Source organism: Chengkuizengella axinellae (assembly GCF_030730905.1).
Taxonomy (GTDB): Bacteria; Bacillota; Bacilli; order Paenibacillales; family KCTC-33759; genus Chengkuizengella; species Chengkuizengella axinellae.
Genome location: NZ_JAVAMP010000008.1, coordinates 57,672 through 115,342 on the forward strand (window position 1 = coordinate 57,672; position 57,671 = coordinate 115,342).

60 protein-coding genes (2 of these 60 cut by a window edge) are annotated in these 57,671 nt (G+C 33.1%); 12 read left to right on the forward strand and 48 right to left on the reverse strand.

From position 1 onward, the window contains the following. The 9 genes from aspA to Q5Y73_RS15370 all read right to left on the reverse strand — a co-directional run. Positions 1-827: the 5' portion of an aspartate ammonia-lyase gene (aspA, locus tag Q5Y73_RS15330; protein WP_305992790.1), read on the reverse strand. 643 nt of this gene lie to the left of the window's left edge; 827 of the gene's 1,470 nt are visible here — the first part of the coding sequence; the start codon lies at positions 825-827; the stop codon falls past the left edge of the window. Positions 828-975: 148 nt separating this feature from the next. Then, positions 976-2,211 carry a dicarboxylate/amino acid:cation symporter gene (locus tag Q5Y73_RS15335; protein WP_305992791.1) on the reverse strand — a complete coding sequence of 412 codons (1,236 nt, stop codon included), beginning with the start codon at positions 2,209-2,211 and terminating at the stop codon, positions 976-978. 186 nt (positions 2,212-2,397) lie between these two features. After that, positions 2,398-3,264 carry a LysR family transcriptional regulator gene (locus tag Q5Y73_RS15340; protein ID WP_305992792.1) on the reverse strand — a complete coding sequence of 289 codons (867 nt, stop codon included), beginning with the start codon at positions 3,262-3,264 and terminating at the stop codon, positions 2,398-2,400. 199 nt (positions 3,265-3,463) lie between these two features. After that, positions 3,464-4,165, reverse strand: coding sequence for a cysteate racemase (gene cuyB / locus Q5Y73_RS15345; RefSeq protein WP_305992793.1), 702 nt, complete (start codon positions 4,163-4,165; stop codon positions 3,464-3,466). 153 nt (positions 4,166-4,318) lie between these two features. Then, positions 4,319-4,789, reverse strand: coding sequence for a GNAT family N-acetyltransferase (locus Q5Y73_RS15350; RefSeq protein WP_305992794.1), 471 nt, complete (start codon positions 4,787-4,789; stop codon positions 4,319-4,321). Positions 4,790-4,824: 35 nt separating this feature from the next. Continuing rightward, positions 4,825-5,325 (reverse strand): GNAT family N-acetyltransferase, encoded by a 501-nt coding sequence (locus tag Q5Y73_RS15355; RefSeq protein ID WP_305992795.1) that lies wholly within the window; start codon positions 5,323-5,325, stop codon positions 4,825-4,827. A 61-nt stretch (positions 5,326-5,386) separates the two neighbouring features. Further along, positions 5,387-5,731, reverse strand: a complete 345-nt coding sequence (locus Q5Y73_RS15360) for a cupin domain-containing protein (RefSeq protein ID WP_305992796.1) — start codon at positions 5,729-5,731, stop codon at positions 5,387-5,389. 6 nt (positions 5,732-5,737) lie between these two features. Beyond that, positions 5,738-6,490 carry a creatininase family protein gene (locus tag Q5Y73_RS15365; protein WP_305992797.1) on the reverse strand — a complete coding sequence of 251 codons (753 nt, stop codon included), beginning with the start codon at positions 6,488-6,490 and terminating at the stop codon, positions 5,738-5,740. A gap of 43 nt (positions 6,491-6,533) precedes the next feature. Further along, positions 6,534-7,244 (reverse strand): HAD family hydrolase, encoded by a 711-nt coding sequence (locus Q5Y73_RS15370; protein WP_305992798.1) that lies wholly within the window; start codon positions 7,242-7,244, stop codon positions 6,534-6,536. A gap of 154 nt (positions 7,245-7,398) precedes the next feature. Between Q5Y73_RS15370 and Q5Y73_RS15375 the strand changes: the two genes are divergently transcribed. Further along, entirely contained in the window at positions 7,399-8,268 is an 870-nt protein-coding gene (locus tag Q5Y73_RS15375; protein WP_305992799.1) for a GNAT family N-acetyltransferase, read from the forward strand. A gap of 91 nt (positions 8,269-8,359) precedes the next feature. Here Q5Y73_RS15375 and Q5Y73_RS15380 read toward each other — a convergent pair whose 3' ends face one another. The 8 genes from Q5Y73_RS15380 to Q5Y73_RS15415 all read right to left on the reverse strand — a co-directional run bounded on the left by Q5Y73_RS15380 (position 8,360) and on the right by Q5Y73_RS15415 (position 15,075). Continuing rightward, complete coding sequence (locus tag Q5Y73_RS15380) at positions 8,360-9,142, reverse strand: M28 family metallopeptidase (protein WP_305992800.1); 783 nt, start codon at positions 9,140-9,142, stop codon at positions 8,360-8,362. A gap of 32 nt (positions 9,143-9,174) precedes the next feature. Next, the gene (locus Q5Y73_RS15385) at positions 9,175-9,792 is read right to left on the reverse strand and encodes a class I SAM-dependent methyltransferase (protein WP_305992801.1); all 618 of its coding nucleotides are present in this window, start codon (positions 9,790-9,792) and stop codon (positions 9,175-9,177) included. Between the two features lie 89 nt (positions 9,793-9,881). Then, positions 9,882-10,619, reverse strand: coding sequence for a metallophosphoesterase family protein (locus Q5Y73_RS15390; protein WP_305992802.1), 738 nt, complete (start codon positions 10,617-10,619; stop codon positions 9,882-9,884). A 121-nt stretch (positions 10,620-10,740) separates the two neighbouring features. After that, positions 10,741-11,628 (reverse strand): HAD-IIB family hydrolase, encoded by an 888-nt coding sequence (locus Q5Y73_RS15395; protein WP_305992803.1) that lies wholly within the window; start codon positions 11,626-11,628, stop codon positions 10,741-10,743. Positions 11,629-11,983: 355 nt separating this feature from the next. Next, a complete protein-coding gene (locus Q5Y73_RS15400) occupies positions 11,984-12,475 on the reverse strand; it encodes a hypothetical protein (RefSeq protein ID WP_305992804.1) in 492 nt (163 codons plus the stop codon). 396 nt (positions 12,476-12,871) lie between these two features. Then, on the reverse strand, positions 12,872-13,978 hold the full coding sequence (locus tag Q5Y73_RS15405) for a tetratricopeptide repeat-containing glycosyltransferase family 2 protein (RefSeq protein WP_305992805.1): 1,107 nt from the start codon (positions 13,976-13,978) through the stop codon (positions 12,872-12,874). A 104-nt stretch (positions 13,979-14,082) separates the two neighbouring features. Further along, positions 14,083-14,604, reverse strand: coding sequence for a hypothetical protein (locus Q5Y73_RS15410; RefSeq protein ID WP_305992806.1), 522 nt, complete (start codon positions 14,602-14,604; stop codon positions 14,083-14,085). Positions 14,605-14,643: 39 nt separating this feature from the next. Further along, positions 14,644-15,075 (reverse strand): hypothetical protein, encoded by a 432-nt coding sequence (locus Q5Y73_RS15415; RefSeq protein ID WP_305992807.1) that lies wholly within the window; start codon positions 15,073-15,075, stop codon positions 14,644-14,646. 306 nt (positions 15,076-15,381) lie between these two features. Here Q5Y73_RS15415 and rfbF point away from each other — a divergent pair, with 306 nt between their 5' ends. Genes rfbF through Q5Y73_RS15430 form a run of 3 tightly spaced genes read left to right on the forward strand, consistent with a single transcriptional unit; the run spans position 15,382 to position 18,171 of the window. Continuing rightward, a complete protein-coding gene (gene rfbF / locus Q5Y73_RS15420; protein ID WP_305992808.1) occupies positions 15,382-16,161 on the forward strand; it encodes a glucose-1-phosphate cytidylyltransferase in 780 nt (259 codons plus the stop codon). Then, positions 16,149-17,228, forward strand: coding sequence for a CDP-glucose 4,6-dehydratase (gene rfbG / locus Q5Y73_RS15425; protein ID WP_305992930.1), 1,080 nt, complete (start codon positions 16,149-16,151; stop codon positions 17,226-17,228). The genes rfbF and rfbG overlap by 13 nt, the downstream gene beginning before the upstream one ends. A 19-nt stretch (positions 17,229-17,247) precedes the next feature. After that, the gene (locus Q5Y73_RS15430) at positions 17,248-18,171 is read left to right on the forward strand and encodes an NAD-dependent epimerase/dehydratase family protein (RefSeq protein WP_305992809.1); all 924 of its coding nucleotides are present in this window, start codon (positions 17,248-17,250) and stop codon (positions 18,169-18,171) included. A 2-nt stretch (positions 18,172-18,173) separates the two neighbouring features. Here Q5Y73_RS15430 and Q5Y73_RS15435 read toward each other — a convergent pair whose 3' ends face one another. From Q5Y73_RS15435 to Q5Y73_RS15450, 4 genes are all read right to left on the reverse strand, one after another. Continuing rightward, on the reverse strand, positions 18,174-18,554 hold the full coding sequence (locus Q5Y73_RS15435) for a hypothetical protein (protein WP_305992810.1): 381 nt from the start codon (positions 18,552-18,554) through the stop codon (positions 18,174-18,176). Between the two features lie 364 nt (positions 18,555-18,918). After that, positions 18,919-19,254, reverse strand: a complete 336-nt coding sequence (locus tag Q5Y73_RS15440; RefSeq protein WP_305992811.1) for a hypothetical protein — start codon at positions 19,252-19,254, stop codon at positions 18,919-18,921. Positions 19,255-19,504: 250 nt separating this feature from the next. After that, positions 19,505-20,605: a tetratricopeptide repeat-containing glycosyltransferase family 2 protein gene (locus Q5Y73_RS15445; protein ID WP_305992812.1), complete on the reverse strand. Its 1,101-nt coding sequence runs from the start codon at positions 20,603-20,605 to the stop codon at positions 19,505-19,507. A 103-nt stretch (positions 20,606-20,708) separates the two neighbouring features. Continuing rightward, positions 20,709-21,218 (reverse strand): hypothetical protein, encoded by a 510-nt coding sequence (locus Q5Y73_RS15450; RefSeq protein WP_305992813.1) that lies wholly within the window; start codon positions 21,216-21,218, stop codon positions 20,709-20,711. 155 nt (positions 21,219-21,373) lie between these two features. On the opposite strand from Q5Y73_RS15450, the gene rfbA reads away from it, so the two are divergent. From rfbA to rfbD, 4 genes are read left to right on the forward strand one after another with little or no spacing between them, the layout of a single operon-like run. After that, positions 21,374-22,240 carry a glucose-1-phosphate thymidylyltransferase RfbA gene (gene rfbA / locus Q5Y73_RS15455; RefSeq protein WP_305992814.1) on the forward strand — a complete coding sequence of 289 codons (867 nt, stop codon included), beginning with the start codon at positions 21,374-21,376 and terminating at the stop codon, positions 22,238-22,240. A gap of 41 nt (positions 22,241-22,281) precedes the next feature. Further along, complete coding sequence (locus tag Q5Y73_RS15460; protein ID WP_305992815.1) at positions 22,282-23,673, forward strand: glycosyltransferase; 1,392 nt, start codon at positions 22,282-22,284, stop codon at positions 23,671-23,673. Continuing rightward, on the forward strand, positions 23,670-24,218 hold the full coding sequence (gene rfbC, locus Q5Y73_RS15465; protein WP_305992816.1) for a dTDP-4-dehydrorhamnose 3,5-epimerase: 549 nt from the start codon (positions 23,670-23,672) through the stop codon (positions 24,216-24,218). Before Q5Y73_RS15460 ends, rfbC begins: the two co-directional genes overlap by 4 nt. Positions 24,219-24,269: 51 nt before the next feature. Then, positions 24,270-25,121: a dTDP-4-dehydrorhamnose reductase gene (rfbD, locus tag Q5Y73_RS15470; protein WP_305992817.1), complete on the forward strand. Its 852-nt coding sequence runs from the start codon at positions 24,270-24,272 to the stop codon at positions 25,119-25,121. Between the two features lie 12 nt (positions 25,122-25,133). On the opposite strand, the gene Q5Y73_RS15475 is transcribed toward rfbD, so the two are convergent. From Q5Y73_RS15475 to Q5Y73_RS15520, 10 genes are all read right to left on the reverse strand, one after another. Further along, entirely contained in the window at positions 25,134-25,928 is a 795-nt protein-coding gene (locus Q5Y73_RS15475) for a glycosyltransferase family 2 protein (protein ID WP_305992818.1), read from the reverse strand. Positions 25,929-25,975: 47 nt separating this feature from the next. Then, a complete protein-coding gene (locus Q5Y73_RS15480) occupies positions 25,976-27,028 on the reverse strand; it encodes a CgeB family protein (RefSeq protein ID WP_305992819.1) in 1,053 nt (350 codons plus the stop codon). Between the two features lie 224 nt (positions 27,029-27,252). Then, positions 27,253-28,182, reverse strand: a complete 930-nt coding sequence (locus Q5Y73_RS15485; protein WP_305992820.1) for an NAD(P)/FAD-dependent oxidoreductase — start codon at positions 28,180-28,182, stop codon at positions 27,253-27,255. A gap of 269 nt (positions 28,183-28,451) precedes the next feature. Then, positions 28,452-28,862, reverse strand: coding sequence for a CBS domain-containing protein (locus Q5Y73_RS15490; RefSeq protein WP_305992821.1), 411 nt, complete (start codon positions 28,860-28,862; stop codon positions 28,452-28,454). A 231-nt stretch (positions 28,863-29,093) separates the two neighbouring features. Beyond that, entirely contained in the window at positions 29,094-30,017 is a 924-nt protein-coding gene (gene rarD / locus Q5Y73_RS15495; RefSeq protein ID WP_371320221.1) for an EamA family transporter RarD, read from the reverse strand. A 1-nt stretch (position 30,018) separates the two neighbouring features. Beyond that, positions 30,019-31,173 carry an aminotransferase class V-fold PLP-dependent enzyme gene (locus tag Q5Y73_RS15500; RefSeq protein ID WP_305992822.1) on the reverse strand — a complete coding sequence of 385 codons (1,155 nt, stop codon included), beginning with the start codon at positions 31,171-31,173 and terminating at the stop codon, positions 30,019-30,021. Positions 31,174-31,352: 179 nt separating this feature from the next. After that, positions 31,353-32,465, reverse strand: a complete 1,113-nt coding sequence (locus Q5Y73_RS15505; RefSeq protein ID WP_305992823.1) for an ABC transporter permease — start codon at positions 32,463-32,465, stop codon at positions 31,353-31,355. Further along, on the reverse strand, positions 32,462-33,427 hold the full coding sequence (locus Q5Y73_RS15510; protein WP_305992824.1) for an ABC transporter ATP-binding protein: 966 nt from the start codon (positions 33,425-33,427) through the stop codon (positions 32,462-32,464). The genes Q5Y73_RS15505 and Q5Y73_RS15510 overlap by 4 nt, the downstream gene beginning before the upstream one ends. A gap of 77 nt (positions 33,428-33,504) precedes the next feature. Further along, positions 33,505-35,838, reverse strand: coding sequence for a bifunctional glutamate--cysteine ligase GshA/glutathione synthetase GshB (gshAB, locus tag Q5Y73_RS15515; RefSeq protein ID WP_305992825.1), 2,334 nt, complete (start codon positions 35,836-35,838; stop codon positions 33,505-33,507). Between the two features lie 157 nt (positions 35,839-35,995). Then, a complete protein-coding gene (locus Q5Y73_RS15520; protein ID WP_305992826.1) occupies positions 35,996-36,445 on the reverse strand; it encodes a MarR family winged helix-turn-helix transcriptional regulator in 450 nt (149 codons plus the stop codon). 164 nt (positions 36,446-36,609) lie between these two features. Here Q5Y73_RS15520 and Q5Y73_RS15525 point away from each other — a divergent pair, with 164 nt between their 5' ends. Continuing rightward, positions 36,610-38,544: an ankyrin repeat domain-containing protein gene (locus Q5Y73_RS15525; RefSeq protein WP_305992827.1), complete on the forward strand. Its 1,935-nt coding sequence runs from the start codon at positions 36,610-36,612 to the stop codon at positions 38,542-38,544. Between the two features lie 71 nt (positions 38,545-38,615). On the opposite strand, the gene Q5Y73_RS15530 is transcribed toward Q5Y73_RS15525, so the two are convergent. From Q5Y73_RS15530 to Q5Y73_RS15605, 16 genes are all read right to left on the reverse strand, one after another. Next, positions 38,616-38,999, reverse strand: a complete 384-nt coding sequence (locus tag Q5Y73_RS15530; protein ID WP_305992828.1) for a helix-turn-helix domain-containing protein — start codon at positions 38,997-38,999, stop codon at positions 38,616-38,618. A 105-nt stretch (positions 39,000-39,104) separates the two neighbouring features. Then, the gene (locus tag Q5Y73_RS15535; protein ID WP_305992829.1) at positions 39,105-40,010 is read right to left on the reverse strand and encodes a multicopper oxidase family protein; all 906 of its coding nucleotides are present in this window, start codon (positions 40,008-40,010) and stop codon (positions 39,105-39,107) included. Between the two features lie 141 nt (positions 40,011-40,151). Continuing rightward, complete coding sequence (locus Q5Y73_RS15540; protein WP_305992830.1) at positions 40,152-41,681, reverse strand: stalk domain-containing protein; 1,530 nt, start codon at positions 41,679-41,681, stop codon at positions 40,152-40,154. Between the two features lie 50 nt (positions 41,682-41,731). Further along, positions 41,732-42,877 carry an Ada metal-binding domain-containing protein gene (locus tag Q5Y73_RS15545; RefSeq protein WP_305992831.1) on the reverse strand — a complete coding sequence of 382 codons (1,146 nt, stop codon included), beginning with the start codon at positions 42,875-42,877 and terminating at the stop codon, positions 41,732-41,734. Between the two features lie 153 nt (positions 42,878-43,030). After that, the gene (locus Q5Y73_RS15550) at positions 43,031-43,666 is read right to left on the reverse strand and encodes a GDSL-type esterase/lipase family protein (RefSeq protein ID WP_305992832.1); all 636 of its coding nucleotides are present in this window, start codon (positions 43,664-43,666) and stop codon (positions 43,031-43,033) included. A 282-nt stretch (positions 43,667-43,948) separates the two neighbouring features. Continuing rightward, entirely contained in the window at positions 43,949-44,968 is a 1,020-nt protein-coding gene (desA, locus tag Q5Y73_RS15555) for a Delta(5) desaturase DesA (protein ID WP_305992833.1), read from the reverse strand. 275 nt (positions 44,969-45,243) lie between these two features. Further along, on the reverse strand, positions 45,244-46,101 hold the full coding sequence (locus Q5Y73_RS15560; RefSeq protein ID WP_305992932.1) for a YitT family protein: 858 nt from the start codon (positions 46,099-46,101) through the stop codon (positions 45,244-45,246). Between the two features lie 245 nt (positions 46,102-46,346). After that, the gene (locus tag Q5Y73_RS15565) at positions 46,347-47,330 is read right to left on the reverse strand and encodes a proline racemase family protein (protein ID WP_305992834.1); all 984 of its coding nucleotides are present in this window, start codon (positions 47,328-47,330) and stop codon (positions 46,347-46,349) included. A 20-nt stretch (positions 47,331-47,350) separates the two neighbouring features. Continuing rightward, positions 47,351-48,373 (reverse strand): proline racemase family protein, encoded by a 1,023-nt coding sequence (locus tag Q5Y73_RS15570; RefSeq protein ID WP_305992835.1) that lies wholly within the window; start codon positions 48,371-48,373, stop codon positions 47,351-47,353. A 12-nt stretch (positions 48,374-48,385) separates the two neighbouring features. After that, on the reverse strand, positions 48,386-49,576 hold the full coding sequence (locus Q5Y73_RS15575; protein WP_305992836.1) for an NAD(P)/FAD-dependent oxidoreductase: 1,191 nt from the start codon (positions 49,574-49,576) through the stop codon (positions 48,386-48,388). Positions 49,577-49,650: 74 nt separating this feature from the next. Further along, on the reverse strand, positions 49,651-50,868 hold the full coding sequence (locus Q5Y73_RS15580; protein ID WP_305992837.1) for an NAD(P)/FAD-dependent oxidoreductase: 1,218 nt from the start codon (positions 50,866-50,868) through the stop codon (positions 49,651-49,653). Beyond that, the gene (locus Q5Y73_RS15585) at positions 50,865-51,200 is read right to left on the reverse strand and encodes a (2Fe-2S)-binding protein (protein WP_305992838.1); all 336 of its coding nucleotides are present in this window, start codon (positions 51,198-51,200) and stop codon (positions 50,865-50,867) included. Before Q5Y73_RS15585 ends, Q5Y73_RS15580 begins: the two co-directional genes overlap by 4 nt. Beyond that, on the reverse strand, positions 51,193-51,468 hold the full coding sequence (locus Q5Y73_RS15590; RefSeq protein ID WP_305992839.1) for a (2Fe-2S)-binding protein: 276 nt from the start codon (positions 51,466-51,468) through the stop codon (positions 51,193-51,195). The genes Q5Y73_RS15585 and Q5Y73_RS15590 overlap by 8 nt, the downstream gene beginning before the upstream one ends. Before the next feature lie 122 nt (positions 51,469-51,590). Next, entirely contained in the window at positions 51,591-53,027 is a 1,437-nt protein-coding gene (locus tag Q5Y73_RS15595) for an aldehyde dehydrogenase family protein (protein WP_305992840.1), read from the reverse strand. 21 nt (positions 53,028-53,048) lie between these two features. Further along, positions 53,049-53,936: a dihydrodipicolinate synthase family protein gene (locus tag Q5Y73_RS15600; protein ID WP_305992841.1), complete on the reverse strand. Its 888-nt coding sequence runs from the start codon at positions 53,934-53,936 to the stop codon at positions 53,049-53,051. 284 nt (positions 53,937-54,220) lie between these two features. Then, positions 54,221-54,958 carry a FadR/GntR family transcriptional regulator gene (locus Q5Y73_RS15605; protein ID WP_305992842.1) on the reverse strand — a complete coding sequence of 246 codons (738 nt, stop codon included), beginning with the start codon at positions 54,956-54,958 and terminating at the stop codon, positions 54,221-54,223. Between the two features lie 364 nt (positions 54,959-55,322). Here Q5Y73_RS15605 and Q5Y73_RS15610 point away from each other — a divergent pair, with 364 nt between their 5' ends. From Q5Y73_RS15610 to Q5Y73_RS15620, 3 genes are all read left to right on the forward strand, one after another. Further along, entirely contained in the window at positions 55,323-56,519 is a 1,197-nt protein-coding gene (locus tag Q5Y73_RS15610) for an MFS transporter (protein WP_305992933.1), read from the forward strand. Positions 56,520-56,556: 37 nt separating this feature from the next. After that, positions 56,557-56,940: a TetR family transcriptional regulator C-terminal domain-containing protein gene (locus Q5Y73_RS15615; RefSeq protein WP_305992843.1), complete on the forward strand. Its 384-nt coding sequence runs from the start codon at positions 56,557-56,559 to the stop codon at positions 56,938-56,940. A 205-nt stretch (positions 56,941-57,145) separates the two neighbouring features. Next, complete coding sequence (locus tag Q5Y73_RS15620) at positions 57,146-57,460, forward strand: hypothetical protein (protein WP_305992844.1); 315 nt, start codon at positions 57,146-57,148, stop codon at positions 57,458-57,460. Between the two features lie 189 nt (positions 57,461-57,649). On the opposite strand, the gene Q5Y73_RS15625 is transcribed toward Q5Y73_RS15620, so the two are convergent. Next, positions 57,650-57,671 carry the end of a DUF3899 domain-containing protein gene (locus Q5Y73_RS15625; protein WP_305992845.1) on the reverse strand. Its footprint extends 371 nt past the window's final position, so 22 of the gene's 393 nt are visible here — the last part of the coding sequence; its start codon lies beyond the right edge, outside the window — the gene reads right to left on this strand; the stop codon is at positions 57,650-57,652.

Consider the following 57,671-nt stretch of genomic DNA (forward strand, 5'->3'; position numbering starts at 1 on the left):
GTTAATACATCCGTGTTTTGAGTTGCATCCACTAAATCTTCTGCATTAACAAGAGGAAATCCTGTAAACGTGGCTAACTTTTCTACCACTTCAGATATATAACGAGGGTCAGCATTTAAACCAGTTCCGACAGCAGTAGCACCCATGTTTACCTCATACAAATGACTGCGTGTACGTGTAATCCGTAAAATATCTCTTTTTAAAACTCGTGAATATGCGGCAAACTCTTGTCCTAATCGAATTGGAACGCCATCTTGTAAATGTGTTCGTCCCATTTTTATTACGTGATCAAATTGTTCCGCTTTTGCTACAAAACCTTGTTGTAATTCTTCCATCGCTGACAATAACTTGTCCATCAAAGTTAAAACAGAAATCCGAATGGCTGTAGGTAATACATCATTTGTAGATTGAGCCATATTCACATGACTGTTTGGGCTAAGAACTGTATAGTCCCCTTTATTTCCTCCCAGTACCTCAATAGCACGATTGGCAATGACCTCGTTAGCATTCATATTAAAGGATGTTCCAGCGCCTCCTTGAATAGAATCAACAATAAATTGATCATCATATTTTCCCTCATACACTTCATCAGCTGCCTGTACTATTGCTTCTGCGTGTTTAGGCTGTAATCTTTTGATGTTCATATTTGTTAACGCTGCTGCTTTTTTCACAAGAGAGATGGATCGAATTAATTCCACATCCATGGAATGACCCGTAATCGGAAAATTCTCAACTGCACGCAAAGTTTGAATGCCATAGTAAGCATTCACGGGTACTTCTTTTGCACCAAGAAAATCTTTTTCTGTACGAAATTGGTTTGTTGACATCTCATTTTTCCCCTTTAATAAAAATTAATTATATATAAATAAGAACAAAGCCTCCCACTAAAGCACTAAATGTTGTGATTGAACAATTTTATGTTCTTATTTTTAGAAAATCAGCCAACCCAAGCAGGATGATTGGCCGTACTAAACTCTATGCTGTTTCGACAGCTTTTCTTTCATGTTTTTCTTCTGATTTGGTGATAAATTGTGCACAAGCAGCATCTCCAGTAATATTCACTGCTGTTCTTGTCATATCAAGCAATCTATCTACACCAAGTAATAACCCAATTGCTTCTGTACTTAATCCAACAGATGTTAATACCATTGTCAACATGATAATACCAACACCTGGAACACCAGCAGTGCCGATACTAGCTAAAGTTGCTGTCAGAACGATCATCGCCAAATCTGAAATGGATAAATCAACACCATATAGTTGAGCTACAAACACGGTTGCAACCCCTTGCATGATCGCGGTTCCATCCATATTGATGGTTGCACCAAGAGGTTGTACAAAGCCACTGATGCTTTTTGGAATTTTCAAGTTTTTCTGAGCAGTATCCATTGAAACTGGTAATGTAGCTGAACTACTCGATGTACTGAATGCCACTGTGATCGCAGGAAAGAATTTTTTAACAAATGTAAACGGATTCATCTTACCCAAAAAGGAAATGACAGAACCGTATATTATAACTAAGTGTAAGAATAAAGCAAGCAATACAGCCACAAAATAGTTACCCATTGCTCGTATAGCATCTATTCCGGCTTCACCTATCGCAATTGCGATTAATGCAAATGCACCATAAGGCGCGAGTTTCATCACAACTTCAACTAAAAACATTAAAATGCTGTTCGCTTCATCAAAAACCTTTTTTATGGTTGGTACTTTCCCTTGTAATTGAGCAAGTGCAAATCCAAAAAATATGGAGAAAAAGATAATTTGAAGCATTTTTCCTTCAGTCATAGACAAAAATATATTCGTTGGAACAATGTCAATTAACGTTTCAACTACATCAGGTGCTTCTTTTTCTTCAATTGCTGCATTAGGATCTGGTTCAATTCCTTCTACCATTCCTGGTTGCAAGATATTCCCCACAGATATAGCAATAACTAATGCGATCGAAGTTGTAATTAAGAAAAAGACAACCGTTTTAATTCCAATTCGACCTAATTTTTTTGGATCACTGATTCCTGCTGTTCCTAATACGATAGAAATAATTACAATTGGAACGACTAGCAGTTTAATTAATCCAAGAAATATTTGACTGACTGGATACAGAATATATCTATCTGCTACACCAAACCAATCTGGAATTAGAAAGTTAAATATCAAACCAACGAAAATACCTAAAGCCATACCGATTAATATTTTTTTTGTTAACGACATAGATTCACCTCTTAAATTATAGTGTATTTGTCTAAAGTTAGCTAGGCTTTAAGACGAATTAAATGGAATTTCCAACCTTACATGCAATGCTAGTTTATTTTAATATAATAAAATATTTATTGTCAACGAAAATATTATATAGTTACCAATAACAATCATTAAAAAGATATAAAATTATGCAATTTATTATTGTAATTTATCTTTCATCAAATCAATAAAAACAGATTTTGACCTCCCTTTTAAATAAATAAAATCAATACTTATATTCATTTTTATAGGTGGGTTCATATCAACTCTAAATAGCTGCCCATTTTCAAGTTCTTTTTTTACGCAGTGTTCAGGTAAAAAACTTATCCCCATTCCCTCCATCAATAAGTTTTTAGCAGTTTCCATATTATCAACCTGAAGCGAGATATTAGGTGTAATCTTGCTGCTTGAAAACAAACGATGAATGTATAACCAATCCATCGATCCATAATCAAAGAAGATCAATGGTTGCTGTGCAATTTTTTCTAATGTTACTTTTTCTTGTTTAAGAAATAAGTGATCAGGAGGAACAAATAAATGGATTGGATCTTCATATAACAAAATGGATTCAACCTGAGGGTGTGTCTCTGATCGAATAATCCCAAAGTCAACCTCTTTGTTTACGACTTTATTTAATACATCTTTTGAATGTCCTGTTACAATTTTTATTCGAACGTTATTAAATTCTGATCTAATATCAGGCAAAATAGTGGGTAAAACATGATTTGAAATGGATAGCGCACAGCCTATACTGATCTCATTAGGCATTAACACCTGTTGCAAACCATATTTTGCTTCTTGATACGATTGTAATATTTTTTGTGCATGAGGAAAAAAATATTCACCTTTATCCGTTAAAGATATTTTTTTTCCTTTACGGTGAAAAAGTTTTAAATTCATTTCACGTTCAAGTGATTGAATTCTCGCAGTGACTGAAGGCTGTGTTAGAAACAAAGCATCTGCAGCTTTATTGAAGCTGCCTAACTGACAAACGTAAATAAAGGCTTCAATATTATCAATATTCATGTTATACTCCATCTCCTACTCACATCATTTATTCCATTTTACTATAACATCATTTCATTCCAAATTTTATACACTATGTTCATTCATATATCTAACACCATGGAAATTGGAAAATATATACTTAGATATGCATATGATGTTGAATAAAAGAATTTAGAAAAAAGGATGAAAATGATACATAACATGAAATACCTTTGTATTAAATTGGAAACAACTCTCTATTGTCAGTTGCCACTTCGATGACTTTATTCGCAATAATCTCAGTTGGATCAATAACACAACAATCCTCAGTTGAATGAAGCACAAGAGGAACTTCAGTGCAACCAGCAATAATAGCGTCAGCACCGTTGCTTATCAATTGTTCAGCTGCCTCAGAGAGGAGTTGGCTTCCTGTTTCTAGTTTTCCACCCTTCACTTCGTATATCCCTTCCATAACCTTTTCTTGTAAAATTTCATCTGTAGGAATATAGTTTATTTCAAAATTTTCAAAGTATCGTTGATACAGTTTAGACTTTATCGTTCCGTCCGTAGCTAATAACCCTACACTTTTATAATGATTGATTTTTAAGTAATAGGCTGTCTCAAGTGGTATATGCAAGATAGGGATATGAATAGAGCTCCTTACTGCATTATAAAAGAAATGGGCTGTGTTGCATGCCATAACAAGTATTTCCGCACCTGCATTCTGAAGCCGTTGTGCGGATTGAATCATCCATGGAGTTGGATCTTTGCCCCTCCCTAATATTGCTGATGTACGGTCGGGAATTTGTGAATTGTTGTCTGCTATGACATGAATGTGTTCTTGGTCTTGTTTGGCTGGGGTATTGGCAATAATCTTTTCCATTAAATCAACCGTAGCCATAGGACCCATCCCACCAATAATTCCAATGACTTTACTCACTATAATCACATCCTTTATCCATATTTGGAATTACGTCTTTATTATAATGCTGTTTTAAAGGAATGGATTATAGAAAGATTCTATACTTATATAGAATCTATGTATAATTACTCTTAAAGATCGTGAAATGCAAATGGTATGAATCTATAGAATCTATATTCTCTTCATAAACAATACCCTATCCTCAGCTGGACTATCATAATCTGAATGTACATAGACACCATCTATTTCTTTGTCTCCACCCTCAATCAAAAACCCCATTTTTAAATGAAATGCAATGGAGGTTTTATTAACAGGAGATGTTATGCAGTGTACACTATGTCGATCATTCTGTTTTACTTGATCGAAAAAAGTATTGTAAAGCTGTCTTCCCACATTGAATTTTCTATACTTTGGATCAACCCCAACAAAATGTATGTAAGCTTTATCTGAAGATGTTTGCGACAAAAACCCAATCAAAAACCCAATGATATCCCCATCTTTTTCTACAATGAAGCTAGTATCATTAAAATGATCAAAAAAAAGTTTTGGCAGTAGGTGACTCATCTTCCGTCCACCCCACCACTCGTCAATTAATGGGCTTATTGCTGTATAATCAGATGGTTTTAAATTCCGCAACTTCATTATTCATCACCTTCTTCTTTTTACTTCTGTTCTTGCTATTTAATAAATTTATACATAAATACATCATCTATATATTGATTATTCAAATAAAACTCATTGATAAATCGACCTTGCTCTTTATAACCACATGAATGATAAAATTGAATAGTAGCTGAATTTGAGGACATCGCTCTTAATGAGATTTTTTGCTTTCCATTCTCTCTTCCCCATTCATATGCTGATTCTAATAATTTGCGTCCAATCCCCAATTTTTGAAACTGTGGGTGAATGGCAATAGCAATCTCCATCACATGCTGATGGCTTTCTAATTGTGAAGGTGCTCTGAAATTGATATAACCGCAAATTGTTCCTTCTTTTTCAGCAACTAAAACTCCGAGATATTTATCTGAACTGAGCTTCTGCTCGTAATCTGTTAAACTTCCTAAAGTGATTTCAATTGGTGAATTATCTTCATTCCATACTAAACTATCTATTTCATATAATTGAGGAGCGTCATTCATATCGTAACTACGAATCTGAATCTTTTGTTCTGTCATTGTAATCTACTCCTTATTTAAAATGATATAATTGAACTTCATTAATCCATGAACTCAAGGGCTAATTCTCTACCACTACTCTATCCCCTTTGCTAGTTGGAGTTGATATCAGAATAAATTCAACATCATCAGATGATTTGTTCATCATTTGGTGAGGAATGTTGGGAAGGATTTCGATTCCTTCATGTTCGTTTAACAAAACAATCTCATCATTCACTTCAATTGTTGCTTGTCCAGACAATACGAAGAAAAATTGCTTTGCTTTCGTATGATAGTGCTTTTCTTCAAAAGTCTCTGGGGGCATCTTCTCATGAATAATGCTTAGGTCATTGGATTTTATTAAATGAAAACCGTCACATAATTGTCCCCAAATATAATGTTCAGCATTCTCTTTACTTATTTTCATAGTAGATTATCCCCCAATCTTCTTTTTATAAGCTTCTTCCAAGTATTCTTTTAGCCCTTCACAATTTTTTTGTATGAATGTCATCCAAAGTGTTTCACCTTTTTCAGCTAACTCCTCTTTTTCGAACTGTTTTGGATCAAATTCTCCCCAATTCCCATCCTTAGTTAACTTATCCCAGCCCATAACATCCGCAAATTTATTCATTTCATATGGTACTTCTTTCCCCATTTTTTCTAACTTCACTTCTTCTGGACAAAGCCACATCGCTGTACAAACTCCCAGTAAACCCCCATGTAATTCATTTCTTCCTTCAAAACCAGAAGCTTTAATCGCTTCACCCCACGCTGAATCATTATGCATGGGCGAAATGACAATGATTTCAGGATAAGTATAGTTCATATGTTTAATGAATTGCTTATACCAATAGGCACCTCCATGACCCGTTGAGAGTACAAATTTCGTAAATTTCTGTTTCGATAAATTAACAATGATTTCTTCAAGCATTGTTGTTAATGTATTGGGACTGATCGTTACAGTTCCTTTATAATTAGCATGTTCTTCAGAGGTATTAAATGGAAATACAGGCAACACATAAGCATCTAGTGTTTTTCCAAATTCATTTGCATATAATTCTGCAATAATACAATCTATGTGCATAGGTAAATAAGGTCCAAATTGCTCTATTGATCCTATCGAAATGGATACTGTATCTATTTTGCTATCATTTAATTCTTTTGTTGTATTTGTAAAATCCATCATAGTCATCATCACCATCATCTTGTTATTTTTAATTTATTTTGAATTATTTAGCTGCAACTAAATAATTCAATTCTTCTATTTTATGTTTTAATTCATATAAGGAATTTATATAGGGAACTTGAAATTCATTTTTGTGATTTTTTCGATTTAACCAGATCCCCTTCATATGTATTTGCTCGCAAGCAAGAATGTCTGCTTTTACATTATCTCCAACATAAAAACATTCTGTGGGTTTAACAGTAGCTTTCTTACAGGCGAGTTCAAATATTTTTGAGTCAGGTTTCGCAACTCCTGCTGCTCCTGCTGCTCCTGCTGAAACAATAACTTCAAAATAATCAGAAATGCCCATTTTCTGTAGTTTCTGCTTTTGTTGAGTTACATCCCCATTAGTAATTATTCCTAATCGGTATTCAGATAACTCCTTTAAACAAGGAATAACATCATCAAATGCTGTCCAATTCTCTTCAAAATGGGTCAAGTAAATCTCAAAATATTGAGAAGCTTGCAAGTCATCCATTGTAATTTCAGCCAATTCAAAGATTTCTTTGATTCTTTTTATTTTTTGCTCTTCAAAAGTTAAGTCACCATTTAAATACCTAGTAAAGTGAACTTTACCAATTGAACACCATTGATCATAAAATTCATTTACATTCATCCTAAAGAGTTCTTTAAACTTGTTATAAAAAGCTGCTGCTCCTAGATATTCTGCTCCTTTAAAATCTAAAAGAGTTTCATCAATATCAAAAAAGATCATGAATTAATCACTCCTTGAATTAATTGATTTCTCCATCATAACAGCAAATTTGAAAAAAAGGAATTATTTCCAGACAACAATATTATATTATGTTAAAATGATCACGACTATAAAGGAATTGCAATATGTATTTATATGATAAGGGGAACTTCATATGGAGAAGATAAATGTAGAGACTTTAAAATTCACTCCTTTAGATTTAAAGGATGTAAAAACATTAGTGAACTGGGCTGAAAAAGAAGGATGGAATCCTGGTCCATTTGATGCAGACGTGTACTGGACAACAGATCCCAATGGTTTTTATGGATATCTTCATAAAGGTGAATTAATAGCAGGCGGTTCTATTATTTCTTACAACAATGAGTTTGGATTTATGGGCTTTTTCATTGTAAAACCAGAATATAGATCCTATGGAATTGGTCAAAAACTATGGTATCAAAGAAGAGACACCTTGATATCCAGACTTAAAAAAGGAGCTTCAATCGGCATGGATGGTGTTGTTGACATGCAGCCATTTTACCAAAAAGGTGGTTTTGAAATTGCATTTAGAGATGAACGTCATGAAAAAATAGGACAGAAATTTGAAATAGACAAAAATATCTCATCTATTTTTGATGAAGACACGGAATCTATTCTAGCCTATGATCAACAATGTTTTGGTTTTTCTCGTCCACAGTTTTTACATCCTTGGTTAAAACTACCTGAGAATAAAACTTTCAAGTATGTCCAAGACGGACATCTTAAAGGGTTCGCCATTGTTAGAAAAGCATATACAGGATATAAAGTTTGTCCTCTATTTGCCGATAATGAAATAATAGCAGAAGAGCTTTACAAAGCTTGCTTAAACTCCGTTGTTGGAGAACCATTATATATAGATATACCTATGAAAAATCATGCATCTGTTGAACTTATGAAAAAATATGAAACTACCTATGTTTTCGAGTGTGCTAGAATGTATTACGGGGATGCTCCTGATATTGAACTGAACAAAATTTATGGTATTACTACATTTGAATTAGGTTAAATAATCAGCAGTTCTGATTTCAAGTCTATTGTATATTTTAAAACAAAAAAAGAGAGCTACAACTGAATTAAACTCCCTTTTTTCGGTAAAATCATAACTGTCCTCCTGACTCTGAAAATCTATCAAATACTGTAACTAAACCATTAACAATAAGTCCAATGTTGTCACAGTTTAATTTTTCAATCGTATCTTTATCTGTATGCATATATTTCGTGCACCCTAATTCTGTTAATTCAATCGCCTTATATCCATATTCCCAAAATGAGCCGTGATCATCAGTCCATAAATCCTCACATTTTTGCAATGGCAGCGGGAAATGAGCTAGAATTTCATCCATAAATATTTGCGATGCTTCATTTGTTACATATGTTAAAGGGTATTGTTCAGATATAGGTCCATCCCAAGTACCAATTGTATCTAAATTGATAACTCCTTCAATTTTCTCTCCTGCATCAAAATATTGCTTTGCTAAACTCTTACTGCCAATAGCTCCTTCTTCTTCTAGGTTAAAAAATATGAATTGAACATTGAATTCATATTTTTTAGTTTTTATTATTTTTGCTAATTCTAACAATGCTGCTACTCCTGAAGCATTGTCGTCTGCTCCTGGTGCCAAAGCTTCATTTGATATAGAATCAAAATGAGCGCAAACAATATAATTTATTTTTGACTCCACATTAGTATTTGCTATAAGGTTTAAATAAGTCTCTTTTTCATAATCAAATTCATGATAGATAACTTCGTATCCAATTTTATTCAATTCATCAACAATGTAGTTTTTTGCTCTACCGTTCCCTGCCGCTGTATAGTTCCTACTTTCGATTTCAGATAATTTACGAATATGATGGTAAATAGATTCATTTATCTGTTTCATACAATTTACTCCTGTTCAGCATTCGATGTTATTTATTTAATTTTTCTGTAAAGAGTGTAAATATAAGGTCTAGGATCCCCTTTTGGATTGATAAATGTATATTCTTCATGACTGATACATTCAAAATTCGGAAGGTTCTTACTTAATTCTTGTAGATCATATCTTCTCACATCAAGTCCAGCACATTTTGTTGCACCACTTTTTGAGAATTCTGCAAAAATGGCATAACCACCGACTTTCAGACTAGAGTTCATATTTTGAAAATACTGTTGAATAGACATGGGTTCAGTTAAAAAATGAAGTACAGCTCGATCGATCCATATATCTATATCTTTTATATTTGAAGGTATTGGTTTACCCAAATCCTGACATAGCCACTCCATTTGATGATTTGTTCCATTGTACTTGAGCTGTAATTTCTCTATTGCTTTTGAACTTATATCGTTTAGTACTAATTTTGTATTAGGGTGCAATATTTCATCCACTAAACCTGATGTCCCGACACCAGAAACAAATATCTTAGACTCTTTCCAGTTTGGAATTAGATCTAATAATTTTAATGTTTGTGAGAAATCACGCTCAAACCAACCTAGTTTTTCATCTTCTGTTTTATTGTAGATTTCATTCCAGTGTTCAGATCGTTCATTCACCTTAAATTCCTCCTATCTATATCGTAGGATAAGTTTGCTTTTAATAAGTGACTTTTGTGGGTATGCAAGTGGAACGTTTAAAAGCAAACTTATCCCTTTTTTATTCCTCTGTACTTTCCAGTTCTTAATTCTATAATATATTCTTGAAGCTCAGGCATATCTTCATCTATAGCTTGTTGTATCGAAAGCTCAATATCATATGGAACTCTCACGAATTGTATAGAAAACGGACTAATTTCATCACTTTCATAATTCCCTTCTAAAATGACATACGAAGCTTGAGTGTGATCCAAAGGATTCCCAACGCTCCCAACATTAAACAGACTTTTTTGCTTGTAGTTTTGTATATAGGCACTATGGATATCGCCATATCCGACTACGTCTGGTTCTTTTTTGGAAAAACCTGTGCTATGAGTATGATGAAACATTGCAAGCCTTTCTTCTATCGAATCCCATGGCAGCACTCTTTTATGTACACTTTCTGCTGATGCATGAAATAATCTTATGAATTTACCACTCATCCAGAAATCAATGGAAAAAGGAAGACTAGCTAAATAGTCTATACGTTGCTTCCCTAATCGATTTTGATGCCACAACATCGTTTCATAATCAGATTCCTTCGTAATAGCATCATCCCAATTTCCTTGTACAACAACTTCACATTGATTTTTAACTCGATCAACCGCAATTTCTGGATAAGGTCCTTTCCCCACCATATCACCTAAACAGAAAATTTTATGTATATCTCTACTTTTTATATCGTTCATAACCGCATCTAGTGCAGGAATATTACCGTGTATATCAGAAATGATAGCAATTTTTTGCATACGAACCTCCAACAACTAAATCATGTACTGCATTTTCAAACCATTATTTTAAAATTATATCTAGAGAGTATTATATCCGTTATTTTGAGTATTATTGCAAACTCCATGATCCTTTGATCTATTAAAGATCTCTCTCATGTTCTTTTATATATTTTACAACACCATCTTCATCATTGGTTCCAATAATTTCAGTAGCGAATTCTTTCAATTTAGGATTTGCATTTGAAACTGCGATTCGATTTTTTGACATTTTAAACGTATCTAAATCACTTGTTTTACTCCCAAATATAGTTAACTCTTTACTGTCAACTCCTAATTCATTCATCAACCACCTGATAGCATGTTCTCTAGTCGCTTTCTTGTCAAGAATCGTTAACCAAAACCATCCTTTTGAGAACGGATTTTCTTTTAAATGTATTAATAACTCATTCGAGTATTTATCTAATATTTTTTCACTTAGCTCTTTTAGACGAGTGTATCTATCGATAACAGTAAAACATATAACTTGTTCATTCAACACTTTTTTTATTTGAGACCTTCTTAATCTCATGTCCTTCTCACGCTCTCTATTTATTATATACCAATTTACTCCTTCATTTGAGATGTTTTCATAATATAAACTATCTTCTGTTCCATTAAAGCTAGTAACTAGAGGAGAAACTGAATTTTGAGTAAGTAAATAATAGAGTGATTCCGAAGTACTTGCTTCAATATCCAGTATTTTGTGGTGATATCCAGTTTGCAAATCAGTTATAAATGCTCCTCCAAACTCTATGATTGGAAGCTTAAGTGATAAGCCTTGAAATATATGTTGAATGGAAAATATACTTCTTGCAGTCGCGATTGTGAATAGCAAACCATTTTGAATAAGCTTATTCAATTCATAGCAAGCATACTCGGATAGTTGAGATTTGTTGTTTAGCAACGTGCCATCTAGGCCAGAAATGTATAAGGCATTCCTCTTACTTCTCTCCATCTTTCTTTTCCTTTCTATTTTAACTCCCTTCACTTCTATCAGTCTCCCCAATTCTCCATTAAATTTAATCTTTTTTCAAAAAAAAACCTTATCAATTGTAAGGTCTCAATTAAATGAAAATTTTAAAAATTTTAGATTTTTAAATTATTTCTCAATTAATCTAGTATATTATATGATAAAATTTTATTTTTAGTTTCTATCTTAGATCTTATAAATTCATATAGATTCTGCTGCATCAAAATCTCAAAACTGAACACCTTTTTTAAACCTGACTTTTATTTTACATCTACATATGGATGAATGCCTATTACATTCACCTCCATCTATAAAAATGTGCTTATAGCTGTCAATAATGAGTTATAGGAATTTTTATATTATCAATTTTACTTTAATCCACACCAATAACTTTCAAGTTACCTGAGATTAATTCTGCAGATGATCCAACGCTACCAGAACCTAATATTGCTTTAACTTGATATAAATTTGTACCAATATCTGGAGTATCACAAAAACTAAGATTAGGATTCGTTTCTTGTGAAAAATCAAGCATTAGACTACCATCATCATTTAATCCGCCAATTTCAGTGAAATTAGTAAAGCTTGAGAATACAGTAGCTGTTTCTATCGGTTGCTCATTTCTGCAAAGTATATATATAACAGTAACATTGGGGGATAAAGAAACTACAGAATCCATTACTATAGTTGTTTGCAGACCTGTATCAATTCGTTCTCTAACCCACCAATCAATACTTACTGTTTTAATAGGTTCCTTAACACAAATTTCTACCTCAAGAATTACTCGTTCCATGTCAGTTAGTTGAATTCCATTAGCGTCAAAAAAACTATCACATTCTATAAAGCCCCTTTTAAAACCCGACATTCATTATTCCTCCTTTCTTATTTATCTATGTTATCTTATGCAATTTATAATTTAAAGTATGGATAGATGTCTTTCTCCTTCTGATCCATCTGTAAGTTAACTATTTCCATCAGTTGAACCTAAATCGATAATTATTATATTAGCGATTGACGATAAGCATCTTGCTAGTTCTTCTTTTTCATCTTTTACATTCATACAAGACTTATTGAAGCGTTGACCACACTCTGTTTCCCCTTACCAGACATCCTTTCTTTTGCTATGATTTATTGTATTCAATAGAGTGTTTATTCGTATGGTTGAATGTCTTTTGTTTTCAAGCTCTTATCAAAAATGTGCTTACTACTATATAGATTTAAATATCATTTTCCATTTCATATAAGATCTTCATTAGAATTTTCACTTTTCAGCGTTTCTTTGTTCAATTTTTATTTTCAATTCTTCCAACAACGTCTCATTACCTTTTACATAAGAATTGTTTGGAATATAAGTCGCAGCAATATCATTATGCTTTTTAGCTTCGTTATAATTCCCTTGTGACAAATAACATGTACATAATTGTATGTGTGGGAACCATGTGTAATAATGTGGTTTGATAAACGTACTCTTCGTTGGAAAGTCAGTTGCCGTGGCTATTTTAAACCAACTGATCGTTTGTTCAATCTCTTTTTTAAGGTAATAAATGTAAGCTAGTTTACAACAAATTTCTGCTCTAGGAGAATTTATTTTGAATGTGTGCAAGCAACAAAGGATGGCTTGATCTAATTCGTTAAAATAAGTATGGCAATCTGCAAGCTGCCCGTATGCATAGATATTACATTCATCATTCGATGTGTTTTCATTCAGATATTTTTGATACCATTCCTTCGCTTCTTTATATTGTTTATGGCTTATACATTCATTTGCATAGTAAAACAGGTCTTCCACAGATAAATTTTTCCCCTGCTCAATCAAGCTTTCATAGGTTTTTAAAGTGCGATCTGTATGAAGTTTATTTTTCTTATGATGGATGACTATATTAGTGATGAATTCTTCTGTGTCGGAGTAATCCAGTTTAGCATGGACTAGTCCTTTCCATTTAAAATTGCACGCTCTTCTAACAATATTGTTACGATATTGTGTTAGAATTGGGTTCCCTTCAGCATTATAGCTGTATTGATATTCCATAACTACAACATCCATTTTATAAGTGGCAAGATTTTTTTTGAATTCTAATATTTGCTTCTGGCTCTTTTCCGGCACAACATCATCCGCGTCCAACCACATAATATATTCTTTTGTTGCTTTTGAAAAAGAGAAGTTTCGTGCTTCAGAAAAATCTCCCTTCCACTCAAAATCATAAATTTTATCTGTATATTTCTTTGCTATCTCTTTCGTTCGATCGGTGGAGCCTGAATCAACAATAATGATTTCATCTACTATATGAGCGATAGACGATAAACATCGTTCTAATACTTCTTCCTCATCTCTTACATTCATACAAAGACTTATTGCAGCACTGTTCATATTCTAATCCCCTCACATCACTAGTACTGAAAACCATAATAAGATATGTCCTTAGACATAACTTAATTCAATCTAAGGACTTTTACTATCAATTTTATTTTTTATTAATTAGATGATTTATCCTTTTCGCCACAAATTGCATTTAATGTCCTATTTCCTACGGTACCACTTGAATTATTTTCAAAAGTTTGATCACTGGTTAATCTAAATTTAACCTGATAACAGTTAACGCCAAGTACTGGAGAGGTGTCACAAAAAGTAAAGTTGGGTTGATTATTTTGGTTTAATGTTAAAAAATTACTACCTGTAAAATCCACACCATCTAAACCCAACACAAGTGTATTTGAAAGTGATGATGTCACCGTAGCTTCTGGAATGATTTCATTATTTTTACATAAAGTGTATTCAGCTGTAACGATAGGATCAAACGTAATTTCTTGATCACCAGTTTCAGGAATAAATGTTACAGTGAGAAACTCATCAGCAGACCAATCCAATTTCACTGTTTTATTTTTATCCTTTACACAAACTTTTACCTCAAGCATAACTTCAGAATCAGTAGGGATATCTATTACATCAAATCTATTGTTACATACGATCAGAGGATCTTTATTAAATCCAGCCATTAGGTTACCTCCTTTCATTTTTGTATGATTTATTTTATCTTAATGATCACTAAGAACAACATTCAGAGTTCCTCTACTTACTGTTGCACTACTTATTGCATCATTACTGACTAATCTAGCTTTAACTTGATAACAGTTCATGCCAAGCACAGGAGTGTCACAAAAAGTAAGATTCGGTCGATTATCTTGTGTAAAAATTGATGAAGAGAGTGTAAAAGATTCGTCACCTGAAATCTCCAATGTAGTTGATTGTGAAAAACTTGATGCTACAGTTCCTTCTTCAATGATCTGATCATTTTTACAAAGGGTATATTCAGCCTCAGTATCAAGATTTAAAGTCACTGGGTTACCTCCAGTGGATGGATTATTCGCTGTAAGTTGCTCTTGAACTGACCAATCAAGCTTCACTGTTTTATTCGGCTCCTTAACACAAATTTTTGTTTCAAGAATCACTTCTTCTGTTGGAGTCAAAGGTGTCACTTCATCTAAAGACCCACATTCAATTTGAAGTACTTTTTTAAAACCTGAGATTCACTCACCTCCTTTATTTCTGTATGGTGTTATTTTATTCAATTACAACCTTATTCGTATGGATGAACGTCCCATCTCCAGAAATCAACAAAAAAAATGTGCTAATCACCAACCTAAAATCATTCAAAAAAATCACTCTTACAAAAAAATTATGAATGAAAGTACTCTAAGAGGTACACATTTATTTATGGCGTTATATTATATATTGTTATGTAAGAAATTTAAGCAGTTAAGGGGGAAACATCATTGAGAGTAGTCATTTTAGCAGGAGGATTTGGTACAAGAATTAGTGAAGAAAGTTATTTGTTGCCTAAACCGATGATCGAAATTGGTGAGAGACCAATGTTGTGGCATATCATGAAATACTACTCACATTTTGGTTATAACGATTTTGTAATATGTTGCGGATATAAGCAATATGTGATCAAATCTTTTTTTTCTGATTACTTTTTACATTTGTCTGATGTCACTTTTGATTTTACCACTGAAAATAAAATGATCTTTCATAACAATAAAACAGAACCTTGGAAAGTCACATTAATAGATACTGGACTTCATACGATGACAGGTGGACGAATAAAGCGGATCAAAGATTATATCGAAGATCGGACCTTTATGTTAACTTACGGAGATGGTCTTTCGAATGTGAATATAAAAGAAACAGTGGAGTTTCATAAATCTCATGGAAAAAAAGCTACAATCACGGCCATTCAACCTAGTGGACGTTTTGGTATGGCGCATATTGATGAATATGAAAATGTGACAAGTTTTAATGAAAAGCCTAAAGAATCAGGGAGTTGGATAAATGGAGGTTTTATGATTTTAAACACGAAGATTATGGACTATATTGAAGGTGATGAAACCATTTTAGAACAGAAACCGTTAGAGACTCTTGCTAAGAATGGTCAGCTTAAGGCTTTTAGACATCAAGGATTCTGGCAATGTATGGACACTAAGAGAGATAAGGAATTACTAGAGAATCTTTGGAGGACTAAACAGGCACCTTGGAAAGTGTGGGCATCGTGAAGCTAAGTTTCTATAAAGATAAAAAAATATTCGTGACTGGTCATACTGGATTTAAAGGGACCTGGTTGTGCAAAATGCTTATCAATGCAGGAGCAGAAGTAACGGGATACGCTCTGAAACCACCTACAAACCCAAGTTTATTTGAACTTAGTAGTATAGAAAATGAAATGGAGTCAATCATTCATAATATCCGAGATATTAAACATCTTGAACAAGCTTTTAGTAAAGCACAACCTGAGATTGTGATTCACTTAGCCGCTCAACCTTTGGTACTGGAATCTTATGCACTTCCTCATCAAACCTATGAAACAAACATTATGGGAACAGTGAATTTGCTAGAATGTATTCGTAAAAATAATTCCGTTCAATCGGTGCTTGTAGTAACTACTGACAAAGTATACGAGAATAACGAATGGATTTGGGGTTATAGAGAGAATGACACACTTGGAGGGCACGATCCTTACTCTAGCAGTAAGTCTTGTTCTGAGTTAATCACGAATAGTTACAATAGGTCATATTTTATTGATCGTAATATCGCAATTTCAACTGTAAGGGCTGGAAATGTGATTGGTGGTGGTGATTTTGCAAAGAATAGAATCGTGCCAGATTGTATTCGTGCAGCGGAGAAAAATACAACAATCATTGTTCGAAATCCAAATTCTAAAAGGCATTATCAGCATGTTATAGAAGCACTTTATGCTTATTTAATGATTATTCAAAAGCAATATAACAACCTAGAGGTTTCAAGCTCTTATAACGTAGCTCCAGACGACAGCAACTGTATCTCTACTATTACATTAGTGTGTTTATTTTGTGAAAAATGGAAAGAAGCAACGGAGATAAAACTAAATTGGAGTAATTCTACTAGTGAAACAGCTTCTCATGAATCAACCTATCTCATATTAGACAATTCTAAATTCAAACATGTTTTTAATTGGCAATCCAAGTGGAGTGTAGATACATCAATTAAAAAAACAATAGAATGGACAATTGCATATTTAGCAAATGAAAATATTTCTTCTGTAATGGATAAACAAATCTTAGATTTTATTAATGATAAGAAATAAGTTTAAGAAGGGGATTTATGTGAAGAAAGCCATAGTAACTGGAGCAAATGGATTCATTGGGAGTCATGTTGTAAAAGAACTAATAAATCAAAATGTAGAAGTTATCGCTGTAGTAAGAAGTCCAAAATCAAATCTAATACCATTAGCAGGAATTAAAAACATCAAAACCGTTTATTGTGACCTTAGTGATATCGGTTATTTAATTCAGAAAATCAAAGATAGAGACATCGATACATTTTATCACTTTGCATGGGAAGGATGTGCTGGTCATTCTCGAACTAATGAGCTGATACAAACTCAAAATGCTTTATGGACTACTAATAGTGTGAAAGTCGCTAAAGAACTTCGATGCAAAAAATTTGTTGGAGCAGGCAGTATCATGGAAAAAGATACTTTTTCTGCTGTATTTAAACATGAAAACAAACCGATTAAGGATTATATTTATGGTGCTAGTAAATTGAATGCACATTGCCTCAGTAAAACTGTTGCAGCTCAATTAGATATAGAGCATGTGTGGGGAATCATTACAAACGCTTACGGTCCAGGAGACTGTTCACCTCGTTTCATCAATATCACAATTCGAAAAATCATCCATAACGAACCTTTGGTATTTACAAAAGCAACACAAATTTATGACTTCATCTATATTACAGATGTCGCAAAGGCTTTTTACAAGATCGGAACAAGTGGAAAACCGTTCTGTAATTACATTATAGGAAGCTCTAATGCCAAACCACTAAAACAATTTATTATAGAAATGCAGCAGACTTTAGCACCAAAAAGAGAATTACGTTTTGGAACCCTGCCTTATACTGGGGGAAACATATCTATCGATCAATTTAATACTGAAGAGATTGAAAAAGATACCGGTTTTAGTGCCAATATATCTTTTTCCGAAGGGATCATTAAAACCATGAACTGGTATAAGGATAATCTAAATTAAAATTAATCGCCAAGTATTGCATTTAGATTTCCAGAAAATAAACGGGCACTTGAATCAATCATATTACTAGTTAATCTAGCTTTAACAATTAATTTTGCTTTTATTTGATAGCAGTTTATACCCAGTGTAGGAGTCTCGTCACAGAACGTAAGATTCGGTTCGTTGTCTTGTGAAAAAGAAGAAATATAACGTTCAAATGAATCATTTAAGAAGAAAATATCCGTAGTATTCGACAAACTTGAAGTTACTGTTGCTTCCATAATTAGTTGATTATTTTTAAAGAGCGTATATTCAACAGAAGCAGTCGGACTTACAATAAATATCTTCCCGTCACCTGAATCGTCTGCTCTAAGGTTTTCTTCTACAAACCAATCCAGTTTCACTACTTGATTTGGATCCTTTACACAAACTTTAACTTCTAGAATTACCTGATCATTACCATCCAATTGAATGGGATTGTTTATATTAAAAAAAGAGTCACAATCGACCTGATTATCTTTTTTTAACTTGACATTGCTTTGCCTCCTTACTCAAATTTACAGAGTTTCCTCGATATGATGAATCCCATTTCACCATAATTCATTTATCTAGTTACTAATAACACTCAATGTCCCCGAAGTTAATAACTCGAACTGATTATCACTGGAGGATCTCGCTTTCACTTGATAAAGGTTTATCCCCGCTACTGGTGAGTCACAAAAAGTACTGTTTGGTTGATTATTTAGCGAAAAACCTGATGAATATAAGTTATAAGTTTAATGTTCCACCTAGAAGTTCAATGTCTGTGGTATTAGTAAAGCTAGACTGTATAGTTGTTTCTTGAATCGGTAGATTATTTTTACAGAGGGTGAATATAACAGAAGCAGTGGGATCTACAAAAACACTATCGCTCCCACCCAACTGAACCTCGGTTATCGATACCCTTTCATTTACCGACAAGTCGAGTTTCAAAGTTTGATTCTGATCCTCTACACAAATCTTTACCTCAAGAATCACCTGATCATTACTATCCAAAACTATCGGATTGTTTGGATCAAAAAAAGAGTCACAACCAATCAACCTTCCTTTTTTAAAACTTGACATTCTTCAACCTCCTTAAAATTTTGTCTAATGTATACTATTCAGATAAGATTATGTTTGTATAGATAAATGCCTTTCCAACTGTATTAATGTGCTTTTATACCAATACAATAACCATTTTTGCAGGAGGAATTAATTCATCATGAAAAAAATGATCCTTTACAAAAATCTATTTATATAAAAAAAACGCCAAGCCATTTATATCGAATGCTTAGCGTCTATCTTGTTTAATTCAATTATATTACCATAATTCTTATGTGCTGCTCTCTTGAATCTTCGATTTCAATTCTTCTAACAACTTTTCATTATTCTTCACATAAGAACTATTGGGGATATACTTAGCTGCATTATCATTGTGTACCTTTGCTTCGTCATATCTACCTAGTGAAATAAAACAGCTGCACAATTGTATATGTGGAAGCCAAGTATAACATGGTTGTTGCACGTACATACTCTCCCCTGGAACATCTATAATAGTCGCAATTTTGTACCAGCTAATGGCTTTTGGAATTTCTTTTTTAAATTCATAAATATAACCGAATCGACAACAAATTTCCGCTCTAGGAGTGTCTAAGCGGAACGTTTCCAAACAATACTTCATCGCTTGATCATATTGTTGGAAATGTATATAACAATCTACAAGTTTTAAGTTAGCATAGATTTGCTCATCAATATTCTCAGCATTCGTATCTTTTAAAAATCTATGATACCACTCAATAGCTTTCTCATGCTTTTTATGATCAAAACATTCATTAGCATAATGCAGCATATCTCTAGCAACTAAGGTTTTCCCTTGCTCAATCGCTTTTTCATAGATTTTTATATTACGACTTGTGTTTGGCTTATCCCTCAAATGTTTAATTTTTACATTCGTTACGAATACAACTCCTGTTACATCTAAAATCTCATGAACTAATCCAACCCACTTAAAACCACATTCTCTTTTCACAATTCGTTCTCGACGATGACTGAAAGTAGGGTTTCCTTCCTGATCATAGGAATATTCATACTCCATCATCACACATTCCATTTTGTGAGGAATAAGTTTATCTTTAAGCTTTAAAATTTGTTTACGGCTTTCCTCAGGAACAACATCATCAGCATCAAGCCACATAATATAATCTTTTGTGGCTTTGGAAAAAGAAAAGTTTCTTGCTTTTGAAAAATCATCCACCCATTCAAAGTCGTAAATCTTATCTGTAAATTTATTAGCAATTTCCTTCGTTTTATCCTTTGAACCTGTATCCACTATTATAATTTCGTCCATTAAATCAGCAATCGAAGATAAACATCTTTCTAATACTTCTTCTTCATCTCTAACGATCATACAAAGACTGATCTCTGCATTGTTCATTTAATCTTCTCCCTACTTCTAAATAATTTCATAATTCTCTTTCAATATTGAAATTTAGCCATATACATTATGAATATGAAAAAAGAATCAGTAGGGTTCCGAATCAATTTACACTAAAACAAACAGCAACCAAAGATCTATCAAATAAATTTGCTGAGTTTGTTGCGCCTGAATCTGGGTTTAAAAGACTAGCCTTCACTTGATATGAATTATTTCCAAGAAAAGGTTGTTCATCACAAAAAGTAAAGTTTGGCTGCGATTCATGCGTAAAAGATAAGGTTTGAGCACCACTAACACTAGGAGACGTTATGTCCACCATATTATTAATGGAATGTGATGATGTGACTGTTGGGCCTATTTGTTGATCATTGTTACAAAGGATGTACTCAACAGTAGCATTAGGATTTACTTCTATTGGGAATATTGGATCCACATCCTCTGAAAATAGCGTTTCATTGACTGACCAATCTAGTTTCACGGTTTTATTCTTATCCTTTACACATACAGTAACTTCAAGAATGGTTACTGGGTCTGCCCCAGCAACTAAGTTAACTGGCTCTGTCTCATCTTTAAAATCACATACAATGTTTGAACATTTATCAAAAGCTGACAAGATATGACCTCCTTTCAAGTTTATATGATCTATATTATTCAAAGTTTGTATAACTGGTATAGGCTAAGCAGTAATAATTTATGAAGGAACACAATCGTTTTTAAATCATATTTTATAAAGTAAATAAATTTTTTAAATACACCGGAGGGTTTTATATGAAAGGGATTATTTTGGCTGGTGGCAGTGGAAGCAGATTATACCCTTTAACAAAAGTTCTCTCAAAACAATTACTCCCTATTTATGATAAACCTATGATTTATTATCCGTTATCCATCTTAATGTTAGCAGGCATAAGAGAAATCTTAATTATTTCCACTCCTCAGGATACTCCTAGATTCAAGCAACTTCTAAAAGATGGTAAAGATATAGGATTAACCATATCTTATGAGGTACAAACAGAGCCAAAAGGGATTGCAGAAGCATTCAAAATTGGGAAAAAGTTTATTCATAATGATCGAGTGTCTTTAATACTAGGAGATAATATTTTTCATGGTCATCAATTTATACAAATACTTGATCGTGTTATTTCTCAAAAAAAGGGAGCTACTATTTTTGGTTATCCCGTGAAAGATCCTGAACGATTTGGAGTGATTGAATTAAATCAAAATAAGCAAGTTGTATCCATTGTTGAAAAACCAGATCAACCAAAATCAAATTATGCTGTTACTGGTTTATACTTTTATGATAATAGAGTTGTAGATATCGTTGAACATTTAACACCATCTTCAAGGGGAGAACTTGAAATAACAGATGTGAATCAAGCTTATTTAAACTTAAATGATTTACATGTAGAACTATTAGGTAGAGGTTTTACATGGATTGATTCTGGCACTCACAATGCGCTGCAAGAAGCTTCGATATTTGTGAGTACCATACAAAAAAGGCAAAATCTAAAAATTGCTTGCATCGAAGAAATTGCGTATCGAAAAGGTTATATTACTAATGAACAACTACTAAAGTTAACAAAGTCTATGAAAACAAACAGTTACAGCAAATATTTAATGGATATAGTGAACAACTAAAATATCAAATTTATGTTATAAAAGGAGAGTGTCCTTTCCACATGAAAACAAGCATCATTGTTTTGACACACAACCAACTAGCATATACAAAAAAGTGTATTGAAAGCATCAGGAGATGTACACAGCCAGAATACGAAATCATTGTAGTGGATAATGCCTCAAAGGATGATACAGTAGATTATTTAAAAAAACAGTCCGATCTGCGTGTTATATACAATAAAGAGAACGTGGGTTTTGTTGTAGGTAACAATCAAGCTGTTAATGTTGCGAATGGAGATATCATTGTATTTTTAAATAATGATGTTGTTGTTACAAATGGGTGGTTAGAGCCTTTAATCGATACATTAATTTCAAGTGACAAAATCGCAATGGTAGGTCCTGTTACAAATAACGATAATATAGACGGCTTACAAAAAGTTCAAGTGCAATATTGTGAGGAAACACTTAAAGGCCTTACTGAATATTCTAAACAATATTGTGTTCAACATGCTAAAGAATCTAGAAGAGTATTGAGACTTGTGGGTTTTGCTTTGGCTTGTAAAAGAGAAGTATTAAATGAAATTGGACTATTTGATGAGGCTTATGGGATGGGCTATTTTGAAGAATATGATTTATGTTTAAGAGCCTTGATGAAGGGTTATGAATTAAGGATCGTGCAGGACTCTTTTGTTCATCATTTTGGCAATATTACATTTGGAGCCAGAAAAAGAGAATTTTCTAAATTATTTGTGAAAAACAAGGCTATATTTAATAAAAAATGGGGACAGGAAACGCTTTATTTAATGTATCCTTCTTTAGATATCGTTTCAATGATTCCAAAAACCGCTTCTCGTATATTAGATGTAGGTTGTGGAATGGGCTCATTGGCTGTCGAATTTGCAAACCAACATAAATGTGAGATTGTGGGTATAGAAAAAAATAGTGAAGCTTTTGCGTTTGCAAAAAAACATCTAAATCAAGTTTTTCATGAGGACATTGAAAACATGAAAATATCAGAAAATAAACTAGGGAGATTTGATTGTATTATTTGTGATGACATCTTAGGACATTTGAGGGATCCATGGAGAGTCGTACAACGTTTGGTAAGACTGCTTAAGGTAGACGGTTACTTCATACTTTCCGTTCATAATATTTCCAATTTAAAAGTGTTGTCGGGACTGATACAAGGTGATTTTTCATATAAAACTTTAGGAATTCTTGATAAAAAACATTTGCGTTTTTTTACAAAATCAACAATCCCCACGCTCATTCCTCGTAACATGCTAATAGAAAATATCAATTCCATAAGTTTAGATGCTACAGAAAATACAAAATCATTCATAAATGAGCTAATATCATTAGGTGAAAGATATAAATTAAAAACAGACGAACTTGATGCTACAACCGTTCTATATATAGTAAAGGTAAGAAAACTAGTAGAGGAAATATTATGAATTTCAAAAAAACTGGACTACCAGGAGTATTCATAGTTGAGACACCGTCATTTGAAGATCATCGTGGTTTTTTTATGGAGGTTTATCAAAAACATAAATTTCATAATGCAGGTTTATCAGCAAATTTCATACAAGATAATCACTCGTTCTCTAAAGATGCTGGGGTTATTCGAGGGCTGCATTATCAATTAAATCCTAAAGCCCAAACAAAATTAGTACGTGCTGCTACTGGTGTGATAATAGACATTGCAGTCGATATTCGAAAAGGTTCTCCTACTTTTTCTAAGTGGATCAGTGTTATTTTAAGTGAGTATAATAAACGGCAATTGTATATTCCAAAAGGCTTTGCACACGGTTTCTGCACATTGACCACCAACACGAATGTAATATATAAAGTAGACGAACAGTATTCACCAGAATTAGATAGAGGCATTGCTTGGGATGACCCAGATATTGGGATTGAGTGGCCAATTACTCATCCAATTCTATCTAGTAAAGATAAAAAACATCCATTATTAAAAGAAGTAGAAAACGATTTTAGTTAGGAGAAGTATGTCAAAAATAGAAAGTGGTGGGAAGAATGAAGGAGGAATTCTTTGAAGCGACTTAAAGTATTAATAACTGGAGCAAACGGGCAACTTGGTACAGACATGGTCAATCACTTTAAAGCAACTGGTAATAAAGTCTACGATTTTGGTAAACATGAACTAGATATCACAGATGTAAGTTGTGTACAAAAAATACTTCATGAAAACGAACCAGATGTTGTCATTCATTGTGCCGCATATACAAATGTTAATCTAGCAGAAACGAAGCCTGATCAAGCATATTTAATTAATAGTTATGGTTCAAGAAATATTGCTATCGCTGCAGAACAAATAAGTGCAAAGCTCGTTTACATCAGTACGGATTATGTATTTGATGGAAACTCATCAACCCCCTATACTGAATTTGATCAGACTAATCCAATAAATCATTATGGAAAATCAAAACTAGCAGGTGAACAATTTGTTCGTGATTTTCATAATCAATTTTATATTGTCCGTACTTCATGGTTATATGGAAAACATGGTCGTAATTTTGTGAAAAATATGCTGACCTTGGCAAAAGAAAAAAACACAATTTCAGTTGTATTTGATCAAATAGGAAGTCCTACTTATACGGTTGATTTATGTGAAAGAATTCATCAATTAATACAAACCGATAAATTCGGTATATATCATATTTCAAATACAGGAAGCTGTTCTTGGTTTGATTTTGCAAATTGTATTTTTAAAGAGAAAAACATAACGATTCAATTAAACAAAGTACGGTCTGAATACTTTAAATATAATGTTTTACGCCCCACGTATTCTGTTTTAAGTGATAGAGCCTTAATTTTGAATGATTTTAAGCAAATGAGACATTGGAAAGATGCCTTGAAAGAATCTTTAACTGAAATAAATTAAGAAATTGAACATTTATTGCTTCAATAAATGTTCAATTTCAATGATTTGTGATTTTGGATAGCCAAATTGTATTAGCTCACATTCTTCAACAGGTGTTAAACTATTTTTATTTTCTTTCCAGTATTTATAATTTTTTTGAGTGAGTCCTTCAGTATAGATTACTTTCCACACACCATATAAAGGATCGGACTGCTCTGTACGAGCTAAATGTTCTACCATGTGTGATAAAATCATGCCTGTATCCATCCCTTTTTCGGCTGCTTTCCTTTTGTATTTTAGATCAGTTCCATACCAATGTAAGGGTTCTTTTATATTAAAGTGCTCATTCCAAAGAGATTTTTTAATCATGGTGCATCCTAAAATAACTACATCTTTCATCATTTTCATTGTATATTCTGGTTTTTGTATAAATTGATCTAATGAGTTAGCGTTAATATTTATCATTTCAGACCAAGCTAATGATACGTAGGCTAGGTTAGGGTGCTCATTCAAAGATTGAGCCATTACTTCTATCCAATTATTATTGGGAACAATAATATCATCATCGAGTACAACTAAATATTCACCACTTGCTTTTGAGGCTCCATAATTGAATCCTTCTATTCCACCTATATTTTTTCCAGGGTCTAATACTTTAACTCTAGGACGTTTTAAATTCTGTAAATATTCCATAACATCTTGATAAGGAGGGTGGTTATTTATTAGTATGATTTCAGTATTTAAATCAGTTGTATTTATTACTGCCTCTACACACTTTTTTATTAAAGGAAGAGTATTATAACATCTGACGACAACTGAATTTTTCATGAAGTCCTCTCCTTTTATTACTTTATAAGAATAACATTTTTAATCCATTACAATTTTAGTTCCTTGGTTAAATATTCTAGCAATTGATTTACTCTTATTGAATAAGTTTCGTTTTGTAATGTCTTCTCCATAGCTTTAGCTGCCATTGATTGTCTTTTGTCTGAATGATATAAATAATAATCCATTTTTCTTATCATTTCTATCGATGTTTTATAAGTGGCAATGTCATGACCAGGTGTATACAGATCATATAAATCTTTTCTTATATCTGTTAGTTGGAAGGCTCCACAAGCTGCTATTTCGAAAGTTCTTGGATTGACAGATAAAGCGTTAATTTTCACCTTTGTGTTTCTGTTTATATTTGGATTATCAATGGAACGATGCATGTTGATCACAATTTTTGCTCCATTATAATATTTGGCTGTTTCTTCAGGAGTGATCCAATTATTTTTTATTATTGTTTTAGTAAGTAAGGAATCGTTGATCTCTTCCCAGCCAGGTCCTATAATCCCAATATTTCTTTTCAATAATTCTGCTTCAATTTCTTTAAAGTAATCTACTCTATCTGGATGAGCATTTCCAACAAATAGTACATCGGATTTGTATTCCGCTTCTACATTCCTATTTAATTTAAAAATGTCAGGGTCCACAGCAAGAGGTAAAAAATTAACATTTTTACAACCTAGTGATTTATAAAAATCTATACAGCCACTTTCAACTGTAAATATATAATCATATTTAGGTGCAATGATTTCAGTAATATCTGTATAATATGGGTCATCTAATAACCAGACAGCCGTTACAAAACCTAATCTTTTTAACACTTTTATTTTTGTTACTGAAAAGTTCCAACCGTCAAAGACTAATATAAGATGAGGTTTGATCTCTTGTGCAACTTTATGAATATGTTCATGAGGCAATATAGTATGAAATTGTGGGATTTCTTTTTTAAAATATTTAATTAATGATTCCTCTAATGCAACGTAAGGCTGCCTTTTACCAGATTGAACATATAATATCTTTAGCTTCTTTTTATTTTTATCGTTATTTATATAATGATTTGAATTTCGATTCATTTTATATTTCTTTATGAACTTCAAATTCAACCTTCCTCCCTTTTAAACCTGAATAAGTACTGCTTCACATTGATTTCCAGATGATCTATCCTATTCAAATAAAGTTGTACTTGTATAGGCTAAAATAACCTATCTTTCTATTTTATTTGTATAACGATGTGTAAGGTATGTTCAAGATTGTTATGCTCATAAATTTTGAAGTGTCACATAAACATTTATGAATAAAGTCTGTTTACGAAATCTAATTCTCACCAATTCTCTTCTATAATTTCTTTATTGATAGAAACAGCCGCGCAATATCCTTCACTAGCAGATTTCATTAGTCCAGAAAATAAATTTTTTGCATCCCCAATAATATATACTCCTGGTACATCTGACAAACCATTCTGCTCTGTTAAATAAGCTCCATTTGCATCTATTTTACATCCCAGTTCTTTTGGAATTTTGCATGATTGAACTTCACGTATCTCTTCAACAAAAGCTGCTTTTCTAATAATTTTCTTTCCATCTTCTAATTGAAAACTTTTCAACATACCTTTTTGTGATTCCAAACATTTTATTTTGCTCTCAATGATAGGTATTTTATGTTGAATTAATTCTCTTTTTTGTTTTTCGGTCATATTTGCTGTTCCATTTGTAAATAGAACTAAATCGGTACTCCAATTGTGTAAAGATCTCGTATATTCAAAAATTGTCTTAGAATTCCCTATTACCGCGAGAGGTTGATCGCTAAATTCCCACGCATCACAATAAGGGCATGGAAAAGCACTCCGCCCATAAATATCGTTTAATCCCTTTATTTGAGGGAGTTGATCCTTCACACCTGTAGCAAATAATATTTTCCGACTATAAAATGTATTGCATTGTTCAGTAACTATGTTAAAACATTGATCTGCAGTTCCATTTTCAATACTATTAACATACACAACTTTTTCATTTTTTATTGTCACATTACTGTATTTTTCTAATTGCGTTCTGCTTATTTTTTTCAGTTCATTTGGTTTGATTCCATCTCTCGTTAAATATCCATGAGATTCATACGTTACCGCATGTCTTGGTTTATTGTCATCAAACAACAATACCCTTCTTTTTGAACGACCTAGTACAAGTGCAGCACTTAATCCAGCTGGTCCTCCGCCTACGATGACAACATCATATAAATAAAGTAAAGAGTTCATTCACGACCACGCTCCAATATAGTATCTGTTGCTTCATTGCACCATTATATTCAAATTAAAAAATATGGTATGGACGTGTGTGGAGTTTTTACAAATTAGTTCAATACTAATTAAATACATCCCGCTGAAAAAGACCGATATAACAAGGTTGCTGAAAATTGTGGAGCTGTATAAATATATTTGCAAATATACATTTGTGAATCATAGCAAATTGTTTTTATACAAAAAAACGTCGCTGTAACTTTCACAGCAACGTTTTTCTTTACATATTACTTGGTTGTTTTCAATTTAGAATTCAAATGATGAATAATATCTTTCCTTGTAACAATTCCAATAAAATGTTCTAAATCATCAATAATAGGTACAAAATTCTGTCTAATCGTTAAATCTATTAATCCTTCAATTTCACCTCGGACATGAATAGGTTTATAACTGTTATATAAAGGAATATTTTTTAATTTTATTTGACTATAAATATCTATAGACTCTCCGATCAATTCATGCATTTGCCATAATAAATCACCCTCAGATATTGTTCCTATGTATTTCCCTTGATCATTTATAATAGGAACAGTTGCATACCGGTAATTTTTCATTTTTTCGAGCACTTGTCTCATACTCCATGATTCGTTCAAGTAAACGACTTCAGATTTCGGTGTTAGAAAAAAAGCTACATTCATTATAATTTCACCTCGGTATAAATTACTTCGAAATTAATAAAAACCTACTTTATCATGTTGATTTCGAGGGAAAGAAGATAACCATGATTAAGTCCATTTAATATCATAACATAAAGTGCTTCTTCTTTCATTCCAATTGTAGTGTGAGCAAAATGTTACATCATTCATTATATATTCATTGTAATAAAATTTAATGAACGATAAATTAAAATAAGATTAAATCATTCATTACTAAACATTTACAGGTTTTTTTTCCGAAGCCTTTACAAAATGAGTATTTGAAATCGTAAATAGGATCAGACCGAGCCATATAAACATAAAACTAATCAACTGCACGGTTGTAAATGGCTCCTGATATATAAATACTGCTAATACTAACGAAATTGTTGGCGCTAAATATTGAAAAAAACCGTTTAGTGATAACGATATTCTTTGCAGTCCCTCAGCAAAAAACAATAAAGGTAAAGCAGTTGCAACTCCTGTACATATTAACAATATCGTCGTTGAAGTTGATAAAGTTAAAAAACTGCTTGTTTCTTGTCCTTGCAGATTGGCAATATAAAACAAAGCGATTGGTAAAACAAGTGTTGTTTCTATTGCTAAAGAAAATACGGAATCCAATGTTATTAATTTTTTGACTAAACCATATAATGCAAAACTAAGAGCTAAAGCAATAGATAACCAAGGAACCTCACCATGTTGAAATGTTAAGATTGAAACACCAATTCCTGCTAAAACCAATGCAGCAACTTGCCAGTTTGATAACTTTTCTCGTAATACAATAACACCTAATAAAACACTTAATAATGGATTTATATAATACCCAAGACTAGCTTCAACAATTTGATTATGATTTACTGCCCAAATATAGATAAACCAATTACAGCTAATTAACACACCTGCTATCAGTACAGGAACAATTCTTTTAGGATATTCCCAAAAATCAATAAGCTGTTGGCGAAAAGCTGTTGATTTCTTCGTTAAATATATAATTGCAATGACAAAAACAAATGACCACACAATACGATGTGCTAAGATTTCACCTGCTGGCACATGTTCAAGCCACTTCCAATAAATCGGAAGCAGTCCCCATAGTATATACGCTCCAAGTGAGTACAAGGTTCCAATTACAAAAGTTTGTTTTTCAGTCTTCAAATTAACATCTCCTCTGCCATTCATCACTATTATGTTTAACAAGTACGTCCATCATTTGTACAACCTCATCATAGGTATTGTAAAAATGCGGAGCCATACGGATAACCTGATCTTTTGTTGTTACATTGATATTTCTATGTTTAAATAATTTTCCGAGCTTTTCAGCATTCTCTACATAAAAAGACGTTAAACTGCTTCTCTTCTTTATGTTTAATGACCCTGAAATTGGAAGTCTATGTTCTATCGCATACTCTAAGATCTTTTGGGTAAGATCTTCATGATAATTACTTATAGACTGCAAATCAAGCTTTTGAAATAATTCAAGTGCTGCATGTGCTGCAAATATACTAATAAAAGATGGAGTACCACCTTCAAATCTTCGAGCACTTGTAGCTAGCGTAGGATGAGTTAAATTAAACATACTGTGCTTATCTTGTCCTAGCCACCCTAATGATTTGGGTTTTAATTGATCCATTAGATCTTTTTTTATATATAAAAAAGCAATACCAGCTATACCCAACATATATTTTCTCATTCCAGTTGTACATATATCAATATCCATTTCCTTTACATGAATAGGAATATGTCCTGCTGATTGATAAGCATCTACAAATAAGAGAGAACCTTTTTGGTGTACAATATTAGAAATAGATTTGATATCTTGTTTAAATCCATTATAGTAACAGACATGTGGGATATATGTTAATAATGTATTTTCACTTACTTCTTTTTCGTATGCATCTGTTTCAATAACTCCGTTTTCTGAATGAATCATTTCCAGCCTAAAACCTTGTTCTTTTTGAGCCTGTAATATTTGACCTACTGTTGGAAAATCTAGATCAGTAAACACAAGTGTATTTCTTTCTTTTATTATAGGCAAAGACATAGTTATCCGAGAAATTGCATCTGACACAGAAGGGACAATAGCAATTTCGTCAACTTCTGCCCCAATAAATTTCGCAAAGCTGGCTCTAGTCTTTTCTAATTTCTCAATCGCGATGTCCCAATTATTCCCTATCACCAATAAACTCTTTTGATAATCATTCATCGCTTCCAGTACATCCTCGTGTAGTGCACTTTGAGAACAACTAGACAAGTAATTCCAATGTTTAAGCATTGGAAACGAACCTCTTTGAAAACAAATTGAATCGCTCATTATATCATACCCCCAATAAATTATATAACATTTTGTGTAAGAGGGTTATGAATAATATGAATGGATATCATCGAATTCTCTAATATTAACTTCAACAAAAAAAGCAATGAGCATATAGTTATGCTCATTGCCATTCTTTTACACAAAATAGATAGTTATTTGTTTATTTATTTCCTCCCTCAATCCCATTTGAAAGTAAAACTTGCTATTACAAAAGCTACAATCATCCAGCCACTTAATAACAATGCTTCACTCCAAAGCGTAGTTAAATCTGCTCCAACATTCATAATCTGTCTAAACGCTGTACTCAAGTGAGCAATAGGCAGCGAATTTACTATGGGCTGCAAGTATGACGGCATATCATCGATTGGAAAGAATACGCCTCCAAGGAACAATAATGGGAAAGAAATAAAACCTGCAATCGGTCCTGCACTCTCTGGTGTTTTTGCAATAGAAGCAATAATAAATCCAATGGACATAAAGGTTAGTGTCCCTAGTATGACAAAAAGAATCAATAAAAACCAAGAACCGTTAACTTGTGTTCCAAATACTAAGCTCCCCACTAATAAAACAATTAAAGCTTGCAATCCATTTAGTAAAAGTCTAGCTGTAATTTGAGCAGCAATGAAAGTGGATGCTTTCAACGTTGTGCTTTGCATTCTTCGAAGTACGCCTCTTTCCCTCCAAGAAGAAATTTGACCAGCTACCCCATTCAAATTGTTAGACATGATCATCATAGCTACTATACCTGGCACCAAAAAATCAATGTATGTCAAATTGATAGATTGAAGACCTTCTTGCTGCACTGTAATTATTGGTTTATATCCAGCCATCTCTTTGCTAATATTGTCTACTACACCTTCAACTAAACCAATCCCTATTGTTGATCTTAATTGATCTGTTTCATCATAATATAAAATAATATTTGAAGCTCCGCCTTCAGCATTAACTTCTTCACTATACCCTTCGGGCACGATCGCAATAAGCTGAATATCACCTTGTTTTAAGAGTTCTTTTGCCTTAACTTCATCTTCTATTAACTCAAATTGAACGGATACAGGAGCATCCATCGACGTTTGATTTGAAATTAATCCATCTACAAATATCTGAGATTCATTTGATTGATCCATATCAATGATAACGCCTTGCAATGAAACGTTGTTGCCCCCCCCTATAAAAGAACCGATCATGATCATTAAAAAAATAGGAAAAAACAGTGTCCAGAAAAGAACTTGACGATTTCTCCCAAATATTCGCAGTTGTGCAATGGTTAATTGTCCGTATCCCTTCATTCCTCTCTCAGACTCCTTCCCGTCATATGTATAAATACATCCTCTAATGTAGCTGTTCTAGTTTGCAAATCTGCCAAATTTATCTTTTTCTCATCCGCTTGTTGTATTAAATCCGTTAAAGTATGTTGTAATTGATTTGTATACAATATATAAGTATCGTTATGTACATCTACTTGTTTTACTGCATTCATCATTTTAAATTCTTGAATAAGTGCTTTCCTATCATTTTCTTTTAATACATCTGTATTTGATAAATTAAACTCAATCGCACTTTCCGAATCTAAGCTTTTTATCAGCTCTTGAGGAGAATTTAGAGCAATAATATTCCCTTGATCCACTAGACAAATACGATCACATAATATATGTGCCTCATCCATGTAATGAGTAGATAAAATAATGGTTTTTCCTTGTTGTTTCAACCTTAAAATAATATCCCATAAAGTTCTTCTGGCTTGAGGATCAAGTCCAGTGGTTGGTTCGTCCAAGAAGATAACCTTAGGATCATTAACTAAAGCTAATGCGATAGCTAAACGCTGCTTTTGTCCTCCCGACAAATTTTTCACACGATCATTCATTTTTTCCTGTAAATTCACGCTTTCCAATAGAGGTTCTATGGCTAGTGGATTCGGATAAAAACTAGCATACATTTGTGCAATTTCCTTTACCTTCAACAAATCAAATAAAGAAGTTGATTGTAATTGAACACCAATCACTTCTTTCACTTTATTCAACTGTTTCTGTGTATCAAAACCAGCAACTAACGCTTTTCCTCCATCAGGTTTTCTAAGTCCTTCTATCATTTCCATCGTAGTAGTTTTACCAGCACCATTAGGACCTAATAGACCAAATACCTCACCTTGTTTTACTTCAAAATTGATCTTATTTACTGCTATAAACTGCCCATATTTTTTATATAAGCCTTCTACTGAAATGACTGATTCTTCAAATTTCCCTTCACTCATTTTCTTACTCCCCACCCTCCTAGGATTTTCATCCCTTCTATTACCAAATTATATCATTCCATACCCTAAACGGGTACTTAAAAACCCAGTGCCTCTAACAGTTTTTCACCTAATTTACGATTCTCCCCTTTGAAAGGAAAACAATGAATGTGTATAGCTGGATTAAAATTCAGTTCGATAATGCTATAGTTTTCTCTTGTTTCTTTCTTAACATCGCTAATGATCATATCTACGCCGCAAATTGTTGCTCCAACAGCTTTTGCAGCTGATACAGCGATATTTTTATAGTAGTTAGGTATTTTAACAGTAAAATCAATACTGTCCCCGCCTGTGCTTATATTTGAGTTTTCTCTTAAATAAAGCGTTTCTCCAATCTGAGGAATAGATTGAAAGTTTAAACCTTGTGTTCCTAAAAACATTTCCTCTGACTCTCCTAAATTTATTTTTTCTAACGGAGTTTTATATCCCTTTCCTCTCAAAGGATCTTTGTTTTTTTCTTTTACAAGCTTTTCAATCGTTGATTTTCCGTCTCCTGTCACATTTGCTGGTACACGATGAAGTATGCCCACAACTTCTTCTTTAATAACAAAAAAACGATACTCCCTTCCATGAACAAATTCCTCAATCAGAATGGAATGATCGTATTTAAACGCAAGCTCAATCGCTCTTTCAAACGTTGTTTTTGAAAAATGACCTTTTAATATTGTAATTCCTAAACCAAAATTTGTTGATTTAGGTTTAATTACGATCTCCTGTCCAACAAATGAGATATAATCTGGAACAACACCGTCTTTTTGTCCGTACACTATACCTTTTGGCACTAAAATTCCATACTCGTCAAGAACTTTTTTTGTCACAACTTTATTTTCCATAATTTGAATGGTACTGTAGGAATCCAAAGACGTTTTTGTTGCTTGTTTGATATATTCTTTTTTACTCCCTTTATTTAAAACAATAAAATTCTCCTCTCGGTCTAAAACTTTAAAGTCGATTCCCTTTTTTATAGCATCCTTTAATAAAATTTGAGTAGAAAGCTCCATATCCTCATAACCTAAAAAATGATATTCCGTTGATTTAATTTCCTCTAGGTATTGCTTTGCTTTGTTAATGTGAAACTTTATAAAGGATTCTTCCTTAATCTCATCGATTATTTTGGAAGAAATAATCTGATTAGGTTCATTTAATTGATTTCTAGCATGTTGAATAATTGTATCGTATAAATCCTGTTTAATACCGCATTTAGAAATAATCTGAGCCATTTGATCTAATATTTCATTTCCCCATTCTTTAAGAGAAATCACTTCTCGCACGTTTTTAAAAAGTTTTAAGTGCTGTTTCCTTCCAAGAGAAGCCACTAGTTCATGATTCATAAAAGAAGTCATACGAGTGTGATTGGACGAATTCGATTCTTCATGAAATAAGGAAAACAATATAAATAGATGGATAAAATAAAGCGTATCTAAATGGATACCTATTTTTGAAAATGGATTTAAGTCCAGTATTCTAAGTTCAATATATTGAATTCCATCATTTTGCAATGAAGTTAATAAATCTGATTTATCTTTTGCTTTTAAACGGATCGGACTATAATATTCTTTTTCACTTTGGATTTTTCCATCGCGGACTAATTGTTTAATGTCTTCAACATATTGATCTACAGAATCATAAGAAACATTCGGATTATCTTCATTTCGATATCCACATACTCCGTTTCTAAACGAACTAGCAAATTCAAAATGTGAGCTTTCTTCATCTATTTTTTCCATTTCATCCACACATTCTTTATTGTAACTTGAATGAACACCAGGACTTGCTCCGAATAAATAAATCAGCAGCCACCTATATTCCAATACAAACCTACTGATTTTAAGATAAGTTTCATTTTTGAACTGTTTAAAGGAAATCTCTAAATTTGATGCACTATATACTTTCTGCAAAAACTCCTCATTAAACGAGAAATTATAATGTATGCCAGAGATTAACTGCCTCTTTTTTCCATAATCTGCTGCTAAATTTTCTCTATATTTCTCCGCTTCTTTTCCCTTCTCCGTATTCTCATATTTTGCAATTGGAATCTCTGATTCATTGGGCAGCATTGGAGGATTACTTTGCGGCCATAAATATTCACGCTCTAATTCTAATGCTACAATATGATGGAGATTTTCTAAAAAGCGATAACATTCTTCAATCGTATTGAACATAGGTGTAACCATTTCAATCTGACTTTCAGAAAAATCAGTAGTAATATACGGATTGGCCAACTTATTCCCAAAGGATTTAGGATGAGGAGATAAAGCTAATTCACCAGATTCTTTAACTCTTACATTTTCCTTTTCTATTCCAAAATTCCCTTTAAAAAGAAATTGTTCCAAGTTCAACTTTTGGACAATATCAAAAAAATGACTGACCATCGTATTTCAGCTCCCTCCTATCTATAATCAGAACTTATTTATTATGCTTTCATGGTGCATTACTTAAGATTTATTATCTGTATTACATCATTTATAATCCATAGAATAACTTGCATAATACAAGTTTTAGTTGGTAGTAAAAAAATATCATCCATCTTTATTTCGCAGGAATACAACAAATTCCTGTTTTACTCATCTTACCGTTTAGCAATTCAATGGATCTTATAATTGTATCCCTTTCAAACTCACTTAATTCAGCAAACACTTGTTCAAGATATATATTTACCTCTTGATCTATTTTGTCTTGAATTTCCTTTCCTTTTTCCGTTAATGACAATATATGAATTCGATTATCTTTTGGATCTGGTGTTTTCTTTACCATTTTTTTATCAGACAAGTTCTTAATTTGTCTGCTAAACGTTGTAATATCTATACTTAACGCACCTGCCACGTCTTGCATTGAAGGTTGATTCTGACGATCGACCTCATATAATATATGACTTTGCACAAGGGATAGTTCTTTACCACAGCAACTCATACAGCTTTGTTCGTTTAAAATGCCAAATTTTCTAGCTAATATCAACATGGAATTTCTAAATTGGTCCATAACATCCACCCCCTATATATTATTTTCTAGGTTTATAATGAAATCATACGTTATTTATTTGCATTTTGCAACCAAATAACTGAGATCTATTTATTTGAATAAAGGGTTCTAGAGATAAATAAAGAATTATGTTTGAGTGCATAAATTAAAATGGAGGGTTAACAATGTCCAATTCAAGAGAAAATATAGATAGCAACGATACAACTTCACATATACATCATTTTACTGATAGTAAATATTATATGGATAAATGGAAGAAGTGGGACCATCCATGGATCTTTGCGGGTTTTAATTTATCTGCTGGTATTCTCGGTCCGTTATGGCTTAGTTACAGAAGGATGAATCTTGTATTATTCATCTATTTTATAACCATACTGGTTTTGCAATGTTTTTTTGTTTTATTTAATATTGAATATTCTTATTTGATCCCCATTGTTATCCATATCATACTATTTACATTTGGGAATTCTATTTATTTTAATTTTGTAAAAAAGAAAATGAAGAAGATGTCAAAACAAAATAAGTACTCTGATTTTGCAACTAATTTACGAAAAGCTGGTGGGATTAGTAAGAATGGAGTGGTAGTTTCTTTTTTCATTTTATTCACATTTGTTTGGATCGCTTTAAGTACAACCTCTTTAATCACTTCATATAAAGCTGCAGTTCAAAAAGAAAACTCTACATTATTCTATCTTGAAATACTAGAAGAAAATAATAACAAATTATATGATCTTGGAGTAGAAACCATTGATCTCATTATAGGAGTGGATAGTCCTCAGCAAAAGATCAATTCCATAATGAATCTAGAACAGACAATAATTGAATATAAAGAGCAAATGACCATACAGCTAGAACATGAAATTCTATTAGATGAACTAATATTTGAAGAAGCAAACGATCATTACATAAGCGGTCTGAACAATGTATTATTGTCTATTAATAATTATCTAGATGGTAACGAGGCAAACAATGAACAAATTGTTCAAAATTTAACTCAAGTACTCATACACGGGGATTTCATGTATGAAAAAATAAAACAATTTCAAAATGAAAGATCTATTGAAATGTTAAACAAAGCACTAAATTCAAAGTTGAAAAATAAATTAAAAAGTATTGAAAATGTTAAAGTTGTAAATGAAAAAGCAATATTAGAGCTAAACAATAAACTATTAGATGCAATTGAAAATAATAACATTGAAGAAGTAAAGCAGCTTCTAATATTAGGGGCTAATCCAAACGATAACTCAAATACAATATTCAAATCCGTTCCATTTCTTGCTGTTGAAAAAGGGAATTATATGATTTTTAAGACCCTGATTAATGCAGGAATGGACGTGAATACTGTGATACAAGATGGGCATCTTACTCTTTTAATGCATGCTTCAAGTTTAGGACATGATCAAATTGTTAATCAATTAATAAATTATAATGTGAATTTGAAACAAAAAGATCGAAATGGTTCTACTGCTTTACACTATATAGTCTCGACAGATTTTGAAATAGCAACAACACTCATTAATGCAGGATTAGATCCAGAAGAAGAAAATAATCATGCTGAAAGTTACATTAAGAAATTAGAGAACAAAATACGCACTTCTGGAGGATTTACTGATTTCATAAAACATATTAATCCAAAAGGACTTCACTTGTTGAATTTAATTGGAATAGAAAGATTCGAAAAGATAGAGGTGCCTAAGGAAACTGAACAAACACAAAGTGGATGGCAAACTTATACAAATCAAAGGTTTGGTTTCATTGTAAAGTTTCCATCAGACTGGAAAATAGGAGAGGCCCCAACAAATGGGGATGGTTTATCATTAAATACTGATCCATCGAATCATGTATCAGCTTATGCTGGTTATCATTTTCCAATGAATTTAGATTCATTCTTAGACTTCAGATTGAAAAATGGAGATACAGCAAAAATAATAATAGAGCAAACAACTTCAAACAACATTGTATTCCATATGATATATACAAATAACCAAATAGATTATAATATTAGAGGAGAAGTAACTGTAACATTTTTCGAGAAATATTTAAACCAAATCGAAGAAATGATATATAATTTTGAAACGTTTAAAGGTGCAGAAGGATAATTTTTCTTCCACATTCCTAAGTCCTCTACATTAGTAAAATTGGACTTAGGAATTATTTTATTTTTTTCTTCTTATTTTACACCTAATAAACCTAGTAACTCTCGATCTAAATCTAGCATCTTTCTTTTCTTCTTTAATCGTACAGTAATATTTATACCTGTTTCATCTGAATCTAAAATAAGCTTTTGGTTAAGTTCTGTATTTCTATGTCCAAAAAAATCACATATTCGATTTATTGTTTTATCTGAAACTCTTTTTCCACGTTCAATTTTTGAGATCGATGAAATTGATAATCCACTTTCGGCAGATAATTTTTTTTGTGTTAAATTTTTTGTTTCTCGAAGTATATATACATTAATCCCAATCATTTCATTTTCTGTCACTTCTTTGTGATCTAGTTCCTGCATTTTATTCAGTATTTTCTGTGAAGGTCTTTGAAGAACCATTGTTCCCATCATGATGTCCCCTTTAAATCCTTTTAAACTTCTGACAGTTTCAAATTATTATTACACTTAATTGTATTATTTTAATAGATTCACATTAAAATAACAATCCTTATTTTATTTCATCTCATTTAAATAACTTACTGTTGAAAACATGCCACCAGTATTCACTGTAAAGTTATTTGTTAAATGATGCGGAATGTGACAATGAAATGGCCAAATCCCTGGATTATTAGTATAAAATTCAATATCATAAGTTTCCCCTGGAGCAACTAATATATTGTTTTTTACATATTGATTATTTTCTGAAAAAGAGTTTCCATCTGTTGCAGTAACTATAAATTGATGACCATGCAGGTGAATAGGGTGTGCATTCATACCTAGGTTCCCCAATCGAATACGGATATTTTCACCTCTCTCAACAAGAAGGTGTTCAGTAAAAGGAAAACATCTTCCATTCATCGTAAAGAAATTAAGATCATGAGACATCGGATTTACATTATAGGTTCCTGCAGGTAAAGTTCCTTTTGATAGTCCTGTTAATGCAAACTCCTGTAATAGGACAAAATAGTCTCTTTGAATATGTGTTTGTTTTTGAGGAGGTTCCAGTATGATAAAAGCACCACCCATTCCCATCATTTCTTGTTTTGCAGTGTGATAATGTGTGTGATACAAATGTGTTCCTGGGGGATTAATTATTTTATAGCGATAATCAAAATATTGATTTGGTTCTATTTTAGGAGAAGGTTCAACTTCTGGAACACCATCCATTACATTGGGCAAATCTAAGCCATGCCAATGTACACTTGTCGGTTCAGCTAGTTTGTTATAAACTCTAATATTTACGATGTCCCCTTGATATACTTGAATAGTAGGACCAGGGATAGTCCCATTATATCCCCATCCCCTCATATATATATCAGACAATAATGGATTCGTCACAGGCTCTGCAATTAAATTAAAATATTTTATGCCATCTTTTAATACGTAAGGAAGATTTGGGATTCCTTGTGTAATAACCATAAAACTCACTCCTTGCATTTAAAACTTCCCACAATATGATGCAGCAAACGTAATTAATGATAATATATGTTTCAAATAAACATAAAAAGAACACTGCAATTCAGACAGTGCCCTTTTGTATTTATTGAATCAATGAAGCCATTAGTTCATATGAATTGAGATTATTTTATTATTTTCATCCTGTTGATAATTTACATTAGCTCCTAGCGATTCACTTACAAATCTTAATGGAACAAGAGTAGAGCCATTTATAATTTCAGCAGGCATAGTCAGATTCATCGTTTGATTGTTCAACATGGCTTCATCCGACCCTATTTGTAAAACAATTTTAATATCATCCTTTATTGCTGTTACAGTCTTAGTTTGATTATCCCACTTTAGCTCTGCACCAAGTGATTCAAATATATCTCTCATCGGAACCATAGTAGTACCATTCTTAATCAATGATGGGGTATCAAACCTTGTTACTTGATCATTAATGACAATTGAAAAATCTGACTCTAAATCATATACTCTAACTTGATCTTGTGAAATAAGTTGAATCCTATCTATATGATTTGACTGATAGGATTCAACCTCCTGTCCACCAATAATAAAAACCTTCTCATCAACAATAGTTGCTTGATATCCTCTTTTATTTTGATATATGTTTGTGATGACATTCCAATTGTCGTTTACCATATCATACACTTGTAACGTTCCTATTTGATGTTTAAGGCTATCCATCATATCCAATACATAAATATCCCCATTCAAAGTTAGAGAGGAATAATTACTTCCTTCAATGGGAGTAGATAAACTTTCAGCTGTAGTCCAGGAATTCGTTGATGGATCATATGTGACAACACTGCTAACTTGTGTACTGTTTTTTGACGTACCAATTAGGATAATTTTATCACTTGTAGCTTCTGTTAAATAAACATTTTCTATATCCAAAGATTTCATTTCTACTTCTATCCAATCATTCTCCTCAGAATCGTATCTATTTATTTTGTCAGAACCTATTAAAAAGATTTGACCATTTAATTCTTCCATGTACAAAGTTTCATTGGCATCTACAAAACTAGCTCCTTTTTCCCAAGTATCTTTCTCTGGATTATACACTTCTATAATATGTTTATATAAGTGTTCTCCATTTTCCCAACCAACATCATAATCCTTCACTACATAAATCTCACTATTTGCTGACTTTGCTTGCATACTACTTGATAATGGGTTCACCATACTTGCTGATTCTATCCAGACATCATTTGCTGGGTCATAAACTTCCACTGAATTTAAATGGATATAACTGCTATCGATTCCATCAGATACTGTATAATAACCACCAATAGCATATATTTTATCATTCAGCACTACGGTTTGAAATCCAGTTCTCTTCTCATTCATACTAGCAACATCTGTCCATGTGTTATTTTTGATGTTGTATACTTCCACACGATCTAGATAATCAAATTGATTTTCTGTAACTAAATACATACCTCCAATTGCATATATTTTGTCATCAAGTTGTTCAATTTGAAAATTGATCCTTTGTTGATTCAAGCTTGAAACCTCTTCCCAAACTCCTGTACCTTCTGCATGAATCATTGAAATAGAAATTATTGATGATATCAGAGCTGCAATTACAAATACTTTGAATCTAGTTAATAGTTTTACAGATATGTTCATTTATAGTTACTCTCCTTTTTTTTACAGCCATTATATCACGTTCTACTGTACTAATCGATCTCATCATACAACGATCTCCATAGATAAAATGCTGCGTACGACTCCCACCCCTCCCATTGTTTTACTAATTTTTCTAATTCTTTTATAGAAGGTTTTTCATTTAATTTTAGAATTGTTTTTAAAGCGTTATGTATCCCAACATCTGCGATCGGAAATGCACTATTTATCGAAAAACATTTCATGATCGTATAATCAGCAGTCCATTTGCCTATTCCTCTAATAGAGGTAAGTTGTTCAACTATTCTTTGATAGTTTTCTTCATACCTTAGTTTTTTTTGATCTAAAATCCCGTTGGAAATCAACTTGGCAACCCCAACAATATATTCAGCTTTTCTAGTAGAGATTTGCATCTCCTTTAACTCTTCAACTTTAACATCAGCTATCTGATCAGCCGTTGGAAAAACCCAGTATTGAGTATCTTTATATGTAAAGTTCTCAGCAAATTGATGTACAAAACGTTTTTTTAATGTATAAGCAAACCTCAAATTAATTTGTTGCCCTAAAATAGACCAGCACAACGCTTCAAATAAATTATTTATTTTTATTAATCTTAACCCATAAAATTTTTCTGTAAGTTTCCCCATTATGTGATCACTTTTAAATGATGAATAAAATGGGGTTATGTCTGTACCAAGATCAAACATATCCCATATATATCTAGCAATCTGCGCTCTCATCCATTGTGTTGGAATACCGTTCAAAAATGTAACTGTTAAGTGATTTTGAAATGAGATTTTAAACAAAACAAATTTTTTATTAAACTTCAACAGCTTGTACAATTCATTTTGTACTACCTTATGTAAACATTCTTCATCTGATCTATTTAAAATAACTAAACATTCTATAAAATCGAATTCATTAGGCACCTCAATATCCAAAACATCTACTCGATCTTTCCATTTCACTTCATGTACATTTGGATGACACAATTTACAAGGCTTATATCCATTTGCTTCTGCTTCTATGAAGGTTTGGGTAAAAATAATCTCTTCAATTGTTGGTGATTGAACGGATTCACACGAAGCTAAACAATACGTTTCATTAGTCTTCTTACATATAAAAAACTTCCCATCATATGATGAATCTCGAGATTTCATTATGTTGTACATGTCATTATTACTTAGTATATAATCCATGACGATTCTCCATTTCTTGAAATCATATCGTTACCTTTCATCATACATCAATCGTCAGTATATGGAAAATGAGAGCTGCGAATGTACGTGAATGTCAAGCTCTACATTTGCAGTTCTCTATATAAACATTTATATAGACTAACTTTATTAGCCTTATTTTACTAATGGTGCATAACCAAGTTCATTCATAGCTGTCGCCATTAAATAATATCCTTTACCATTTGGATGAAATTGGTCATATGATAATAGTTCTTTTTCTCTGCCTAAAAATAAAGGATATACATTAGCAATACCTATACTCTTGCTTTCAAAACTTTGGATATGTTTGTTGAATTTCCTCACCCAAACATCTGTACCTGGTATATTTGGAAAAGGATTATATAAGTTCATTCCCCTTATCATGTATTTATGAGTATTATATTTTTTGAAATAGTGAATCCTATCAATAATTTCATCAAAATTTTTATTAAAACGTTTTAATGCTCCAGCTAAAACACTTTGTTTTTTCGATTTTAAGAATTGTAATGCAGCATTTTTCATATCATTCCCACCAACTGTAATAGATATTATATCAGCTTGTTTAATCAATACCTGAACATCATCATAATTCGTAATCATATCCAATACATCATCCGAAGTTGCACCAGAGACGCCAAAATTTTCGCAAACCACATATTTATTTATTTGTTTATAAGCCATAGATACATACTGTGGAACAAATCCAGATTGAGGAGAAGGCGCTCCTACACCAACTGTTAAGGAATCACCCAAAGCTAAATAATTAATCAACTTGAATCATCCTCTCTAGTCCCTTTTGAATAGACCGCTCTTTTTATCAAGTTTCAACATTCCATAATCTTCTGTTATACATACATAGCGGAATGCAATCACCTGATAAGTTCAACTAACTTTTAGTGGGTATACGTATACCCACTGAAAGAAAGGTTCACTTTATTAGTAATGTATCCTATGCAAAAACCTCAATATGGGTTCATGCCCAGATCATCAACTCAAAAAAAATCCCTTTAAGTAATCAACTACTTAAAAGGATGAATTAAAATTCAGAATATTTTATTTTACATTGACTTTCCTATTAAAATAAAACTTTTTTAGTTCTTTAAAAGTGATAAAAGTTTTCCGTCTTTCATCCCAAAGTTTGAAACGAAGAGATTTTAAGCTTGATCCTATTTTAATCGTTGTTGCTTTTTTTAGTTCAGTAATTGATTTATGCACCTTTTCAAGGTTATAATTCGGGATTTTAGAACTAAGGTGATGGACATGATGAAAACCTATATTCCCAGTGATCCATTGAAAAACTTTTGGCAGTTTATAATAAGAGCTTCCATCTATTGCAGCCTTAACATAATCCCAGTTTTCTTCTTCTTCAAAGTATGAATCTTCGAATTGATGCTGTACATAAAATAACCATATTCCTAATACACCACTTACAAAAAGAATTGGAGCTTGGATCATAATGAATGCTTTCCATCCAATAGCAAAACACATAAACACATATAATGCTACAATAAATAAATTAGTGATATAAGTGCTGATACGCTCTTTTCTCCTTGCATCTTTCGCATTAAAACGATTTAAAATGATGAGAATATATATTGGACCTAAACCAAACATGATAAACGGGTTTCTATATAAACGATAAGCTAACCTTTTCCAAAAAGAAGCTTTTACATATTCTTCAACGGTTAGAACCCAAATATCTCCAGTCCCTCTTTTGTTTAAGTTTCCATTTGTAGCATGATGAATAGAATGCTCTCTTTTCCACTTTTCATATGGAAACAGAGTCAGTACACCACTCACAAATCCAAGAATGTCATTTTTCTTTCTGCTTTTAAAGAACGACTGATGGCAGCAATCATGAAAAATGATAAAAATACGTACTAAAAACCCTGAGGCAGGGACTGAAAAAAGAAGAGACAACCAAAAAGAAACATTTAAGCTTAGATACGCTGCAAACCAAAGTAGAAAAAACGGCAAGAAAGTATTCAATATTTGCCTTGTACTTGATTTGGTACTAGATTTTTCAAAAGGGGCAACTAATTTTTTTAAATATTGATGGTTTTTTTTACTCATTGTTTTCCTCCTAAACAATTCAAAGATAATCATTGGTAGTAAACAATGCATATTACTGAATAATGTATAATACATTTGCAGTTACCAGTTATCACATTGCTCTCTGTTTTGTTTTTCTGTATATTACTTTAGACGTTTAATCAAGAGTTTCCACTTCAAACTGCTTATATTTGAGTAAAATATCTTCACTCATTGAAAATAGGATAAGAAGAAGACAACCTTTAACCACAACAAGTCTATTATACATTGTTTTATATCATTACACTATTTTTATTTTAATCTAGTCTTGATTCTTTACGAAAGAATCCGAATATGCCCGTTGTCTGAACAATATTTGTAAAGGCATTTGGATCTGTCTCACTGAGTACTTTTTTTAAGTTAAATAATTCGTAACGAGTAATCACAATTAATAACATTTCTTTATTTTCATTTGAATAAGAACCTTTAGCTGGAATTTTAGTAATACCTCTAGATAATTTTTCTCTTAACGCAACTTCCAATTGTTCTGGTTTTGATGTAATGATCATAGCTGTTAATTTGATATGTCGAGTATGAATGGTATCTATTACACGTGTTGCAGCGTAAAGAGCCACTAATGTATAAAGCGCAGTCTGCCAATCATATAATGCTCCAGAAGCTGTAATAATACCTCCATTTAAAATCAAGTAATATGTGCCTGCTGGTCTATCTTTCAATCTAGACAGAATCATTACGATAACATCCATACCACCTGTGGAAGCCCCCCATTTCAAAGTCATTCCGACTCCAATGGCAGATAATACACCACCAAATACTGCATTTAACAAAATATCATCTTCAGCGACTGCGTAAATAGGCATTTTCCACATAAATAAAGCCAGCAATATGACACTGAAAAAACTATATAAAGTAAATGACTTTCCCAGATGTCTCCATCCAAGTATCGCAATAGGGATATTTAATAAAAGCAACACCAAACCAGTTGAAATAGAAAACGGTGTGAAATCATTAACGATACTTGATGTAAGCTGTGCTATTCCAGCAAAACCACTTGAAAAAACATCCGCAGGTATTAAAAATAAATTAAAAGCAACTGCATTAAATAACGCACCGATAATGACAATACTTGTTTTTATTATTCTTGCTTTTGTTATGTTTCTTCTTAAATATGATAGTAGATTTAACTGTGTTTTGTTGTTTTTTCTACTTACCACATAACTTCCTCCTAACGTTACTCCTCACTAACTACCCAAAATTAATATAACTGCTATAAGAATTAAAAGTCAATCATTATTATGAATTTAGTACAAATTATTCCCACTATCAATCGAAAAAGCTTACAATGTCTCTCAACATAGTAAGCTTTTGAATAATAATTAGTATATTGATCAAATAAGAATCATTTTAATAAGAAGCCATCAAACAATGGATCTGATGGGTCAACCACAAATTGGTGCATTCCAGTAATAAATGCTCTGGCATTAATTCGAGATATTACAGATGTATTGAAAACTTCTTCGTTTATAGAAGAGATTTTACATTTTGTGCTGGCACCTACGATGCTTTCATAAATCATGGAATCTCCGACTCCTAATTTACCTTCATTTTTAAGTAAAGCCATATGAGTTGCTGAACCAGCACCAAAAGGAGAACGTTCAATTTGTCCATTGTCAAATACGGTAACTTGTCTTATATCTGCTTTGGAAAGAGGTGGAGATTCACAAAAGACTACACCTTTTATACTCTGATTGTCAGGTAATATATTGGTTAGTTCATTTCTTATATATTTACTCCATCGATGCAGTTCTGGGAGTCGATCAATTTCGATGTTTAAATCGATCTTAGCAGCATTAACAATCGCATAAAAGGAATCACAAAAAGCAAGATTCACTGTCATTTCTTTTTTTAATATGTTTAATGTGATATTTTCTTTGTAAACATATGCAGGTAAATAATCAAAAGATACTGATTTTACTTGTGAACGCTCATATACTGGGTTCGTTATTACTTTACCAGCAAGTGTATCTATGATAACTTGTTGTTTTTCATCACTTAGTCGAACCACACCTGTTTCGAGCAAATATGTCACCACAGCTACAATACTATGACTACATAAAGAAGAAACTTCTTCATGTTGGAGAAATAAAATACCACAGTCCGATGCTGCATCATCTGGGGGAGTGATGATGCAGCCCTTCATCCCTAAATGTCCACGTGGTTCACTTAAAAGTATTTTTTTAACATATCCATAATTTTCATTAAAATATCCTTGTTTTTCCAACATCGTCTTTCCTTTTAAATAGGGAATTCCAGCTGTTATTACTCTTAATGGTTCACCAGCTGCATGAAGATCCGTAGTTGTAAAATGTTTCACCATTTCCATCGCTCATCCACTCCAATTCATTAATGATCATCCGCAGGTGGAATAAGTAAAAATCCTTCATTCAACTCATCCTCATCATGACTGAAAAATGTATGAAATCCCATGACCCATGCCGATCCAGTTATTACTGTAATCACTGCGGGTAAATCTCCGACTTTTGTTTGTTCTTTAACCTTAGCTTTAAACAAGGTTCCCACTATACTTTCATGTACAAATTCTTCTTCCACTTTAATTTGCTCATTTGCAAATAACGTTGCTAGCTTAGCGGAAGTTCCTGTTCCACAGGGTGAACGATCAATTCCCCCTGGGGGTACAACAACCGTATTTTTTACATTTGCATCCTTGTGGGATGGATCAGTATAAAACTCAACGTGTGTACATCCATGAATAAAAGGATATTGCGGATGAACGATTTCAATCTTTTGGTTAATTTCTTTTCTTATTTTTATAGCAGATTCTATAATTTCAGCTGAATTTGAAGGTACTAGTTCAATCCCTAGTGTTCTTGCATCTGTGATAGCATAGAAATTCCCTCCGTATGCAATGTCGCAAGCTACATTCCCTAATCCTTCTACATTCACTTCAATACTTTTATATAAAAAAGAATCAATATTTAGAAATGAAACTTCCTTTGCTTTTCCATTTTCAACCAATATTTCAGTTTTCACCAACCCTGCAGGTGTATCCAATGTTAATGTTGTGATCGGCTCAACAACTTCAATCATCCCAGACTCAACCATTGCAGTACAAAAACCGATTGTATCATGACCACACATTGGTAAGTATCCACCTGTCTCTATATAGATAACACCCAAATCTGCATCAGGGTGACAAGGTTCAATAAGCAATACACCTGACATAACATCATGACCCCTGGGTTCATTCATCAACAATTTACGAATCCAATCATATTCTTCTTTCATATGAAGCATTTTCTCGGACATTGTATTTCCAGACAACTTTGGAAGTCCACTCAAAACAGTTCTTGTTGGATTTCCACCTGTATGTGTATCTATCGTTCTAAACATTTTGCTACTTTTCATAAAAACACCCTCTTATGTTTGAATCGTGGATACATTTTTAAATCGACTATAGCGAATCGGATCAGTTGGTATTATGGTATTGATTTGATCCTGCAATAACTCTGTCATTAATTTACCAGTAATCGCTGCTAAACTTATGCCATCGCCCTCATGGCCTGCCGCAATATAATAATTAGGAATTTCTTCAACAGGGGATACGATTGGTAAATGATCTGGTGTCCATGGCCTTAAACCTGAATAAGTTCGAATGATTATGAAATCAGCAATTTTGGGATAAAACCGAATCGTTCTACGTGCAATACAATTCACCACATCCATATCTACCCTTGTATCAAATCCCACGAATTGACGACTGCTGCCGATCAGAAAATTCTGACTTTCAGTCGGTTCAAAAACTAACGCTACCCCATATTTATCTGTTTCTTCGTCTACTGTTCTTTCCTTGCCGAATTTAGACATCAAATATCCAAATTCCATAACTTTCCTCATACCAACTGGCATATCTCTTGAAGCTACAATGATATGACCCTTTCTTGGTTTAATAGGAATATCTAAACCTAACATATTACCGATATATGGTGCCCAGATTCCTCCAGCATTGACCACTTTTTTGGCTATAATTTCTCCTTTAGGTGTGTTCACTTTGAATAAACCCGTTACAGAATCTCTCGACATTCCTTCTACTTCACACCTTAACATTACTTTTGCTCCATACTTTGTTGCCCCGTGAAATAAAGAATAAGTGAATAAATAAGGATTGATTGTAGAATCTGTTTCGCATTCAAGCCCACCTAATAGATCATCAGCAAAATATGGTGATTCTTGTTTTATATCATTTCGATCCAGCATTTTAAAAGAAAGACCTGCTTTTTTTTGCCTTTCTACCCAACTCTCGGCAGCTATCATTTCATCTTCACTTTCACAAACTAAAATACTGCCCGGGGCTCTGTATTCAAAATCAAGATCCAACTCTTTGCTTAATTGATCCACTAATTTTTGACTTTCCAAAGACATTTGACTATCAAATCCAGGCTCTTTATCAATGGCTAATATATTTCCATCACAACGTGAGGAAGTACCACTAGCGATATCTCCTTTGTCAATGACAGTAACTTCCATACCGCTTTTAGCTGTATAGTAGGCAATTGCTGCACCAATTACACCGCCGCCAATGATTAAAACCTCTGTATTTCTACTATCCATAGAAATCCCTCTTTTTCATATTAAACCCTTCTACCATCGAATGAAGTGAGGCTTAAGCTTTTATAGTAATTGTTTTAAATATCCGTTCTTAAAGTATTTTTAAAAGAAGCATGAATCTTTTCACGACCACTATGAATATCAGGATGAAATTGTATGGTCGCTTGATTACGTGTTTGTTTAACATGATTAATCGCCTGTTGTAATTGATCTTCAATATTTACATCTGTTTTCAATAAATCCATTGAGATTGAATACCCAGCAACTGCACCTTGTTTCATAGCCACTTTTGCACTTTCAATACCCGTTATATTACCTGCAACGTACAATCCATCTATTGGTGTTTTCATATTTTCATTATGAACTGGAACATGACCTCCCAGTTCAGCAATATATTGAAAAGGACATCCTGATATAGCAGCTAATTCAACAAGAGGATACAAACCTCCAGCTATACAAACAAAATCAGCAGGAACAAATTTCTCTGTAGAAAGAATTGGTTCTCCGTTCACATCTACTTGTGCTACTTTAACACCTTCAACCTTTTTATCCCCTACGATTTCAAGTACAGCCTTACGTAAATGAACTGGCATTCCCCAAACCTTCATCCCATTTTTGGGATAAAATCTAACCGCTAAGGATTGGAGTGATTCATATTTCATGAAATAGCTGCCTAAACGTATCAACTTTGAAGGAGCTAAAGATGCAACCTTTAACATAGATTTCATAGTGGACAACGGTTTAGCAGCATCTTCAGTGACTATATTTTTACCAGGTAAGTACATACTCGAAACTTCAATTCCTGCTAATTGTAATTCTCTTGTAATGGCTGCTGATAAAATATTAATACCTATAACAACACCCCTTTCTCCAACCCGAACTCTATGAACATTCGTCATAACCTGTGCTGCCCCGATTGACATGACTCCAGGGAGAGTCCAACCAGGGATAGGGAGTGATGTCTCTGCTGCTCCAGTAGCTAATAATAAGGCTCTAGTTTTAAAATCACCTTTAGTTGTATATACTTTCCAATAGCTCTTCTCTTGTTTTATATTGTGAACAGATACACCACATTCAACAGCTACGTTCAGTTCTTGAGCATCTTCAGAAAGCTTTTTGGCTTCTTCAATTCCATTCCACCATGTACCATCTGGTTCTTCATGCAATTGCCCAAGCAAACGACCTCCGGCTTTCATAAACTCATCAACCACTTTAACTTTTAATCCATTCTTGGCGCAAACGTTAGCTGCAGATAAACCAGCAGGTCCAGCACCTACGATGATTACATCTATCATTGTGTCTCACCTTTCTTAAATGGCGTTGGTAATTTTCTACCAGATTTCACTTCCATGCCCTCTTGAATGACAGTCAGACATGCGCGCACTGATTTTTGATTCCCAACATTTACACGACATTCCATACAGTGACCAATATTACAATATATTCCGCGTAATTTACCCGTCTCCTCATGGCAGCGTAAAACACGTTCACCATTTGCTAATAAAGCAGCAGCGATAGTTTCTCCTTCATACCCAATCAGTTTATTTTCATCAAAAGTAAAATGAACTTCTTCTCGTTCATCTAAACGTCCAAGAATAGGGTGATCTATAATTCTACCTTTACTCATCCTTCTTCTCCCCCATGATTGAAAATGTTATTGGGCGTATTGGAGCTTGATATCCAAGCGGTATATCGTGTGGGGTACTATCATTTGTGCACTTTTGTGTGATTGAATCCACTAAAGCACGACATGTTCTCCCTCCACACTGTCCCATACCAGCTCTGGTACGCAATTTAAGCTCTCGTGAGGAACATCGATATGATTCTGCAGTACGAACTAGATCTTCCAATGATACTTCTTCACAACGACATATAATTGTTTTATGGTCTCTCATGGCGATCCTCCTGATTAGCTGAAAACATAATTAAGCGCATTCATCCCTAAGAAAATAGGACTTTCTGCGCTTAATAAAATAGTTCGAGTTCAAAAAAATGAACAACATCTAAAATTGTAATTTTAGAATGTGTGTTTAATTGCGCAGGTCTTAATTTCACTGTAAAAACTTAATGCTGCCTGTCCTTGCTCACGAGTATGAGAGCTGGAAAGTTTCATACCTCCAAATGGTGCTTGATATTCAACTCCTGCAGTTTCCTGATTTACTCTTACCATTCCAGCATCTGCTTCGTCTAAGAAACGATGTGCTTTAGATAAATCTGATGTAAATAAAGAAGCACTTAAACCATAAATCGTTTGATTACAAAGATCGATTGCTTCTTCAAAGTTTTCTGCTTGTAAAGCAACCGCAACAGGTCCAAAAATTTCTTCTTGTACCAATGAATGTTTGGCTTGAACTCCAGTTGCAATCAAAGGTTTAATATAATAACCCTCTTCTTCAACAGAAGTTTGACATTCAGCAATCACTTCTGCTTGGTTTCTTGCCATTTCAGTATAAGATTGAACTATTTCAAATTGAGATTTAGAAGCCACTGGACCTAGATACGCTGTAGGATCAAGTGCATTTGCAATTTTAATTTCTGAAACTGCTTTTTGTAATTGTTCTACAAAAGCAGGATAAATTCCTTTTTCAACAATAATTCTACTAGTTGCTGTACATTTTTGACCAGAAGAACGGAAAGCACCACTGATCACCATAGGAATCGTTTTACTTAAATCTGCATCATTCAAAACAATAGCAGCATTTTTTCCGCCCATTTCAGTTTGGTATTTAATATTTCTACTTGCACATGTAGCAGCAATTCTTCTTCCTGTATCAGTAGATCCTGTGAAGCTAAGACCATTGATCTCAATCTTTTCTAGCAAAGCTTCACCTATAACTCTACCTTTACCAATGACAAGATTTAAAACACCTCCAGGAAGTCCTGCTTCTTCAAAAATCTCTGCCATTTTTGAAGCTGTCAAAGAAGCAATTTCTGCTGGCTTCCAAATCACTGTATTACCACAAATCAATGCTGGTGCAAACTTCCAAATTGGAATAGCTACAGGGAAATTCCATGGAGTAATGACACCAACTACACCAAGTGGAGTTCGTCGAGTATATTGCAATACATTAATATCGCTAGAAGGAATAATTGATCCGTCTGCTCGAACACCTTCACCTGCATAATAACGCAATAAATGAATTCCTCTAGTGACTTCACCTTTCATTTCAGTGATAGGTTTGCCCATTTCAGAGCTGGCTAATGTCGCTAACTCTTCTAAATGTTGTTCAAGAGCAGCCGCCATTTTGTACAAATATTCTCCTCGTGCTGCAGCAGTCAGCTTTGACCATTGCTTAAATGCTTGTTTAGCAGCTTGCTCTGCTTGGAAAACCTGTGATTCATCAGATAAATGAATCACTCCGACCTCTTCCTTAAGGTTTGATGGATTTTTAACGAGTACTGTTCCTTCGTTAGGAGTAATCCATTCACCGCCGATCCAATTTCTACTCTTCATGGTGCATCTTTCTCCCTTCTACTAAACTTTTACTTCATCTTTACTTGTTGCTAACTCATAAGCTTCTTTAATTAATTTCAATTCTGATGCATCGAGTGGTAAACGCGGAGGACGAGTAGATCCAACTGGTCTTCCAGCTAATTCAAGTGTATATTTAATAGCTTGAACTAAATCTGGTCTAGCATCATAATGGAATAAAGGCAAAAGTTTACGATATAATGGAAGTGCTTCTTCTGTTTTCCCTTGTCTACCAAGTTCAAACACTCTCACACTTTCTTTTGGCAAAGCATTCGCAAATCCAGCAATCCATCCAGTAGTACCCATTAGTGGACCTTCAAATCCTAAATCATCTACACCAATTAAAATTTCTAAATCAGCACTTGCATAAATATCTTGAACTCGACGAATATCACCAGAAAATTCTTTAACAGCCACTACGTTTTCTATTTTAGAAAGTTTTGCTAATAACGTTGGTGTTAAATCTGTTTTATAATCATGTGGATTGTTATATGCTATAATCGGAAGACCAACACTTGAAATTGCTTCATAATGAGCAATAATTTCAGCTTCCGTTGGATTATAATTAATAGGTGGAAGTGCCATAACTCCTGCTGCCCCAGCATCTTTAGCGTGCTGAACCCATCCTACTACTTGATCAGTAGACGGTGCACCAGTACCAACTACAACTGGAACTCTACCTGCAGCAGCTTCAATTACAGTTTCTACTACTTTAGCTCTTTCCTCTTTAGTTAATGAAGCATATTCCCCTACTGAACCTGCTGGAATCAATCCATGTACCCCTTCACGAATCAACCAGTCACAATGATCTTTCAAACCTTGATAATCCACCTTATAATTTTCGGTAAATGGCGTAACAATCGCTACGTAAACACCTTCAAACTGTTTCATTTCAACCTCTCCTTAGTATGATTTATGATCTTAAAGTTTTTTTAACCTAGATAAAAAATATCCAAGCAAGCAAAAGAACCGAATGTACTTAATAGATTAAGATGACGGTGCTTTTGTTAAAATACTCAGAACATGATCTAAGTTTGAACAAAACCAACCTATCTGAAAAATCAGAATTTTCAAAAAACAACTTGTTGCATGTTGATTTTGTTCAAACGATCAGATAATTCCCAGATGATAAATCACCTGATCTTAAGAACAAATTTATATGTGCGGATAAAAAATTAACTGTCTGTATATTTATTTACATTTCTACTTACATGATCTTCCATCATTTGTTGTGCTTTCTTTTGATCACGCGAAGTTATTGCATCTGTAATACTTTGCAAGTCTACCGCTTGTTGTTTTCTCCATTCTGTTGTATCCACTTTTTCTATACTTAGTGAAGATTTTTGCAAAATTCCATGAGTTGCCATCATGATTGCTACTCTTATTTTGTTATGGGAAGCGTTTGCAACCTCCTCATGAAACATAAGATCATATTCTACTAATTTTGCCCAAGGTGTTTCAAAAGTAGTGGATTCATCTCTAAACAAATCCGTAATCTCTTGCAAACGAATTAGTTGTTCAGGTGTTGCTCTTTTTGCAGCTAAAGCTGCTGTTTGACCTTCAAAATCAGTTCTGAACTCCCCCAATTCTTCAGCAGTTGCTCCACGGAAACGTATTAAAGCTTCAATTGAACGACCTACTTGCTCAGGTTTAGGTTCAACTATAATAATTCCGCCTTTAACTCCTCTACGAACTTCTACAACCTTCTCAGCTTCCAGTACACGAATAGCCTCGCGAACAGTAGAACGACTGACTTGAAACATTTCAGCTAAATCGCGTTCACTTGGCAGACGATCCCCACTTTTCAGCTGTCCACTGTATATCGCTTCTTGTATTTGCATAGCAATATCTTCAAAACCTCTAACTGGTTGAACCTTATTAAAGATTCCACCCAAATTCGCTTTACCTTCCATATAATTCTCCTTATATATCGATATATTCAAAGTAAAAGTCTAATGGTCTAACCATTTGAGATAATAATACAATACTCTTTAAATAGAGTCAAGAAAAAAATGAATATTTATTACATATAATGTTACAGCCACTATGATAAAAATCACTTAGGGACTATCTTCCTATTTATAATAGGTATACACAACTATATACAAAAACTCTACTTCATAAAAATGATTCATCTATACATACATAATTTATATGTATTTTTTATATATCGTTATGTTATAGGGAAAAATTCTTTTTTTATATTGCAGGATATGATAATAATAGATTAATAAAGTCCAAACTTACATCAAAAGGAGGGAACTTTAATTGAGTAGAATGAATAGAACTAAATATTCAATAGATTCAAATGGTCAGACAACATTTATTATTGTATACCTAATGGGCTTCACTCATTTCCTAAATGATTTGATTCAAGCCATTGTTCCAGCACTATATCCAATCATGCAAGAAAGCTTACATCTTTCATACGCACAAATTGGACTTATGGGATTTACTTTAAGCATTACAGCCGCAATCATCCAACCTTTCATGGGATGGTGGGGAGACACTCGTTTTACCCCCTACTCTCTCCCTTTAGGGATGTTCTTTACATTGATAGGAATCATCGTTATCGGAGTCGTAGAGGATTATAGTTTGCTTCTAATTGGTATTATGTTCATAGGTGTAGGATCTGCAGTTTATCATCCAGAAGGCTCAAGAGTTGTTTATTATGCTGCTGGTAATAAACGAGGTTTATCACAATCTATTTTTCAAGTCGGTGGTAATTTTGGACAAGCCTTCGCACCAATTATGGCAGCCTTAGTTTTCGCTCCTCTAGGAAAATCTGGGGCCTTATGGTTTAGCATTGCTGTCATGATTGCCATGATCTCTTTACTAAAAATTGCAAGTTGGTATAAGGAAGCTTACAATCATCATATATCAAAGAAAGAAAAGAAAGATATAAAAACAAAGCAAATTGGTAGACTCGAATTAATCTATATCTTTTTTATATTAGTTATTTACATCATTGCTAGAACATGGTACTACTCCGGTATTACTAGTTTTTATCAATTTTATATTATTAAAAAATACAATCTTTCATTTAGTCATGCCCAAGTATATATTTTTCTGTTTTTATTTGGTGGTGTATTAGGTACCTTATTCGGAGGGACACTATCCGATCGTTGGGGAAGGAAAAATGTGATGTTATTATCAATGTTTGGCACAATACCATTTTCATTGATGCTTCCATATGCTGATCCGCATTTTGCCATTGTTCTTTGTTTTGTCATTGGATTTATCATGTTGTCTAGCTTCACAGTAATGGTGGTATATGCTCAAGAGTTAATTCCAAACAAAATAGGTACTGTAACAGGTATCATACTGGGTTTAGCTTTTGGGTTGGGAGCGATTGGATCAGGGGTATTGGGTTATTCAATTGAATACATAGGTTTAGATCAGGTCATGTATTTGCTTAGCTTCTTGCCTTTTGTAGGTTTTTTACTTTTATTATTGCCTAGAGGGAATGAATAAACAGCATCATCAGTAAGATCACTATTCTTTATTTTAAATGAAGTTCACTTTCCTGACAATTTTAATTCAACTCATCTGGTTGTATCTTCCATTTCCCTATTCAAATCATGTGGTTAGTAATTATCAGACTCCTTTGTTAAAAGCAGGCCAAGAACTATATGCTGATCGAAAAACAAGTGAGGAAATAAAACATCAATTATATGAAGAACTAGCATTGATACCCCAACAAGCTTCCGCAGAGATCTTTCTTGAAGGAGTGGGTAGTGGGGAGTTCAGCTTCATAAATCTAGAGGAAGCAATGTTGTTGTATGGTGCATGGATCGTGGGAATATGTAATTTAACAGATAGTTTAGACATTAAGTTGCTCCAACATCTATCGCAAGAAACAACACGTATATTTCTTGACTTTTGTCAAAACTAATTTTTTAATGTAATTAGAACGATTGTTCAATTCCATTCACAAAGGAGCTATTGATCTTTCCCACGTGTCTCGAAAAAGCAATGGGTTATGCTTTATACCATGAATCAGATCATTTAACCTTACTTCCAGAATTTAAAGGCAAACATTTCTTATCTAAACTTTATGCAACATTCATTTTTCAAAGAGCAGCAATGTTCGGTATGCTATGGGATACAGACAAGATGTTGCATTTGACAGAGATTTAGTGTCTGTATGGAACTGGTACGAAACGAATGGACAATTAATTAGAAGTGTAGAAAAGTCAAAAACGGTTTACATGATTACCGTTATTACGTTAGTTATCGCCTATGCAACTTACGCTAAATATTTTAAAAATGGTTGGTGGTATGGTGTTGCATTACCAATCGTTGGGATTATATTAGTTATTGGATCATTGAGGGGTGGAATTAATGCCACAATAAATGGTGGGATGACATGGCGAGATTCAAAATATAATCGAGATAATCTGAAACCATTGTAATGAATGATATAACAAAAACTCGGTGACCTATTTGAAAACTTTTAAATTCTTATGTTATAAAAAAACATTAAACCCCTACTCTATTCAGAAAGGGGGTTTAACTTTAATGCACATGTCTATTATGCAATGGAAACATTGAATTACTAGTACTGCATAATAGAAAGGTATGTACAGTATTTTATTGAATTTTTACAGCAGCAAAAGAACAATC

Bases quoted from the DNA above. Each gene is read 5' to 3' on its own strand.
- Q5Y73_RS15335 (WP_305992791.1), bottom strand. From the start codon at position 2,211: ATGTCGTTAACAAAAAAAATATTAATCGGTATGGCTTTAGGTATTTTC.
- Q5Y73_RS15340 (WP_305992792.1), bottom strand. From the start codon at position 3,264: ATGAATATTGATAATATTGAAGCCTTTATTTACGTTTGTCAGTTAGGC.
- Q5Y73_RS15350 (WP_305992794.1), bottom strand. From the start codon at position 4,789: ATGAAGTTGCGGAATTTAAAACCATCTGATTATACAGCAATAAGCCCA.
- Q5Y73_RS15355 (WP_305992795.1), bottom strand. From the start codon at position 5,325: ATGACAGAACAAAAGATTCAGATTCGTAGTTACGATATGAATGACGCT.
- Q5Y73_RS15360 (WP_305992796.1), bottom strand. From the start codon at position 5,731: ATGAAAATAAGTAAAGAGAATGCTGAACATTATATTTGGGGACAATTA.
- Q5Y73_RS15365 (WP_305992797.1), bottom strand. From the start codon at position 6,490: ATGATGGATTTTACAAATACAACAAAAGAATTAAATGATAGCAAAATA.
- Q5Y73_RS15370 (WP_305992798.1), bottom strand. From the start codon at position 7,244: ATGATCTTTTTTGATATTGATGAAACTCTTTTAGATTTTAAAGGAGCA.
- Q5Y73_RS15375 (WP_305992799.1), top strand. From the start codon at position 7,399: ATGGAGAAGATAAATGTAGAGACTTTAAAATTCACTCCTTTAGATTTA.
- Q5Y73_RS15380 (WP_305992800.1), bottom strand. From the start codon at position 9,142: ATGAAACAGATAAATGAATCTATTTACCATCATATTCGTAAATTATCT.
- Q5Y73_RS15390 (WP_305992802.1), bottom strand. From the start codon at position 10,619: ATGCAAAAAATTGCTATCATTTCTGATATACACGGTAATATTCCTGCA.
- Q5Y73_RS15400 (WP_305992804.1), bottom strand. From the start codon at position 12,475: ATGTCGGGTTTTAAAAGGGGCTTTATAGAATGTGATAGTTTTTTTGAC.
- Q5Y73_RS15405 (WP_305992805.1), bottom strand. From the start codon at position 13,978: ATGAACAGTGCTGCAATAAGTCTTTGTATGAATGTAAGAGATGAGGAA.
- Q5Y73_RS15410 (WP_305992806.1), bottom strand. From the start codon at position 14,604: ATGGCTGGATTTAATAAAGATCCTCTGATCGTATGTAACAATAGATTT.
- Q5Y73_RS15440 (WP_305992811.1), bottom strand. From the start codon at position 19,254: ATGTCAAGTTTTAAAAAAGGAAGGTTGATTGGTTGTGACTCTTTTTTT.
- Q5Y73_RS15445 (WP_305992812.1), bottom strand. From the start codon at position 20,605: ATGAACAATGCAGAGATCAGTCTTTGTATGATCGTTAGAGATGAAGAA.
- rfbA (WP_305992814.1), top strand. From the start codon at position 21,374: ATGAAAGGGATTATTTTGGCTGGTGGCAGTGGAAGCAGATTATACCCT.
- Q5Y73_RS15460 (WP_305992815.1), top strand. From the start codon at position 22,282: ATGAAAACAAGCATCATTGTTTTGACACACAACCAACTAGCATATACA.
- rfbC (WP_305992816.1), top strand. From the start codon at position 23,670: ATGAATTTCAAAAAAACTGGACTACCAGGAGTATTCATAGTTGAGACA.
- Q5Y73_RS15475 (WP_305992818.1), bottom strand. From the start codon at position 25,928: ATGAAAAATTCAGTTGTCGTCAGATGTTATAATACTCTTCCTTTAATA.
- Q5Y73_RS15485 (WP_305992820.1), bottom strand. From the start codon at position 28,182: ATGAACTCTTTACTTTATTTATATGATGTTGTCATCGTAGGCGGAGGA.
- Q5Y73_RS15490 (WP_305992821.1), bottom strand. From the start codon at position 28,862: ATGAATGTAGCTTTTTTTCTAACACCGAAATCTGAAGTCGTTTACTTG.
- Q5Y73_RS15500 (WP_305992822.1), bottom strand. From the start codon at position 31,173: ATGAGCGATTCAATTTGTTTTCAAAGAGGTTCGTTTCCAATGCTTAAA.
- Q5Y73_RS15505 (WP_305992823.1), bottom strand. From the start codon at position 32,465: ATGAAGGGATACGGACAATTAACCATTGCACAACTGCGAATATTTGGG.
- Q5Y73_RS15510 (WP_305992824.1), bottom strand. From the start codon at position 33,427: ATGAGTGAAGGGAAATTTGAAGAATCAGTCATTTCAGTAGAAGGCTTA.
- gshAB (WP_305992825.1), bottom strand. From the start codon at position 35,838: ATGGTCAGTCATTTTTTTGATATTGTCCAAAAGTTGAACTTGGAACAA.
- Q5Y73_RS15520 (WP_305992826.1), bottom strand. From the start codon at position 36,445: ATGGACCAATTTAGAAATTCCATGTTGATATTAGCTAGAAAATTTGGC.
- Q5Y73_RS15525 (WP_305992827.1), top strand. From the start codon at position 36,610: ATGTCCAATTCAAGAGAAAATATAGATAGCAACGATACAACTTCACAT.
- Q5Y73_RS15530 (WP_305992828.1), bottom strand. From the start codon at position 38,999: ATGGGAACAATGGTTCTTCAAAGACCTTCACAGAAAATACTGAATAAA.
- Q5Y73_RS15535 (WP_305992829.1), bottom strand. From the start codon at position 40,010: ATGGTTATTACACAAGGAATCCCAAATCTTCCTTACGTATTAAAAGAT.
- Q5Y73_RS15540 (WP_305992830.1), bottom strand. From the start codon at position 41,681: ATGAACATATCTGTAAAACTATTAACTAGATTCAAAGTATTTGTAATT.
- Q5Y73_RS15545 (WP_305992831.1), bottom strand. From the start codon at position 42,877: ATGGATTATATACTAAGTAATAATGACATGTACAACATAATGAAATCT.
- desA (WP_305992833.1), bottom strand. From the start codon at position 44,968: ATGAGTAAAAAAAACCATCAATATTTAAAAAAATTAGTTGCCCCTTTT.
- Q5Y73_RS15565 (WP_305992834.1), bottom strand. From the start codon at position 47,330: ATGGAAATGGTGAAACATTTTACAACTACGGATCTTCATGCAGCTGGT.
- Q5Y73_RS15570 (WP_305992835.1), bottom strand. From the start codon at position 48,373: ATGAAAAGTAGCAAAATGTTTAGAACGATAGATACACATACAGGTGGA.
- Q5Y73_RS15575 (WP_305992836.1), bottom strand. From the start codon at position 49,576: ATGGATAGTAGAAATACAGAGGTTTTAATCATTGGCGGCGGTGTAATT.
- Q5Y73_RS15580 (WP_305992837.1), bottom strand. From the start codon at position 50,868: ATGATAGATGTAATCATCGTAGGTGCTGGACCTGCTGGTTTATCTGCA.
- Q5Y73_RS15585 (WP_305992838.1), bottom strand. From the start codon at position 51,200: ATGAGTAAAGGTAGAATTATAGATCACCCTATTCTTGGACGTTTAGAT.
- Q5Y73_RS15590 (WP_305992839.1), bottom strand. From the start codon at position 51,468: ATGAGAGACCATAAAACAATTATATGTCGTTGTGAAGAAGTATCATTG.
- Q5Y73_RS15595 (WP_305992840.1), bottom strand. From the start codon at position 53,027: ATGAAGAGTAGAAATTGGATCGGCGGTGAATGGATTACTCCTAACGAA.
- Q5Y73_RS15600 (WP_305992841.1), bottom strand. From the start codon at position 53,936: ATGAAACAGTTTGAAGGTGTTTACGTAGCGATTGTTACGCCATTTACC.
- Q5Y73_RS15605 (WP_305992842.1), bottom strand. From the start codon at position 54,958: ATGGAAGGTAAAGCGAATTTGGGTGGAATCTTTAATAAGGTTCAACCA.
- Q5Y73_RS15610 (WP_305992933.1), top strand. From the start codon at position 55,323: ATGAATAGAACTAAATATTCAATAGATTCAAATGGTCAGACAACATTT.
- Q5Y73_RS15615 (WP_305992843.1), top strand. From the start codon at position 56,557: ATGAAGTTCACTTTCCTGACAATTTTAATTCAACTCATCTGGTTGTAT.
- Q5Y73_RS15620 (WP_305992844.1), top strand. From the start codon at position 57,146: ATGGGATACAGACAAGATGTTGCATTTGACAGAGATTTAGTGTCTGTA.